This is a genomic window from Microcoleus sp. T3_D1 (genome assembly GCF_036700405.1).
Taxonomy (GTDB): domain Bacteria; phylum Cyanobacteriota; class Cyanobacteriia; order Cyanobacteriales; family Microcoleaceae; genus Microcoleus.
Genome location: NZ_JAUBOV010000007.1, coordinates 50867 through 108537 on the forward strand (window position 1 = coordinate 50867; position 57671 = coordinate 108537).

General features: G+C 45.9%; 50 protein-coding genes (1 of these 50 cut by a window edge). 23 read left to right on the forward strand and 27 right to left on the reverse strand.

The features are described from left to right. Window positions 1-187 (reverse strand): hypothetical protein (locus tag QT992_RS05335; RefSeq protein WP_333376663.1); only part of this gene is annotated, 187 nt, incomplete at its 3' end. 13 nt (window positions 188-200) lie between these two features. On the opposite strand from QT992_RS05335, the gene QT992_RS05340 reads away from it, so the two are divergent. Next, entirely contained in the window at window positions 201-3026 is a 2826-nt protein-coding gene (locus tag QT992_RS05340) for an Ig-like domain-containing protein (RefSeq protein ID WP_333376666.1), read from the forward strand. Between the two features lie 96 nt (window positions 3027-3122). Here QT992_RS05340 and QT992_RS05345 read toward each other — a convergent pair whose 3' ends face one another. The 4 genes from QT992_RS05345 to QT992_RS05360 all read right to left on the reverse strand — a co-directional run bounded on the left by QT992_RS05345 (window position 3123) and on the right by QT992_RS05360 (window position 10776). After that, window positions 3123-3827, reverse strand: a complete 705-nt coding sequence (locus tag QT992_RS05345; protein ID WP_333342971.1) for a rhomboid family intramembrane serine protease — start codon at window positions 3825-3827, stop codon at window positions 3123-3125. A 712-nt stretch (window positions 3828-4539) separates the two neighbouring features. Next, window positions 4540-5637 carry a DJ-1/PfpI/YhbO family deglycase/protease gene (locus QT992_RS05350; protein WP_333342972.1) on the reverse strand — a complete coding sequence of 366 codons (1098 nt, stop codon included), beginning with the start codon at window positions 5635-5637 and terminating at the stop codon, window positions 4540-4542. Between the two features lie 137 nt (window positions 5638-5774). Continuing rightward, the gene (locus QT992_RS05355; protein ID WP_333342973.1) at window positions 5775-6533 is read right to left on the reverse strand and encodes an SDR family oxidoreductase; all 759 of its coding nucleotides are present in this window, start codon (window positions 6531-6533) and stop codon (window positions 5775-5777) included. A gap of 382 nt (window positions 6534-6915) precedes the next feature. Further along, window positions 6916-10776, reverse strand: a complete 3861-nt coding sequence (locus tag QT992_RS05360; RefSeq protein ID WP_333376668.1) for a PAS domain S-box protein — start codon at window positions 10774-10776, stop codon at window positions 6916-6918. A 243-nt stretch (window positions 10777-11019) separates the two neighbouring features. Between QT992_RS05360 and QT992_RS05365 the strand changes: the two genes are divergently transcribed. The 4 genes from QT992_RS05365 to QT992_RS05380 all read left to right on the forward strand — a co-directional run bounded on the left by QT992_RS05365 (window position 11020) and on the right by QT992_RS05380 (window position 17741). Then, window positions 11020-13194 carry an EAL domain-containing protein gene (locus QT992_RS05365; RefSeq protein WP_333376670.1) on the forward strand — a complete coding sequence of 725 codons (2175 nt, stop codon included), beginning with the start codon at window positions 11020-11022 and terminating at the stop codon, window positions 13192-13194. 336 nt (window positions 13195-13530) lie between these two features. Further along, entirely contained in the window at window positions 13531-14475 is a 945-nt protein-coding gene (locus QT992_RS05370; protein ID WP_333376672.1) for an NAD(P)-dependent alcohol dehydrogenase, read from the forward strand. 208 nt (window positions 14476-14683) lie between these two features. Beyond that, window positions 14684-15529 (forward strand): twin-arginine translocase subunit TatC, encoded by an 846-nt coding sequence (gene tatC, locus QT992_RS05375; protein WP_333376674.1) that lies wholly within the window; start codon window positions 14684-14686, stop codon window positions 15527-15529. Window positions 15530-16199: 670 nt separating this feature from the next. After that, entirely contained in the window at window positions 16200-17741 is a 1542-nt protein-coding gene (locus tag QT992_RS05380; RefSeq protein WP_333376676.1) for a calcium-binding protein, read from the forward strand. Window positions 17742-17945: 204 nt separating this feature from the next. On the opposite strand, the gene QT992_RS05385 is transcribed toward QT992_RS05380, so the two are convergent. The 3 genes from QT992_RS05385 to QT992_RS05395 form a co-directional block, all read right to left on the reverse strand. Next, the gene (locus QT992_RS05385; RefSeq protein ID WP_190740164.1) at window positions 17946-18254 is read right to left on the reverse strand and encodes a carbon dioxide-concentrating mechanism protein CcmK; all 309 of its coding nucleotides are present in this window, start codon (window positions 18252-18254) and stop codon (window positions 17946-17948) included. 418 nt (window positions 18255-18672) lie between these two features. Then, the gene (locus QT992_RS05390; protein WP_333376678.1) at window positions 18673-18918 is read right to left on the reverse strand and encodes a hypothetical protein; all 246 of its coding nucleotides are present in this window, start codon (window positions 18916-18918) and stop codon (window positions 18673-18675) included. A 164-nt stretch (window positions 18919-19082) separates the two neighbouring features. Next, window positions 19083-19400, reverse strand: a complete 318-nt coding sequence (locus tag QT992_RS05395) for a DUF3067 family protein (protein WP_190661639.1) — start codon at window positions 19398-19400, stop codon at window positions 19083-19085. Between the two features lie 215 nt (window positions 19401-19615). Here QT992_RS05395 and petC point away from each other — a divergent pair, with 215 nt between their 5' ends. The 7 genes from petC to QT992_RS05430 all read left to right on the forward strand — a co-directional run bounded on the left by petC (window position 19616) and on the right by QT992_RS05430 (window position 24890). Further along, window positions 19616-20158, forward strand: coding sequence for a cytochrome b6-f complex iron-sulfur subunit (petC, locus tag QT992_RS05400; protein WP_333376680.1), 543 nt, complete (start codon window positions 19616-19618; stop codon window positions 20156-20158). Window positions 20159-20380: 222 nt separating this feature from the next. Beyond that, complete coding sequence (gene petA / locus QT992_RS05405; RefSeq protein WP_333376682.1) at window positions 20381-21370, forward strand: cytochrome f; 990 nt, start codon at window positions 20381-20383, stop codon at window positions 21368-21370. 106 nt (window positions 21371-21476) lie between these two features. Next, window positions 21477-22328 carry an alpha/beta fold hydrolase gene (locus QT992_RS05410; protein ID WP_333144449.1) on the forward strand — a complete coding sequence of 284 codons (852 nt, stop codon included), beginning with the start codon at window positions 21477-21479 and terminating at the stop codon, window positions 22326-22328. Window positions 22329-22487: 159 nt separating this feature from the next. Then, window positions 22488-22931 (forward strand): photosystem II protein PsbQ, encoded by a 444-nt coding sequence (gene psbQ / locus QT992_RS05415; protein ID WP_333376685.1) that lies wholly within the window; start codon window positions 22488-22490, stop codon window positions 22929-22931. Window positions 22932-22969: 38 nt separating this feature from the next. Then, on the forward strand, window positions 22970-23185 hold the full coding sequence (locus QT992_RS05420; RefSeq protein WP_333376687.1) for a hypothetical protein: 216 nt from the start codon (window positions 22970-22972) through the stop codon (window positions 23183-23185). Window positions 23186-23228: 43 nt separating this feature from the next. After that, window positions 23229-24356 carry an FAD-dependent oxidoreductase gene (locus QT992_RS05425; RefSeq protein WP_333376689.1) on the forward strand — a complete coding sequence of 376 codons (1128 nt, stop codon included), beginning with the start codon at window positions 23229-23231 and terminating at the stop codon, window positions 24354-24356. Window positions 24357-24407: 51 nt separating this feature from the next. Further along, window positions 24408-24890 carry a hypothetical protein gene (locus QT992_RS05430; protein ID WP_333317477.1) on the forward strand — a complete coding sequence of 161 codons (483 nt, stop codon included), beginning with the start codon at window positions 24408-24410 and terminating at the stop codon, window positions 24888-24890. 70 nt (window positions 24891-24960) lie between these two features. Here the strand turns inward: QT992_RS05430 and QT992_RS05435 are convergent, their stop codons facing one another. The 8 genes from QT992_RS05435 to QT992_RS05470 form a co-directional block, all read right to left on the reverse strand. Then, window positions 24961-25509: a hypothetical protein gene (locus tag QT992_RS05435; RefSeq protein ID WP_333338187.1), complete on the reverse strand. Its 549-nt coding sequence runs from the start codon at window positions 25507-25509 to the stop codon at window positions 24961-24963. 47 nt (window positions 25510-25556) lie between these two features. Further along, on the reverse strand, window positions 25557-25916 hold the full coding sequence (locus QT992_RS05440) for a DUF2442 domain-containing protein (RefSeq protein ID WP_333338184.1): 360 nt from the start codon (window positions 25914-25916) through the stop codon (window positions 25557-25559). Continuing rightward, window positions 25903-26148, reverse strand: coding sequence for a DUF4160 domain-containing protein (locus tag QT992_RS05445; RefSeq protein ID WP_333317470.1), 246 nt, complete (start codon window positions 26146-26148; stop codon window positions 25903-25905). Before QT992_RS05445 ends, QT992_RS05440 begins: the two co-directional genes overlap by 14 nt. Window positions 26149-26277: 129 nt before the next feature. Then, entirely contained in the window at window positions 26278-26625 is a 348-nt protein-coding gene (locus QT992_RS05450; RefSeq protein WP_333338181.1) for a hypothetical protein, read from the reverse strand. 170 nt (window positions 26626-26795) lie between these two features. Then, window positions 26796-28895, reverse strand: a complete 2100-nt coding sequence (locus QT992_RS05455; RefSeq protein WP_333338178.1) for a tetratricopeptide repeat protein — start codon at window positions 28893-28895, stop codon at window positions 26796-26798. Next, a complete protein-coding gene (locus tag QT992_RS05460; protein ID WP_333338176.1) occupies window positions 28888-30861 on the reverse strand; it encodes a 5'-methylthioadenosine/S-adenosylhomocysteine nucleosidase in 1974 nt (657 codons plus the stop codon). Before QT992_RS05460 ends, QT992_RS05455 begins: the two co-directional genes overlap by 8 nt. A gap of 135 nt (window positions 30862-30996) precedes the next feature. Further along, a complete protein-coding gene (locus tag QT992_RS05465; RefSeq protein ID WP_333317458.1) occupies window positions 30997-31494 on the reverse strand; it encodes an NUDIX hydrolase in 498 nt (165 codons plus the stop codon). A gap of 204 nt (window positions 31495-31698) precedes the next feature. Further along, window positions 31699-34329 (reverse strand): M1 family metallopeptidase, encoded by a 2631-nt coding sequence (locus tag QT992_RS05470; protein ID WP_333376692.1) that lies wholly within the window; start codon window positions 34327-34329, stop codon window positions 31699-31701. A 398-nt stretch (window positions 34330-34727) separates the two neighbouring features. On the opposite strand from QT992_RS05470, the gene cas6 reads away from it, so the two are divergent. Then, a complete protein-coding gene (gene cas6 / locus QT992_RS05475; RefSeq protein ID WP_333317455.1) occupies window positions 34728-35609 on the forward strand; it encodes a CRISPR-associated endoribonuclease Cas6 in 882 nt (293 codons plus the stop codon). Here cas6 and QT992_RS05480 read toward each other — a convergent pair whose 3' ends face one another. Together QT992_RS05480 and QT992_RS05485 are read right to left on the reverse strand one after the other, a co-directional pair. Further along, complete coding sequence (locus QT992_RS05480; RefSeq protein ID WP_333107428.1) at window positions 35610-35936, reverse strand: antibiotic biosynthesis monooxygenase; 327 nt, start codon at window positions 35934-35936, stop codon at window positions 35610-35612. It lies immediately after the preceding gene. 123 nt (window positions 35937-36059) lie between these two features. Further along, window positions 36060-37043 (reverse strand): Rpn family recombination-promoting nuclease/putative transposase, encoded by a 984-nt coding sequence (locus QT992_RS05485; protein ID WP_333317453.1) that lies wholly within the window; start codon window positions 37041-37043, stop codon window positions 36060-36062. Window positions 37044-37213: 170 nt separating this feature from the next. Here QT992_RS05485 and QT992_RS05490 point away from each other — a divergent pair, with 170 nt between their 5' ends. Together QT992_RS05490 and QT992_RS05495 are read left to right on the forward strand one after the other, a co-directional pair. Then, window positions 37214-37681, forward strand: a complete 468-nt coding sequence (locus QT992_RS05490) for a response regulator (protein WP_333338167.1) — start codon at window positions 37214-37216, stop codon at window positions 37679-37681. A 100-nt stretch (window positions 37682-37781) separates the two neighbouring features. Beyond that, on the forward strand, window positions 37782-38075 hold the full coding sequence (locus QT992_RS05495; RefSeq protein WP_333144464.1) for a DUF2103 domain-containing protein: 294 nt from the start codon (window positions 37782-37784) through the stop codon (window positions 38073-38075). On the opposite strand, the gene QT992_RS05500 is transcribed toward QT992_RS05495, so the two are convergent. The 9 genes from QT992_RS05500 to QT992_RS05540 all read right to left on the reverse strand — a co-directional run bounded on the left by QT992_RS05500 (window position 38064) and on the right by QT992_RS05540 (window position 46812). Next, window positions 38064-38690: a HEAT repeat domain-containing protein gene (locus QT992_RS05500; RefSeq protein ID WP_333317449.1), complete on the reverse strand. Its 627-nt coding sequence runs from the start codon at window positions 38688-38690 to the stop codon at window positions 38064-38066. The genes QT992_RS05495 and QT992_RS05500 overlap by 12 nt on opposite strands. A 174-nt stretch (window positions 38691-38864) precedes the next feature. After that, window positions 38865-40676, reverse strand: a complete 1812-nt coding sequence (locus QT992_RS05505) for a hypothetical protein (protein WP_333338163.1) — start codon at window positions 40674-40676, stop codon at window positions 38865-38867. A gap of 401 nt (window positions 40677-41077) precedes the next feature. Then, on the reverse strand, window positions 41078-41911 hold the full coding sequence (locus tag QT992_RS05510) for a HEAT repeat domain-containing protein (RefSeq protein ID WP_333283217.1): 834 nt from the start codon (window positions 41909-41911) through the stop codon (window positions 41078-41080). A gap of 497 nt (window positions 41912-42408) precedes the next feature. Beyond that, window positions 42409-42705: a phycobilisome linker polypeptide gene (locus QT992_RS05515; RefSeq protein ID WP_333317445.1), complete on the reverse strand. Its 297-nt coding sequence runs from the start codon at window positions 42703-42705 to the stop codon at window positions 42409-42411. A 287-nt stretch (window positions 42706-42992) separates the two neighbouring features. After that, on the reverse strand, window positions 42993-43862 hold the full coding sequence (locus QT992_RS05520) for a phycobilisome linker polypeptide (RefSeq protein WP_333317443.1): 870 nt from the start codon (window positions 43860-43862) through the stop codon (window positions 42993-42995). Between the two features lie 193 nt (window positions 43863-44055). Continuing rightward, on the reverse strand, window positions 44056-44871 hold the full coding sequence (locus QT992_RS05525) for a phycobilisome linker polypeptide (RefSeq protein ID WP_333317441.1): 816 nt from the start codon (window positions 44869-44871) through the stop codon (window positions 44056-44058). 148 nt (window positions 44872-45019) lie between these two features. Beyond that, the gene (gene cpcA / locus QT992_RS05530) at window positions 45020-45508 is read right to left on the reverse strand and encodes a phycocyanin subunit alpha (protein ID WP_006631256.1); all 489 of its coding nucleotides are present in this window, start codon (window positions 45506-45508) and stop codon (window positions 45020-45022) included. Between the two features lie 102 nt (window positions 45509-45610). Beyond that, window positions 45611-46129: a phycocyanin subunit beta gene (locus QT992_RS05535; protein ID WP_333037001.1), complete on the reverse strand. Its 519-nt coding sequence runs from the start codon at window positions 46127-46129 to the stop codon at window positions 45611-45613. Between the two features lie 512 nt (window positions 46130-46641). Continuing rightward, window positions 46642-46812 (reverse strand): hypothetical protein, encoded by a 171-nt coding sequence (locus tag QT992_RS05540; protein WP_333244972.1) that lies wholly within the window; start codon window positions 46810-46812, stop codon window positions 46642-46644. 788 nt (window positions 46813-47600) lie between these two features. Between QT992_RS05540 and QT992_RS05545 the strand changes: the two genes are divergently transcribed. The 8 genes from QT992_RS05545 to QT992_RS05580 form a co-directional block, all read left to right on the forward strand. After that, on the forward strand, window positions 47601-50426 hold the full coding sequence (locus QT992_RS05545) for a cation-transporting P-type ATPase (RefSeq protein WP_333338159.1): 2826 nt from the start codon (window positions 47601-47603) through the stop codon (window positions 50424-50426). A gap of 250 nt (window positions 50427-50676) precedes the next feature. Beyond that, the gene (locus QT992_RS05550; protein ID WP_333317517.1) at window positions 50677-51930 is read left to right on the forward strand and encodes a DNA replication/repair protein RecF; all 1254 of its coding nucleotides are present in this window, start codon (window positions 50677-50679) and stop codon (window positions 51928-51930) included. A gap of 148 nt (window positions 51931-52078) precedes the next feature. Next, window positions 52079-52477: a photosystem II protein Psb27 gene (psb27, locus tag QT992_RS05555; protein ID WP_333037005.1), complete on the forward strand. Its 399-nt coding sequence runs from the start codon at window positions 52079-52081 to the stop codon at window positions 52475-52477. Between the two features lie 359 nt (window positions 52478-52836). Then, window positions 52837-54480, forward strand: coding sequence for a family 10 glycosylhydrolase (locus tag QT992_RS05560; RefSeq protein WP_333317437.1), 1644 nt, complete (start codon window positions 52837-52839; stop codon window positions 54478-54480). 260 nt (window positions 54481-54740) lie between these two features. Further along, window positions 54741-55637 (forward strand): polysaccharide deacetylase family protein, encoded by an 897-nt coding sequence (locus QT992_RS05565; protein ID WP_333338155.1) that lies wholly within the window; start codon window positions 54741-54743, stop codon window positions 55635-55637. Window positions 55638-55742: 105 nt separating this feature from the next. Further along, window positions 55743-56366 (forward strand): restriction endonuclease subunit R, encoded by a 624-nt coding sequence (locus QT992_RS05570; RefSeq protein WP_333338152.1) that lies wholly within the window; start codon window positions 55743-55745, stop codon window positions 56364-56366. Between the two features lie 23 nt (window positions 56367-56389). After that, window positions 56390-57016, forward strand: coding sequence for a restriction endonuclease subunit R (locus QT992_RS05575; RefSeq protein WP_333338208.1), 627 nt, complete (start codon window positions 56390-56392; stop codon window positions 57014-57016). A gap of 73 nt (window positions 57017-57089) precedes the next feature. Continuing rightward, window positions 57090-57671: the beginning of a bifunctional sterol desaturase/short chain dehydrogenase gene (locus QT992_RS05580; protein WP_333338149.1), read on the forward strand. It continues 696 nt past the right edge of the window; the window shows 582 of its 1278 coding nt (coding positions 1-582); the start codon lies at window positions 57090-57092; the stop codon falls past the right edge of the window.

The following is a 57671-nucleotide window of genomic DNA, read 5'->3' on the forward strand; positions in this document are numbered from 1 at the left end:
CGGGGACTTCGACAACGATGACGGGGACTTCGACAACGATGACGGGGACTTCGACAACGATGACGGGGACTTCGACAACGATGACGGGGACTTCGACAGGGATGACGGGGACTTCGACAACGATGACGGGGACTTCGACAACGATGACGGGGACTTCGACAACGATGACGGGGACAAGCCCGGACATTTCGATCACCCCGGTGCCGCGGCCACCTCTGACAGTTCCCACGCCTCCCCCACAGCCACTTTTTGTCGATGGCTTAGTTGTCGCAAATGACGGCAGTAACTATTTAATCGGCAGCTTGTTCAATGACACGATTTCCGGGCGCGGCGGCGACGACACGCTTCTGAGTCGGGACGGAGACGATATAGTCAGGGGCGAAGACGGTAACGATTCTCTCAACGGCGGCGCTGGTAAAGATATTGTTGAGGGCGGGCGCGGCAATGACACGGCGCGGGGCGGCAAAGGCGATGACTTGGTTTCTGGCGAGGAGGGCGGTGACGTAGCTTTTGGCGACCAGGGGAACGATGTTGTCTTGGGTGCTGAAGGCAACGACTCGCTGTACGGCGGTAAAGGCAATGACTGTCTGCGCGGAGGTGGCGAGGACGACCTGATTTTTGGCGACAAGGGCAGTGACACTGTTTTTGGCGACACGGGTAATGACTGCCTGATCGGCGCTCGGGGCAATGATATTTTGTTGGGTTCCGAGGGCGGGGATGTCATCACCGGCGGTGTTGGTAACGATACTGGTGACGGCGGCGAGGGTGATGACCTGATCTTCGGGGGCGACGAGAATGATTCTTTGTCTGGAGATGCTGGGGATGATGTTCTTTCGGGCGATCGCGGATCGGATACTCTGACAGGAGGCGACGGATCGGATATCTTTGTTCTCGGTAGGGTGGGCACGTCGCCTGGTAGCAACGGGTTTCTCACTACTGGCGGCCGCGAAATCGGCGATGCTGATGTAATTAGAGATTTTAATGCGGGAGATTCGATCGGTCTGGCTGGAGGTCTGAACTTTACAGAGTTAGAAATTTTCCAGGGCCAAGGCTCGAATTCTAGCAACACGATTATTAGGGACAGGCGAACTGGGGAATTTTTGGCGGTGTTGATTGATGTTCGATCGAACTCGCTAGATGAATCTCGGTTCACTACAGCTCAAATACCCCGCGTAGACGACAATCCCTTCACCATTGAGGGCACAACAACGAGTCCCACAACGGGCACAACCACAAGTCCCACAACGGGAACAACAACGAGTCCCACAACGGGCACAACCACAAGTCCCACAACGGGAACAACCACAAGCCCCACAACGGGCACAACCACAAGGCCCACAACGGGCACAACCACAAGTCCCACAACGGGAACAACCACAAGTCCCACAACGGGAACAACCACAAGTCCCACAACAGGGACAACCACAAGCCCCACACCAGCAACCACAACTCCCACACCAGCAACCACAACTCCCACACCAGCAACCACAACTCCCACACCAGCAACCACAACTCCCACACCAGCAACCACAACTCCCACACCAGCGACCACAACTCCCACACCAGCGACCACAACTCCCACACCAGCGGGGACAACAACGAGCCCGACAACGGGGACAACCACGAGTCCGACAACGGGGACAACAACGAACCCCACAACGGGCACATTGCCGACACAGGTTCCGGGTACGAGTCCGAGTCCGACTGCGGGCGCGACAACTCCGAGTCCGAGTCCTTCCATAGTTCCGACTCCCACTGCGGCGCCCCCTCCGCCTTTGGGCGGGGGGCCGAGTCCGCCGAGTTTTACATCTCCGACTCCTAACCAGCCGCCGCTGGTGGAAGCGGGCAAGACGGTGACTGGTTTGCAGAATTTGCCTCTGTCTCTGAGCATTTCGGCGCCCAGCGACCCGGAGGGCCAGCCGCTGTCGATCGCGGTAGTCGGACTTCCCAATCCTACTTTTGGTCAGGTAATTACGGGTACGAACCCGGTCGCCGTGAACCAAAAGTTAACCGTTCAGGATTTACTCGGGCTGAAATTCCAACCTGGAACAAACGCGATCGGGCAAGCCGGTTCTTTCAGCTACAGCGTAGCTGACGACCAAGGCGGCACCGCAGCAGCGTCAGTGGCCATTAACATCAATTCTTTCGATACCTCCGTAACTGTTCCAACTCTCCTGCCGCCGATTGCTGTCAATGACGGCATCGTATTTACCAATACGAATAATTTGCTGCCCACTTTCATCGACGTGCTGGCCAACGATTCCAGCCCGCAAAAAGGGACGCTCAGCATTATCAATGTCAGCACACCACAACTGGGGGTAGCTGTAAATCTTGTCTCTCAAGTGCAATTCATCCCCGGCAACGTAGCGGGTACAACTGCTTTCACCTACAGCGTCAGCGACGGATTCGGGACAATTCCGGGCGTAGGTACTGTCACCGTTCAAATCTTGCCGGCTGATAGCGGGCCTAACAATTTGGTTGGGGGTTCTTTGCCGGACAATTTGGACGGTTTGGCGGGCAGCGATACTATTGATGGTCAAGGCGGCAACGATACGATTAATGGCGGTGTGGATAACGACGTGATCGTAGGAGGCCTCGGCGCAGATACCATGACGGGGGGCGGCGGCAGCAATCAATACCGCTATACCAGCCCTGCACAAGGTGGGCCTGGCTTTGATGCGGCTTCTTCGGCGGCGATCGAGGCTGCGATCGCGGCGGGCGGATACGATGCGATTACTGATTTTAGCGGTCTCGGTGTGCCGATCGCCGATCAGTTTAATTTTGCCCCCGGATTTGCGAATCTGGGCGGTAACAGCCAAGTTCTGCTGAATGTGCAGACAACTGTTTCTGCAAATATTCTGGGAGGAAGTGCTTTCTTGTTTGCCTACGATTCCGGGGGCAATACTTACATCATTTATGACGGCAATGGCAATAACCTCACCGGCAGCGATTCTCGCATTTTGGCGAAGTTAAATGGTGTAACTGGGGTTTCTTCTCTTTCGGAATTTGATTTCACTTTTATCTAGGAAGATAAGAGGTTTGAAACCGCAGATAAACGCAGATAAACGCCGATTTTGTTGGCAGTTTATCTGCGTTTATTTGCGTTCATCTGCGGTGAAAAATTAAATCTGATTATCTTCAGAAAAAAGTCCCAACAAAGGGCCGAGAATAGCGCCGAAAACAAAGCCACCGGCGTGGGCCCAGTAGGCAACTCCCCCGGATTCCATGCCGACACTTGCCGGGGCATTCAAGGAAGCCAGGCCGCTCAATGCTTGCTGTGCAAACCAAAATCCTAGAAAGAAGAAAGCGGGGACTCTGACGGTGGTAATAAAGATTCCCAAGGGTAGCAGTGTCAGAACTTTGGCTTGGGGATATCTGAGAATGTAAGCTCCCATCACGCCTGCGATCGCGCCGCTAGCACCTAGGGACGGAATGGCAGATGCTGAGGAAAAAAACCACTGAGTTAGTGATGCTAAAACGCCGCAAGTAAGGTAAAATATTATAAATTTGACGTGTCCTAAACGCTCTTCTACGTTGTTGCCAAAAATCCACAAAAATAACATATTTCCGGCAATGTGAAGAAAGCCTGCGTGCAGGAATTGGGAGCTAATTAGTGTTGTCCATTCGGGAAATGGCGAAGCTGGCAGAGCAACCCGACACATATTGCTTAACTGGCAAGGAATTACTGCCCAAGAGTAGAAGAATTGGGTTAATTCTCGATCGCCCAAACTGAGTTCGTACAAAAATACTAATATGTTTGCGGCAACCAGCCCGTAGGTGACATAGGGAGTGATAGTAATGGGATTTTCATCGCGTAAGGGAACCACGGCCTTTTTTCCTCATCAAAATATTGGCAACACAGTAGCGCATTTATAGCCCAGGTGTCTCCTGTCTAAAGGAAGAGGGAACAAGCCAATCGATTTTAGATTTTAGATTTTAGATTTTAGATTTAAAGAATTGAAGGATTGAAGAATTGAAGAAAGCGACCTCATATCATTTCCTGTCGAGGGATCGCGATTGTTGTAGGGGCGGGTTCACCAACAATACCTGCCAATAATTGACAATCTCAAAAACCCGCCCCGACCGGGATATTATGGTTAATCCATCGGACATGATATTACGGATATATCCGAGGGCTGGTTAATCGATTTGAGATTTGAGATTTGAGATTTGAGATTTGAGATTTGAGATTTGAGATTTGAGATTTGAAGCATTGAAGAAAGCGACTTTACGGATATATCCGGGCGCTGGTTATCGGATACTATATTTTTTATTTCTGCACGGATGAATCCGGGGGCTTGTACCGCCCCCGGATGCCGCAAGCTTCCTTCAAACCCCCCGTGTCCCGGTGAAACAAAAATAAAACCCATTAAATAAAACCCTCCACCTTGCAGTTAGTTGAATATCTGCTTTTTAGTGTTGGGTTTTATTTTAACGCCAAGGCGTATATTGTAGGATTGCAGAGCAAGTTGGTAGTTGCGATATGGGGGGGGTTTTAACAACTCAACACAACTACAAACTTATTTATCCCCTTGCTGATTACATTTTTACAGCGGGGCTAGTTGAAGGTTTAGGCGACTTAATTTCCTGGGAAACTGCACGGGCGCGGAAGAGTTTAGCAACGACTTGTTCACACTTAGACAAATCCGATTCTATTTCTGTCAAAATAGCCGTTGATACCGGATCTGTGAACTTCACCCGCAGGTTGTTGATATCGACAACACCGGTTTGCAATTCACCGAGAGTGCTCCGCAGCAAAAACGTTTCATCGCTTCCTTGCATCGAAGCTTTTAATTTAGCGTATTTGTCAGCAATTTGGGCAGGAATTGAGGGTTTTTCACCAAAATCGTTGAGGCGACTTTCGAGAGCGATGATGTGGTGCTGTTTGTTTTGAATCATTTCTTTCAAGAGCGATCGCAAATCGCTGTCTTGGGTTTTTTCCGCATAATTTTGAAACGCTTCGCAAGCATAGCGTTCCCCTGCGAGGGCGGTATTCAAACCTTTAACAATGTCGCCTTGTGTCGAACCTCCCCAACCATTAGCTAATTTCCACCATTCTGCATTTGTGTCAGTTTCTTCTGGCAAACCGACTTCTTTTCCGCCGTAACCGAGGCGAGCCAGAATTGCGGTGGTAAATATTGCTAAATCTCCAGGCTGGCGGGAAGTAATCAAGTTGCCGTCAACTACTAAAGCTTCGTTGATGTAGTTAGCTCCGGCATTGATCATGTCTGTTTTAATTGCCAAGAAACCTGTGGCATTTTTGCCTTTGAGCAAGTCGGCTTCAATCAAAACTTGCGGGCCGTGGCAAACAGCAGCGACAATTTTTCCTTGCTCAAATGCTTCTTGTACAAAACGTACTGTATTGGGATTAGTCCGCATCATATCAGGAGCCATCCCGCCGGGAATTATCACTGCATCGAATTCTGCGGGCAATGCTTCTGTGGTAGTTCCGTCAGCCTGCTGGGCAACTTTTCCTTGTTTCCCTGCATACTTTTCGTTGGTGCGCGAACCGAGGACAACTACTTCAAATCCTGCTTGTTTTAAGGCGTTGTAAGGAACTAGAAATTCGGAATCTTCTACTCCATTTTCAATGAGTATGGCAACTCGTTTTGTGTTGCTACCATTATCGGTTGTCATAATCAAATTTCCTCAGACTATCTTTTTATCTAACCCTAAATGATTTATGATGTTTTTAGCGTCTTGCTAAAGTGATAAATTAGTTTGTTTTAAAAGATGTCAGCGTGAGCCTTGAGAGGTATTTTAGAGTAATTGTCTCAATGCACGTAAGAGGCTCCATTAATGTCGATCGTAGTCCCGGTAGCGTGCGTAGCCAAACCCGATGCTAAAAACGCGATAACATTGGCAACATCTTGAGGAGGGGCGATTTTGCCGATCGGGATATCGCGAATAATATCAGCTTCACCGAACTCCTGAATAAACTGATTAGACATTTCTGTACTGACAAATCCCGGTGCAACTGTAAAAGCAAAAATATTATCAGCCGCAAACCCTCTAGCAATGCTGCGAGTTAAAGCAACAATAGCACCTTTAGAAGCGGCGTAGTGCAGATAATTCGGGTCATCGCCGCGAAAAGCAGCACGACTTGCTATATTAATAATTGTACCGGCCCTGCGAGTTTGAAAATGCAGAATAGATTCCCGGCACAAGTCAGCAACGGCAACTAAATTAACTTGTAGAGTTTGCTGCCAAGCTGACGACCAAATATCGAACTCGTCCTCGATACCCGCTGACTGCATAATCCCCGCATTATTAACTAAAATATCAATATGGCCCCGCCATTTTAAAGCATCTCGCCACAAAGTCGAGGCCGCGTTTTCCACCATCAAATCTGCTGCCAATAAATAACAGCGATCGCCCGCTACACTTGCTGCTACCGCTTCAGCTTCTTTCTGACTGCGAAAGTAATGCAAAATCACCTCGGCCCCAGCATTAACCAGAGTCCGCACCGTCACTGCACCAATCCCTTTCGAGCCACCAGTTACTAAAATTACCTTTCCAGTTAAATCAATCATTTATGTCTCTCTTTTCTCTTTCTCTGTGACCTCTGCGCCCTCTGCGGTTAGTAAAAAAATAAATCCCCTTCACACACGAAATAGAATTGCTATATGATACAGCACATCCCATCTAATGTGTATGCCATTTCCTCATGCTGATGAATATCTGCAATAGACATTTCCAAAAAAAATCAAATCCTTTCCCAAGTTGATTTTTATGGGAAATATAGCCACTGCTTACAGCACTATGGATCGCGAATTAAATAACTTACAATTTTAATTGTTATTGTGGGATGGGCGTCCCGCCCGTCCAAAAAGGACGGGCGGGACGCCCATCCCACAATCTTGTGGAAGTTATTTAATTCTCATTCCTATGCTTCTTTGTCATTAAACTCGATAACTACAGCGGCTTCGGCAGCAAAGGTCGAATCAGCTCCATAATTATATCAGAATTAAAATTATTGATATAATCGGTTAGTGCTTTGGACAAACTTGCTTTGGATTCTGGAATTTGTACGATTAATTCGTTCATAACTTCGGTATCGAGATAGTAAGCGGCTTGATACATTTGTTCTAACCACTGAGGGGGCATCATGGATATATCTTCTACAGACACCGTTTCAACTAATTGTTTTTGTGGAGTTTGTTCTACGACTTCGTAGATATATTGTACTCCCAAATATTTAGCGAGTTTGTCAAAAAGTTCTCTCTGCTGAAATGGCTTGCTCATAAAGTCGTTACAGCCAGCCATAAGAACTTTCTCTCGCTCTTCTTCCAGAACACTGGCAGTTAAAGCAATAATGACGGTTTCTTGGCTTTGAGGGCGTTCTCTAATATATTTAGTAGCTGTGTAGCCATCCACGATCGGCATTCGCAGATCCATCAGAATCAGGTGCGGCCGCCAACTCTCCCACAGTGAGACTGCCTCCACTCCCTGTTTGGCTTCTCTCACCTCAAAACCAACCGAGGTAAGGATCTCGACTAACAAGCGGCGATTTTCTTCTAAATCTTCAACAATAAGAATGCGGTAAGTCGGTTGTCCGGGAGCTAAACCAATTACTCTTTGATTAATTGATTCTGGGGGTAAGGACTCTGCTTGAGGTAACTGTACACCAATCTCAAAGGAAAAAGTGCTACCTCGGTGCAAAGTGCTTTTAACCCGAATCATACCGCCCATAAGTTTGACGAGTTTTTGACTAATTGCTAAACCAAGCCCCGTACCTTGACTCAAATTATTCCCAGCTTGGGCTTGCACGAATACCTTAAATAATTTATCAATTTCTGTGGGCGCAATTCCCACGCCTGTATCCTCAACTTCAAAATATAGGTGACAGGATGTTTTGTCTCTTTGTGCTGCTCTTGCCCGTAGGGTGACGCTTCCTTGGTTGGTAAACTTAATCGCATTACCGAGGAGATTGACCAAAACTTGATATAGTTTTTTCTCGTCGCTATGCACAAATTGAGGAAGGTCTGGCTCTAGCTCGAAAATGAGTTGCAATTCTTTAGATTGGACTTTAACTTGGAACATTTCTTCAATAGAAGTCAGCAAACTGGTCAAATCAAACTCAGAAGGATTGAGGGTCATCCGTCCGCTCTCTATTTTGGATAAATCTAAAATATCGTTAATCAAGTCCAATAAATGTCTACCGCTACGATTGACAATCTGTAAACGTTCTTGGAGAGAAGGAGTCAGATTTCTATCATAGCTCATCAATTGCGTGAATCCCAAAATTGAGTTGAGGGGGGTGCGGAGTTCGTGGCTCATATTGGCGAGGAAGACAGTCTTGGCTTGGTTTGCTTCATTTGCCTGATGAAATTCCAACTCAGCTTGTTTGCGATCGCTAATGTCAATTAAATATCCCAAAATTTCTACTGGTGTACCTGAATTATCTCGAATTAGCCTAAGTTGACCGAGCATCCAGCGATAAACCCCATCCGCTCGACGCAAACGGTATTCGTGGAAATAAAAATCATTAGCGAATACATTTGCTAAGCCATTAAGCACTGGTTCTACATCATCTGGGTGTAAGTGATTCACCCAAAATTTAGAATCTTCTAAAAACTCGCGGCTTTCGTAGCCCAATATATCTTGGATATTTTCGCTCATGAACGTTGCTCCATAATCGCCAGCAGGTTTACTGCTAAAAATGAGTGCGGGGCTGTAGTTTAGAAGAAAGTTGAGGCGATTTGTGGTAGCTTGTAAGGCTTGCTCAGCCAGTTTTAGCTCTGTTGCGTCTTCCTGAACGGCAACATAGACAGTTCCGTATTCAGGATGCTCAAACCTGGATGTATGAACTCTGCACCAAAAGAGAGTTCCATCTTTCTTTCTATTGTGGACTTCATACTTCGCTTCTCCAGTCTGTTCAATTTGAGTTACGATATCTAGAACGGTTACATCTGGTGTAAAATTTGTATCGACATAATTCAAGACACCAAGGGCTTGACCTGCGAGTTCGCCCTCTTTGTAGCCAAACATAGCGTCAAAGGTAGGATTGGTGTAGACGAGCAGGAGGTCTGAGGCTTTGATCAGACACACTCCTCCTGCCATGTTATTCATGATAACGCTTTGAATCTCTAGCGTTTTTTGAGCTTCTTTTCGAGCAGTAATTTCTTGGATTTGAGAGATAAAATGCAGTGGATTTCCCTGTTCATCTTGTACTAGCGACCCATTAAGAATAATCCAAATAATATGTCCTTGTTTATGGAAATACCGTTTTTCTAGTTGGTATGTTGAAATAGTTCCTCCTAATAGTTGATTTGCATAACTAAGATCCCGGTCTAAATCGTCAGGATGGGTAAGGTCTTGGAAAGTTAACGCTAACAACTCTTCTGAGGAGTAGCCAAGAATCTGACATAAGGCAGGATTGACTTTAATCCAGTGCCCATCAAGTGAAACGATCGCCATCCCGATAGAGGCATCTTCAAACGCATGGCGAAACTGCTCTTCACTGTTTCGTAAAGCCATCTCAATTTGTTTGCGATCGCTAATATCGCGCAGAATAACAGTAAATACCGTTTCGTCTCTCATTTCCAGCTTAGAAATAGAGGCTTCAGCCGAAAACTGCGTTCCATCTTGACGACGACCCAAAATCTCGCCTCGTTCTCCCATCCTTCGCGCTCTGGTAGAAGACTGTGCAAATTGTTTGATATGCTGCGGATGTGCATCTCTAAACTGTTCTGGCAGCAGTAAATTCAGTGGCTTCCCTAAAATATCCTCAATTTTATAGCCAAACATCTTTTCGGCCCCTTTATTAAACAGGGTAATGCGTTGAGTGCGATCGACTGAAATAATTGCATCATTGGCGATTTCTAGAATTCCCGCAAAACGAGCCTGCGATTTTTGTAAAGCATCTGTTCGTTCAGCCACAAGAATTTCTAAACTTTCGTTAAATTTTTTAATTTCTTTTTCCGCTTGTTGGCGCTTGTAATCTATCTGGTTTAAAAAGCGAGCCGTCGCCAAGATGAGAATTGAGAACGTGACAACCAGAACAGTTGAACGCAATGTATAGGCAAAATTAACGTTATACCAGCCTAACTTTTGTCCCTGAAGAGTGAACCAGTTCACTGTCACTGGAAAGATAGTCCCCCAAGGCAGCAACCACCGAACCATTACTCCGCCAACTAGGGCACTGGTTACTACTTGCATTAATCCTTCCTTGGGGCGGAGGCATAAAATTCCTCCATAGAGGATGAAAAAGGTGGCGATCGTGTTTAGGGGTTGAGTCGTCGTAATTGTGGCCAAACGTTCAAGAATATCGACATTGAATAGGTGTGCAAATAAAGCTAGTAGAGAAATTAAAGCTGCAAGACTACTAAAAATCTGAGCCCACCAAGTAATTCGTTGGGAATTTTGCCCTAACAGTAACAGTGCTAGTCCCATCAGCACAAAATTTAGGGCGGTATTTACTCCCATTCTTCCCGGATAAGGAGTCGCTGAAGACACAAAATCTGGGAAAAGCCACTGATCAATACCCAGCTTCCAACCAAAAATATACTGGCTCAGCGTCAGCAGACCGATGATGATTATCAATCCTGCCATCCCTTGAGCGATGCGATTGTGCAGTCGGGTTCTTTGGTACTGCAACAATCTCAAAGACACTCCAGCCAGCAAAAAGCAAATTGCTGTGTTTGCTTTCATGGTCGAAGTCATACCGGGAAAACCACTTTTGAGTAGGGAGATGTCAAATTGCCAACCCAGCAGGACTAGACATCCAATTGCAATGACGAGTAGACTTGCCATGTGAGAAATGCGCTTGTTCATAAATCGCCTGCTTGGGTTAAAACCATGTTCTTCTGATGTTACGCGAAGCGAAGAAGGGCAACCGCGAGGGGACTGCCCCTAGCCGAACAATGCAGATTTTGTAGGGCTGCGCCCCGTTGCCAGCGCCCTATCTCGGCTCGCAGAACTTCTTTCTGCCTAAAGTGACCTTTATAACCTAATAATTCAACTATACTATTGGTGCATAGGCTTATATTCCTCTAGCAGGAAACTAGGGAAATCAGTATGATTGTCGATATAACGAGCGATAGGGTGAGCGATCGAGCTACAAACTACCGAGGCAATATTTTAATTGTTGACGATCTGCCTGATAACCTGCGTCTGCTCAGGGATACTTTGAGGGCAGAGGGTTATAAAGTTCGCAGTGCTATCACAGGGGCAATGGCGCTCAGAGCCGCCCAATCGCCATCGACGGAGTTAATCTTACTAGACATTAAATTGCCTGATATTGATGGTTATGAAGTTTGCCGAAAATTAAAATCTGACGAGCGCACAGCCGACATTCCAATAATTTTTTTGAGTGCGCTAAATGAAACTTTTAATAAGGTGCAAGGGCTGGCTGCGGGAGGGGTAGATTATATTGCTAAGCCATTTCAAGTCGAAGAAGTATTAGCTCGTGTCGAAACCCACCTAACGATCCGAAGGCTGCAACAAAGCCTCCAAAAGCAGAATTTACGTCTCTTGAGAGAAATTGAAGAACGGCAACGTCTCGAAGAGTCTCTCTTTGCCGAAAAGGAATTGGCCCAAGTGACACTGCAATCCATTGGCGATGCCGTCATTACTACTGATGCCCAAGGTAATGTGAGATATTTCAATCCGATAGCGGAGCGACTGACAGGCTGGAAAACTCATGAGGTTCAAGGAGTTCCTTTCTCTACAGTCTTCCTAATTGTCGATCAAGTAACGCGAGAGCCAGTAGAGAATCCTATAAACAAGGCTCTATTAGAGGAGCGAATTGTGACCTTAGCTAACAATACTATTCTGATTGCCCATGATGGAACCGAGTATCCCATTGCTGACTCGGCAGCACCGATTCGAGACCGCCAAGGTCAAATTATCGGGGCAGTCATGGTCTTTCATGATGTTACGGAATCGCGCTATCTCACCCATAAACTCTCTTGGGAAGCCAGTCACGACGCCCTGACGGGGTTAATCAACCGTCGCAGATTTGAGCAGCACCTAGTTGATGCGATCGCCTCTGTTAAAGACAGCAATCAGCACCACGCTCTCTGTTATTTAGATTTAGATCAGTTCAAAGTCGTTAACGATACCGCAGGTCATATTGCTGGCGATGAGCTACTGCGCCAAGTCACCGCACTTATTCAAAAGGGAGTCCGTGCTAATGATATGCTGGCTCGCTTGGGAGGTGATGAATTTGGTATTTTGCTCACTCAATGTTCGATCTCTCAAGCAACTCAGATTGCCGAAAACCTCAAAGACCTAGTGCATCAGTTTCGGTTTATGTGGAATGGCAAAACCTTTATCATCGGAGTCAGCATTGGAGTTGTTGCCATTGACCCAACCAGCCGAGATTTGATGGAGCTTCTGGGAGCGGCTGATGCAGCTTGTTATGCCGCCAAAGCCAGAGGGCGCAACTGTGTTCATATTTATAGTCTAGATGATGACGAACTAATTAAACAACGTGGTGAGAGACAGTTGATTTCCAAAATCAGCCGAGCGCTGGAAACTAATCGTTTTTGTCTCTACTACCAAAAGATTGTCTCTATTACCTCTCAACCATTAGTAGAGCATTATGAGATTTTGATTAGAATGATGGACGAAAATGGAAAAATAGTATCTCCAAATCTGTTTATTCCAGCCGCCGAGCGTTACGGGTTGATAACTGAGATAGATTGTTGGGTCATCGAAAAATTTTTCTCTAACTATCACAAATTGCCGGAGAAAGATGTTCTTAGTCAAGGCTTGTATACGATCAATCTCTCTGGGGCTAGCATTAGTAATACTCAGTTTATGAGGTTTTTAATCGAACAATTCTCTCGCTACCAAGTCCCCCCACAAACCATTGGTTTTGAAATCACGGAAACTGCCGCGATCGCGAACTTTGAGCAAGCCAGATATTTCATGAGCGAACTCAAAAAAATTGGCTGTTGCTTTGCTTTAGATGATTTTGGCAGTGGGTTGAGTTCCTTTGCGTATCTGATAAATTTACCAGTTGATTATCTAAAAATTGATGGTGCTTTTGTCAAGAACATTAGTCATAATTTGATTTCTCAAGCGCTCGTTGAAGGCTTTAATCGTATTGCCCATGCGATGAATCTTGAAACTATAGCTGAGTTTGTCGAAGACGAGACTATCTTAGAAAAATTGCGGGAGATTGGAGTAGATTATGCTCAGGGTTATGGGATCGCCCGCCCTGTTCCTATTAACTTTAATCCCTAGTCGATCGCACGCTCGCCAGCGGGCCCATTGTCTCACGCCTGCGCCCTGTCAATCGATTTTAGATTTTAGATTTTAGATTTTAGATTGAAGCATTGACCCCACGGATAAATTCGGGGGGCAAGTTTCTCGGATACAGGTTTTTTATTTCTGGGTCCTGAGTCTGCGAAGGAATGAATCCGGGGGCTTGTATCCTGGATGCTTTCGGTCAGGAGGCCTCCAAGAGTCGATCGCCCGCTGCTACAAGGCTAGCTCAATTTGCTGTGTCACATTTAGATCGAATGTGCTGTAATTGTAAAGGATTGAGTGTTCTATTGGAAATAAACCGGAAAATTTGCCATGAAAGCAGTTGCGTTCGATCGCTACGGTTCAGCCGAGGAATTGCAGTACCGAGAATTGGAAAAGCCGATCGCCAAATCCAACGAATTGTTAGTGCGAGTTCGCGCTAGCAGCGTCAATCCGGTAGACTGGAAAATCCGGCAAGGACACCTGCAACTATTAACAGGATATAACTTTCCTCGAATAGTCGGTTCTGACATCTCTGGAGTTGTCGTGGAAGTCGGCCGGGAAGTCACCCAATTTCAACCCGGAGATGAAGTTTATACTTTCTTAAATCCCCTAACTGGCGGTGCTTGTGCCGAATACGCCACCGTGCCAGAATCGAGTGCCGCAATTAAACCTAAAAACATCACTCATGCAGAAGCAGCAGGAGTACCGATCGCAGGTTTAACTGCTTTGCAATCGCTCAGGGATTTGGGTCAAATTCAAGCAGCAAACAAAGTATTGATTAACGGCGCTTCCGGCGGAGTTGGCACTTTTGCCGTGCAAGTTGCGAAAGCAATGAATGCGGAAGTAACGGGAGTTTGCAGCGCTAAAAATAGAGAATTTGTCAAGAGTTTGGGAGCAGATTTTGTTCTGGATTACGCAGAAATTGACTTTACTCAACAGCCCGAAAAATATGATATAATCTTGGATGCTGTCGGGACAAGAACATTTGCGGAATGCGAAAAAGTCCTGCACGCAGAGGGAGTTTATATCTCGACTTTGCCGAGTTTAGACAACCTCGCACCGATGTTAACAAGCTGGTTTATATCGGGTAAAAACGCTAAATTCATTCTAGCCAATGCCAACCCCAGCGATTTAGGCGCTTTGCGGGAATTAATAGAATCCGAGAAAGTTGAGCCGATTGTCGATCGCACTTACAGCTTACAAGAAGTAGCAGCAGCCCACGCTTACAGCGAAACGGGCCGCGCGATCGGCAAAATTGCGATCGGGATTGAATAATGAAGGCAATACACGGATTTTGATACCCCTACACGGATTAATTATCGATCGTTCCTTCTGCTGCTGAAGTCAGAATGAAGAATGAAGAAGGAAGTCGGAGCAATTATGAAATAACTATTCCCAATTTCCAATTACCAATTACCAATTACCAATTTTCAATTACCCATTCCCCCTTCCCAATTACCCCCTTACCAATTACCGATTTCCTATGACTGCTCCCTCAAACTTGGAGACATCCGAACAAGGTTCCGACAACAACCTCGAAGCAATTAGCCAGGAAAACAGCATTGCACCAATCGCCGGCGGTGCGCTGGGTTCCCGCAACTTAGAAAACGAATTTCTCGACGAACTTCCCGACGAAGTTGAAATGTCTTTATTCGACCATTTAGAAGAATTGCGACAGCGACTTTTCTACTCGCTAATTGCAGTAGTAATCGCTGTAATCGGTTGCTTTTTCACAGTTAAACCCATCGTGCAACTGCTCGAAGTACCGGCCGGGCCCGTCAAGTTTCTGCAACTAGCTCCGGGGGAGTATTTCTTTGTTTCTATCGAAGTAGCGGGATACAGCGGTTTGCTCCTCGCCAGTCCGTTTATTTTTTACCAGATAGCGCTGTTTGTTCTCCCCGGCTTGACTCGCAAAGAACGCAGGTTGCTGGGGCCGGTGTTTTTCGGTTCGAGTTTCCTATTTTTGGGCGGGTTAGTCTTTGCTTACATTGCTCTGATTCCGGCGGCGCTCAACTTCTTTGTTAGCTATGGGGCGGATGTTGTAGAGGAGTTGTGGTCGATCGACAAATACTTTAAATTTGTGCTGCTGTTAATGTTCAGCACCGGCTTAGCTTTTCAAATCCCGATCGTCCAAGTATTGCTCGGCGTTTTGGGCATATTTTCTTCCAAGCAAATGCTCTCCGGCTGGCGGTATGTAGTCTTGGGAGCGGCAGTTTTGGGAGCGGTGTTAACGCCTTCTACTGACCCTTTAACGCAAAGTCTTTTAGGAGGTGCGGTGCTGAGCTTGTATTTTGGCGGGGTTGGTTTGGTGAAGCTTTTAGGGCGATGAGAATTAAGAATAGCAGACAATGTAAAAGTTACCGAACATCTGAATTTTTAAATTGTCTGCTATTTTTAGCCGAGATTGGGATTGTTGTCAACTTATCTTAAAAACATCGCTTCAGCTATTTTGAGGGCGAATTCCCTATTTACTTAAGTAAGCTTATAAACATTGTGTAAAGCTAAGCTTCTCAGCTATTTGAGTAAGTTGATTGTTTTATATGATAATCTTTGCTGATTTAGTATCGGTTTGATAAGTATTTAATATAAAATATTAAATTCACATTAGCAAAGTTTAGTGTTAGGTGTCTGGGGTCAAGGTTTTGACCCTTAATTCACACTATTCTTTAGGCGATCGGGCTGGTCATCATAAGTTATTTTAATAATTAAGTTTTTAAGGTTTACATGAAGATTTGACACGAGCCGATCCTGAGTATTCGATTTAGAGATAACATACCGACACAGTGAAATTACTGAACAAGAACGTAAAACTTCAGCAAGAGAGTCAACCTGGCTCACTGAAGTCTAGCTATATCTTTTGAGTTTTCTGGCTGCCTAAGATAGGAGGCTTGTTGGTTTTTTGGGTGAATTTTTTAGTAAGTTCATTTGAAAAATTCACACTGTAAATTTTTACCTTTTTGACGGTTTCAGTTTCTTAATCTCAATCTGGAATTAAATAAATGGCAACAATAAATGGCACTCCGGATGCTGACTACTTACGCGGCTCTGATTTCGATGAGTATATAAATGGCCTGGCTGGTAATGACACTCTCTTGGGCTTTAAGGGCAATGACTATCTCTTTGGCAACAATGGCAATGACTTTCTCTATGGCGGGGATGGCGATGACGGGTTCGATGGCGGAGTTGGCGATGACTGGCTTGATGGCGAGGTTGGTAATGACAATCTCTATGGCGGGGTTGGCAATGACTATCTTGATGGCGGGGTTGGCAATGACTATCTTGATGGCGAAGATGGCAATGACTTTCTCTATGGCAGGGTTGGCAATGACTTTCTCTTGGGCAACAATGGCAATGACTGGCTCGATGGCGGAGTTGGCAATAACAATCTCTATGGCGGGGTTGGCAATGATAGCGTCTATGGCGATGCTGGGAATGACATTCTCTATGGCGGAGCTGGCAATGACTTGCTCTATGGCGGGGATGGCATCGACACAGTATCGTACAGCGATGCAGGAACGGGTGTCTATCTCGAGTTGGGGGCAGTCGGCGACGGGTCTGGGTTAGGTCGGGCTTCCGACGGGCAGGGCGGCATAGACTCGCTCTCCGGCATCGAAGTAGCGATCGGTTCTGGATTTAACGACACCTTAGTTGGCGGGAGCGGCAATGAAACGCTCTTGGGCAAGGGCGGTAATGACTCTTTGTCGGGTCTTGCTGGCAATGACTTGCTCAATGGTGGAGATGGCATCGACACAGTATCTTACAGCGATGCGATCACTGGTATCAATCTTCAGTTAGGCGAAGTCGGCGACCGTTCTGGGTTAGGCAGGACTACCGATGGGTTGGGCGGTGTAGACTCGCTTTCGGGCTTTGAAGTCGTTATCGGTTCTTACTTCGACGACACCTTAGTTGGCGGCGGGAGCCAGAATGAAACGCTCTTGGGCGGACGCGGTAATGACTCTTTGTGGGGTGGTGCTGGCAAGGACTTGCTCAATGGCGGGGCTGGCAATGACTTGCTCAATGGCTGGGCTGGCAATGACTTGCTCAACGGAGGAAATGGCATCGACACAGTATCTTACAGTTTTGGAAGAACGGGCGTCTATCTCAACTTGGGGTCACTCGGTAACGGGTCTGGGCTAGGTCGGGCTTCCGACGGGCTAGGTGGCATAGACTCGCTCTCGGGCATCGAAGTAGCTTATGGTTCTCTGTTATTTAACGATACTCTCCTTGGCGGAGACGGCAGCGAAACGTTGATTGGCGGGGGGGGCGACGACTTATTGTTTGGTGGTATGAGCGGTAATGACTACCTGGTTGGTGGTAAGGGGGCTGACAAGTTTAGGCTTTGGAGCGGTTTGGGAATAGATACTGTTGCTGACTTCAAACAAGGTGAAGATAAACTTTTGGTAAGTTCTCCCGCTCCGTTTACAGACATAATTTCTCAGTTGAATGGTTCCGATACCGAGATTCGTCAAAATGGCGAAATCATCGGAATTCTCAAGGGAGTTCAGATCACAATCACCGCCAGTGATTTGATTACTGGGTGATTGTATTATTTGCGTTGATCTTCGTTAATCTGCGGTTAAGAGTTCCAAGTTATTCTGGCTGTTGTTTCGGCAAAATATACCGCAGATAAACACAGCACAAAAATATATCGACTCGCAGGAAAAAAAATATAGAGACGCGATCGCCCGCGCCTCTATAATTACTAAAACTTAAAATTCAACACCCAAGTTTTGTCAAAACTTTGACTACATTCGGAACTGTTCGACTTCAGGAGTGTAGCCGATCGGCAAAACGTAATCCAGATTCTCGTGGGGACGAGCAATTATGTGATACGATAGCAACTTTCCGCCATCGACCTTTTTAACTGATTCAATTCCAGCAGCCACTGCTGCTTGCACTTCAGAGACATCTCCTCGCACTATAATTGTCCAGTAGGCGCGGGTTATTTTCTCATAGCGAACTAAAGTAACACTGGCTGCTTTCACCATTGAGTCCGCAACTTCTACTGCAGCGGGAAATCCTAAGACTTCAACCATTCCCAGTGCAACACCCATTACAACATTCTCCTAAATTTCACAAGATATCTGACACTCATTGTAGTTGATACTCCTCACTGATGAATCAGGGGGATTCTTGATTAGACCACAAAGGGACTTTCAAAGGCGTTATCAATGCACCTCTACCCACTCAGCATGGACGACTCCAAACTTTGCGTATACTTTTAGCTTTTTTCTGCTTTCGGAGTCCATCACTTATGCCAGATAGGTACGCTCCACATTTTGATATTTTTTGTCAGTTAAATAGGCTTCCTGCTCAAAGGCAGTAGTGGCTTACTGTGCCGGAATCTCACCGAGACTAAAATGCTTCAACACGTAGATGGTTATTCTTAATCGCTGCACTTATCATATCATTGCGACTCAAGTTGCGATCATTCCACGGCGACGGTCGTCGCTGCCGCTTTCCTCCTCATGGCTAAAACCAGGGGCTTCTCCCTCGTTTTTTGGTGAAATTGTTGACAGAAATTGGTTGCGATGATTTTGGTAAGCTAGAAGTCCGATCGCCCAAAATTAAAAAAGCCCCACAAGCTGTTGCAGCATTTAAATCCCACAGCAGGGCCCGCGCCGCCGGAAAGCCCGCCACACAATAGCTGGTGCGAGCACAGCGATCGATCGCTCTAGTTTCCCAAAGCGCGGGGAGACGATCGCACTCCGGTATCATTCGGATGTAGCACTTTGGTTTCCCTCGGCGCAGCCAAGCGGGGAGGCTCGCACTCCGGTATCATTCGGATGTAACTGGATTTGATATGACTGAGGACTAATGACTGAGGACTAATGACTGAGGACTAATGACTGAGGACTAATGACTGAGGACTGATGACTGATTCAAAACTCGTCTAGCAACCACTCCGAGGCTCTTTCACCCAAATCTAGAGGAACGCTGACAGCTTTACCCAAGCGGGGGCGATCGCGAGTAGTTACGATGTATTCTCTCACCTGTTCTGTGCTCCCCCAGCCGTTGAGGTAATTGGCCACCGCATCCAAATGCTCGAAATAATCAGCCTCCGTCATCGGAAAAGATGCCTGTTCTAGATATTTCCACATAACTTGCACAAAAATCTTGCCCCGTGTTCGCCGCAATCTGATATCGTAAGACTTTCCCCATTTTTCTAGCAGTAGCTGGTGTAAATCCTTGCCCGTCATGGTTGCTCCTGAGTTAATCCATTAAACAATAAAAGACAAAGTTCAAAAAATGTAATAATACTCTAATAAAGGCTGGAAGGCGCATTCTTAAAAGGAATTTTCGCGGCCTAAAATTTGTGCGAGCAGATTAACGGCAATTATCCTCCTTCCTCTGCACGTACAAGTTCGCGCTCCAGCTAACAAACAAACGTAACTTAAAACCGTAAAGGCAGGTCATGGCTCAATCTTCTGCTGGAAATCCCGATGTTCCCGATATGGGGCGTCGCCAATTTATGAATTTGCTGACGTTCGGTACAGTCACAGGTGTGGCACTGGGCGCACTCTATCCCGTTGTCCAATATTTTGTTCCTCCGGCGAGTGGGGCAGTTGGCGGCGGAGTGACAGCTAAAGATGCTTTGGGTAACGACATCATCGTTAGCGAATATTTGGCTTCGCACCCTGCGGGCGATCGCAGCTTAGCCCAAGGTCTCAAAGGCGACCCCACCTATGTTGTGGTGAAAGAAGACCAATCTATCGCCGACTACGGCATCAATGCAGTCTGCACTCACTTGGGTTGCGTCGTGCCTTGGAATGTTAGCGAAAACAAGTTTATCTGTCCTTGCCACGGTTCTCAATACAACAATGAGGGCAAAGTGGTGCGCGGCCCCGCGCCTTTGTCTCTGGCCCTGGCCCACGCCACTGTCGCAGATGACAAGATCGCTTTTACAACTTGGAAAGAAACTGATTTCCGCACCGGCGAAGAACCTTGGTGGTCATAGTTATTAGTCATTAGTCAGCAGTCAGCAGTCAGCAGTCAGTAGTTAGTAGCCAGTCGTTAGTGGTTACTCGTTAGTAGTTAGTGGTTACTCGTTAGTAGTTAGTTCCAATAACAAATAACCAATAACAAATGACCAATGACCAATGACCAATGACCAATGACCAATGACCAATGACCACTGACCAATGACCAAATTGTTAGACCTTTGAGATTGAATACTCTAATGCCACAAACTAATTTATCTGCGATATTTCGCCGCAGTGCCAGGACGATCGCGAAAACTGCCTTAATTGCGATCGCCGCTGCAGGATTTTTCCTCACCAGCGATATCGCACTTCCCCAAGCAGCATTTGCTTACCCTTTCTGGGCTCAGCAAACAGCACCCGCTACTCCCCGCGAAGCAACAGGCCGCATTGTTTGCGCTAACTGTCACCTCGGTGCAAAACCGACTCAAGTTGAAGTACCGCAATCTGTTTTGCCTGACACAGTGTTTGAAGCTATTGTCAAGATTCCCTACGATACTAGCGTGCAACAAGTTGTCGGCGACGGCAGCAAAGGCGGCTTGAATGTCGGTGCAGTTGTGATGTTGCCCGAAGGTTTCAAGATTGCTCCCGCTGACAGAATTCCCGAAGAAATGAAGGAAAAAGTCGGCGATCTTTACTTCCAACCTTACAGCGAAACCCAAGAAAATATTCTTTTAGTGGGCCCGGTGCCGGGAGAACAGTACAAAGAATTGGTATTCCCAGTTTTGTCGCCGAATCCGGAAACTGACAAGTCGGTTCACTACGGCAAATACCAAATTTATGTCGGAGGCAACCGCGGTCGCGGTCAGGTTTATCCTACTGGCGAAAAGAGCAATAATACTGTTTACAATGCTTCGGTAGCTGGCAGCATTTCTAAGATTGCTCAACAGGAAGATGGCGGTTATCAAGTGACAATTCAACCTGCTGAAGGTGCAGCCGTTGTTGATACGATTCCAGCAGGCCCAGAACTGATTGTTTCCGAAGGACAAACAGTTGCAGCAGGCGAACTTTTGACGAACAATCCTAATGTGGGCGGCTTCGGTCAAAAAGACGTGGAGATTGTGCTGCAAAGTGCCGATCGCGTTAAAGGATTGATGGCTTTCGTGGCTTTGACGATGCTGGCTCAAATTATGCTGGTTCTCAAGAAGAAACAGGTCGAAAAAGTTCAAGCTGCTGAAATGAATTTCTAAGGGCGGCTGTAATTAGTTGGGTAAGGTACTATGTGCGAACCCAACTATTAGGTAAGTAGGGCGGGGAATACCCGCCTTATTGTTTGACTACTTAACCAGTAAAATAATGTCAATTGATGAGAAAATAGTTGAAGTAGGCCCGCTGCAATGGTTTTATCGGGAAACAAATCCGGTTAACGAAACTGGTAAACCGCCCGTACTGCTGCTGCACGGTTTGCCCTCCCAGAGTTTTACCTGGACTGTAATGATGCCGGATTTGGCGGCCCAGGGATTTAGATCGATCGCCCCCGATTGGGTGGGTTACGGGCGATCGACAAAACCAGACAAGCGCGACTTTGCCTACACTCCCGATGCTTTTGTTGACGCCCTCGCTGGCTTTATTCAAGCTCTAGAATTAGACCGATTTTACCTCGTTGTCCAAGGATTTTTAGCTTCAGCCGGCATTCAATACGCTTTACGCAATCCCGATAAAATTGAGCGTCTAGCTGTCATCAATACACCAGTTTCAGCAGATATCAAATTGCCTTGGAAAATGCAGCAGTTGGGGCTGCCTTTTATTGGCGACATGATGACGCAAGACCCGCTTTTGGTTGACCGAACTCTCGAAGGTGGCAGCGGCCAGACAATATCCGACAAAGATTTAGATGTTTACCGCCGCCCGTTTTTGAAGAGTTCGGATGCGGGTCGATCGCTGATGAATACAGTCCGCAATATTCAATTGCCGCAGTCTATGGCCGAAATTGAATCCGGCTTGAAAGCATGGACTCGACCAACTTTATTTGTGTGGGGTTTGACAGATCCTTGGCTGAGTGTTGAACCTGCTAAAAAGCTAGTCGGTTCCCTGCAAAATGCAGAGTTAGTCACACTGGAACAAGCGGGGCATTATCCTCAAGAACATTGGTCAGAAAAAGTTGGCGATGCTGTGATAACTTTTCTGCGCCGCCAGGAGGTAAAATAATATTTTGTACATAACTCTCGGTGCTGGGTCAGCGAAGCAGAGCCAAAGCATCTGCGTTTCCAGGCAGAGCCTTGGAACGAACACGAGCAACCCCGTACCCGCCCTGTGCCCGCTCGCAACGAGCAATCTAAAATCTAAAATCTAAAATCTAAAATCGACATGACTCGTCCCCGTTCAATTTTTGCCTTGATGATGGCGTTTTTGATGGCATTTCTGGTTAGTTGCAGCAGTGTCGAAGCAAAAGTTCCAACCACTTACACAGCAGCCCAGATTCAGCAAATTCAGCGTTCTGTTCCTACTCTGACCGATTTCCGATCGCGCATGGATAAACTGGGAACCCTAATTCAAAAACGGAATTGGGTTGATACCAGAACTTACATTCACGGGCCTCTAGGCGACTTGCGGAATGTAATGAAAACCGTCTCTGGGAGTTTGTTGCCTAGTTCTCAACAACAAGCTGTTGATTTAACTAAGAGTTTGTTTACCGATTTGGTTAACATTGATCTGGCGGCTAAAGAGCTTGACTATGCAAAAGTCACGGCCAGCTATCAAAAAGCTGTCAATGATTTCGATGCCTTCTTGCAGCTAATTCCTAAAGCTTAATTAGCTTTAACTCACATCTGGCATCCAGAACAGGCAAGATGCCTGTTCCACAAAGAAAGAATCAGTTTTCTTGTGGGGCGTATCATGGTCAAGAACAGGCAAGATGCCTGTTCCACAAAGAAAGAATTAGTTTTCTTGTGGGGCGTATCATTGTCACAAACAGGCAAGATGCCTGTTCCACAAAGAAAGAATTAGTTTTCTTGTGGGGCGGGCATCTTGCCCGTCCAAAAAAGGTTTATATGGACAAAACCTAGGAAGCAGTTAATCTAAAATCTAAAATCTAAAATCTAAAATTGAATGGTTCGCGTTGCAATTATTGGTTGCGGTATTGTTGGGGCTTCGATCGCCTTTGAACTAAGTCAATTTCCCGAACTGAAAGTTACTGTGTTCGACAAACAGCCGCCGGCAAAAGGTTCTACTGGCGCTGCACTCGGTGTTTTGATGGGAGTGATCGGCCACAAAACTAAGGGCAGAAATTGGCAGTTGAGGGAAACCAGCCTTCAGCGCTACGAGACTTTGATTCCTGAATTGGAAGCAGTTACGGGGCGAAAAATTCCTTTTAACAAACAGGGAATTTTAATGCTGTGTTCGGAGGGAGAGGATTTAAGTAAGTGGGAAAAGTTGATAGCAACTCGCGAGTCTCAAGGTTGGCAATTGGAACTTTGGGATGTGGAACGAGTGCGCGATCGCTGCCCTCATCTCTATTTAAATGATAAGATTATTGCTGGGATTTATTCGCCTCAAGACCGGCAAGTCGATCCGACGGCGCTAACTTTGGCTTTGGTTGATGCTGCTAAACTCAAAGGAGTTAATTTTGAGTTTGGAGTGGAAGTTCAAGGCATTAGTGAGTTGGATTCTCAGGTGTCTGAGATTCAACTCGCATCTTCCATTGCTGTCAATAAGTCTTGTGGAACAGGCATCTTGCCTGTTGCTGAAAATTTCGATCGACTAATTGTGTGCGCTGGTTTGGGTTCTGCTGCTGTGACTGCATCGTTAAATCAGTTGGTTGACATTCGCCCGGTGTTGGGACAAGCGCTGCATTTGCTGACGCCCAATCCTGTAGGAAACCCAGATTTTAGCCCGGTAATTACTTGCGATGACGTTCACATTGTGCCTGTGGGAAATCGGGAATTTTGGGTGGGGGCGACGGTGGAGTTTTCCGAAAATGGCGGGGAAATTCAGGCGAATGCTGATATGTTGGCGCAGGTGATGGCGAGGGCGAGATCCCTTTGTCCGGCCTTAGCATTCGCCTCAATCATCAGGAAATGGTCGGGATTGCGCCCGCGGCCGGAAGGGCGGCCGGCCCCAATTATCGAGACGCTTCCCGGTAACGATCGCGTTCTCATCGCTAGCGGCCACTATCGCAACGGTGTTCTGCTGGCCCCTGCAACAGCGCGATCGATTCGAGAAATGATTTTGCAATAATTAACAAATGTTAATATAATCAAGATAGCAATTCATATCTTACATCTAAATATGTCCGACAAACCTTTAGGTAAACCGCGCTCTTTGTGGCGAGTAATTTTGCTGTCGGCAGTCAGCTTGCTGCTATATTACGGATGGTACAAATGGATTATTCAAGAAGAATTGCGTCGCTATAACGGCAGCGGTTGGTCGGGAACCCTTTGCTTGCTTCCTTTTGTTTTAGGAGTCGCCGTCCCCCAAGCTTTGCGGATATTCGACCCTGACGTTCCCGGATGGTTTGGTTGGTTTTCCCTCCTCGGTATTGCTTGGATTTACATCGTGCAGTTCAAACTTTACAACACAGTTAACGAATTGTACCGCCAAGAAGGAATCAAAGAACCGCTAACAGTTTGGTGGATTTTTGTACCCGGTTTAAATTTAGTTGTGGGCTTGCGGCAAATTCACTTTTTGAGCCAGTTTTGGGCGAGAAAACAGGGAATTGAAGTTAAGGATAACTTAGCCGAAAGCATTCCTTTCCTCTCAGTTAACGCTTAATCTGTATTAAGGCATCTGGACTTTTTGCTGCAATTTCCCTTGAATTTGCAGCGATCGCCAGTCTATGGATTTATCGCCCCTGTGCCAAGTCAGCGTAGACGATGATTTCCCAACCCAATATCAGCAGGAGGAGTAGCTCAACTCCACCCAAAATATTGATAGCTAAAGGTGTGCCAGGTACTAATGCCCAGAAGGAAATCAGGGTAATGATTCCTGACACGACGAAGGTAATTTCATCAACAATAAGTTGCTCGATTTTGCGGCGCGATCGGCGGCGATCGCTGCGGTGGGCAATTTCCCAACCAAATAGAGATTCTACGTCTGCGTGTCCGGTCTTTTCTTTCACCTTTTCGACTAAGGTGAGCCGAATATATCGCCCGATCGCACTGATCTTTTCATCGTTTACTAGGTAAGTCCAGCCGAGAATCAAGGAAGCCCAGGGGAGGATTAGAAAGGCGTGGTAGTTGGCGGAGTTGGAAGCTGCAAAGGACACGATTGTACCGAACAAACCCAAGGTGACGTAGAGGAGGTTGTCTCGGAAACCAATCCGCTGGGTTTGCTCAGCTTTGAGTTTGTCGTATTCTAGCAGCCAGACTTTCAGGATAGCGTCTTCTGTCATTTTGTCTTTGGTTAAGGTCAATGATTCGTGCTTTGACGGAAACCGGGCTAGGCAACAATTTGTTGCTGGTGGAGTTGTTCCATCCAGGTTTTAGTGCCGTAAATGCCTCGGAGGAGAGATGGGACAGTTAAATCGACATCGAGGGTTTCCCAATGTAAGCCTATACCGGACGGGGTTACTTCTACGGCGGCGAGGTCATCTGGGGTGGCGTTGGCTAGCCCTTGTCCCAGGTGATGGGGGAACATGAAGGTGGAACCATCTTTGAGATGAATGACGATATTGCCGGAGGTGCGATCGTAGTAGGCTGAACGGGCGCGGGGTTCGGTGGCATTGGCAAGGATGGCGGCAACTTCGGCGCGATCGAGTTGTTCTTTAAGTGCTGCTTCTGTGAATTCAAGTTTCTCCATGAATTTGTCTCCATGCTTCTAATAGCTCGTTTTGATGAGCAGTCACCAGTTCTAGTGCTTTGACAGCATCGCCTCGCTTACCGTTGAATTGAATAATTTGCGCGGGATTTGCTGAACTGCCTAGATCGATTTTAACTTCACTGTCGGCATTCATGACATGAACGTGAGCTGGGAGATGGTCGTCAAAGTAAATCACGACTCTGAAGCCATTTTTTCTAAGGATGGTGGGCATTCGTTATCGGAAATCCGGGTTTCCAGACATTATGCCTGAAAGGGGAGAACTTTGATTGGTTTGGAGAATTTTGCGTGTTGGTGAATGAAACCGGATTTTATATAACTTTTTCAAATAGGATGAGATAGATTAAGCTCCAATTGCTTGGCGCTGGGAGTAAATTTCTTCTATTAGCAAGTCACGCAGTTCATCGGCTATTTCAGCGGGAGGGTTTCCGGCGAGAGCACGTCCAATTAGCCGTTCTGCTTCCCGAAGTTGGCAACACTCAATGGCAAGTACGGCGGCGCTCCGATGTAGTACAGAACGAGTCGGCTCAAAATCCCATTCGTTGGCGACTAAATCCGCTGCGGCGCGTTCTTTGGCAAAAGCGGCTCTGATAAGTGCAGTCACTTGGTCGATATCGCCACGCTGACGGGCGAGAATGGCTCGATCGACCAGTTCCATTGCTTCGTGATGAAGGGCTTCTACTGTCTGCATTTTTTGACGATCCGTGCTTTGGGAGTGCCGAACTCAACGACAGATACATAGCCAGGAGCTACGTCATCTGAAGGGCGGATTTGTTCTAATTTTATGTTAACTCTGGTTTGGATCAGGCTGTCAGAACCTTAGCTAAGGGAATGCCTAATTCTGTAGCAATTGCTTTGAATTTATTCAGACACTTTTCTAATTGAGTTAAGAACTGTCCTCTGCGAAAGTACCTTATGAACCAGTGAAACGGCAGCAGCAGCAGCTAATTGTTGGTACTCCTCATCTTTTTTACCATCTGCCCAATCAGAGATAGACTTTACTAAAATCCACGGAACGCCAACTCGCCCTGATGCTGCACATAGACCCGATCCCTCCATTTCACCACCTACAGCTTGTGGAAATTGTTGGAACAGAGCCGATTTGAATTCTGGATCGTCAATCAGCTTTTCACCGGACAGAATAGGTCCAACTCGAAGATCGCAAGGAGACCCATCAATACCAGGAAACTCCCAATTATGAACATTCTCGAATCGGTTGAGCAGCGTTGTATTACTGGGTGGGATACTGCCCCGGTGTTGAACGGGTTCACCAACACGTTGTGGTTCATATGAAATAATTTGTGAAGCAACTAGCACATCGCCTATCTTTTGCTTTTGTGAATCTTTACCAAAAGCAATGCCTACCATAATAATAGCTCTCGGCTTCCATATACGTTGCGCTTGGTCACTTGCCAAAATAACCGATCCTTCACCGATTGATCCAATTCGACATTTTGTAACAACTGCTTTAAACGCGGCAAATTTACCTAAATAGTAAGTTTCTGGTCCCTCAAATATCTTGAACCTATCTTTTTTACTTGGATATGGCTTCAAATTATCCAAGACTGCATTAAGCTCTATGTCATTAGCAGTAAGAAGTACAATATCAATTTCACCTTTGAGCCAATCGAATTCCTTTAAGTCAATTTCTTTAAACTTTCGAGTTTTAGATGCTTTTTCAACAACCTTTTTAACATCAATTTTTATTGCTAGTTTTAGACAATCCTCTTGTAAAGGAAGTTTTAGTTCACGTGCAATCTCCAGAGCTTCTTCACAAGCTTTAATGGCTAGCTTTATGTTTCCAAGTTCGTTGTATACCTCTGCCATTTCTTTTAGGACTCGCGCCTCACCTGAACGAATACCTACTTGTTTAAATAGATATAAAGCTTGACGAAGCTTATCCAAACCTGACTCCTTAACACCTGGTGAATTATCTAGTTTTATCTCCAAAACTCCCACACGTGCTAAAGCTTCTGCTTCCTCTAAAAAGAGTCCGATTGAACGAGAAATAGTGAGTGAATGCTTATAGAAAGAAATAGCAGATCGATATTCCTGTTGAATATAGAAAGTAAATCCCAAATGTAAAAGTATCTTAGCTTCACCCTCTAGATTCTCAATTGAATGGGTAATTTTAAGAGCGATTAAATGGCTTTCTACTGCTGCTTCATGATCTCCAATCAGGGAATAAACATTGCCAAGATCGGCAAGAGCTTGTATTTTTCCTAAGTTGTCAGATATCTCTTTTGCTATTTTCAACTGCTCCTGAAAATACGGGATTGCTAGCTCATACTGTCCCAGGTGAATCTGTATACTTCCCAATCCTGATTTTGCAGACATTACCAATTTGTGAGCTGATAGTTTTAATGCAATATCTTGAGCAGAAAGATAATAGGTATTTGCTTCTGGGTACTGTCCTAAAAGTTTTGAGTTCTGTCCTAAACCAATTAAGGCAGAAGCCTGTCCAGGCAAGTATTCAATCTGCTTTGATATTTTCAACTGCTGAGTATAATAATCAATGGAAGCATGGCAATTGCCGCGGATAAACTCAACCACTCCTAAGTTGTTTAAGCAGATTACTTTGAGATTGCAAACTTGTTCATCTGTTTCTGAACTGATGACTAAAAGTTTCATTAATCTCATGGTGATTCCTGACAATTCATCATATTGTCCCCAAATATATAGTTGATTATATAGCTCTTCATCATAAGGAAATATTTGAATAGAAAAAAGTTTAGCAACCTTCTCTAAATCTTTGACTTCACAAAGATGATAAAAGGCTTGTAGAAGATGTCGAACTTGTTGTAGTTTTGATTCGCCTAGTTGTGGCTGATAACTTCTAAGCCAATTAATAGCAGCCCGATAGTGTGAACGGTTCTCTCTTGATTCTAGCGACTTCAAGCTAGATGAGTCAAGGTTGAGTAGATCGAGAATATACTTACCGGGAGGTGTAATCTCACTCATCGGCTACTCCATTTATCTCATAATCCATTTGGCTCAGATGTTCCAGAGATACACTGCGAATCAAATTATGTTGTCTTAACAAGTGCTGGTTGTTTTGAACTATTTCCTCAATAAGGTATCGCTCTCGTAAGGTATCCAACGCTGCTTTTTGCTCTTCTTCGTTTCGATCCCAATCCTCTAGGTGGCTCAACCAAAAATCCTCTGGAACAGGGCATCGGTACACAGATGATTCACAGAGTAGAATGTAAGCCCATTTGGCATCGTTCCGCAGACGAGCAAAGTCTTTGTTAAAGCGTGATCGCACATTTCTGCGGAGCGTTTTAGTAAATCGATCAAGTTGCCACTTATCTTCGGCTCCAGTAGAATTTCTTTCTTGAGATTCCGCGATCGCGTTTTCAACTTCTTCAACCTCCTTTCCGTACTTGTTCCAGTACGCAACAACATTACCTTCAAACGGCTTATTTTTGATTTCTCCTGCAATCACCCGCAGTGCCAGAGGGTGCCCCTCATAGGCAGTTCCAATTCGTTCCAAGTAGGGTCTGCCTGGCGAAGTGGGGCTTATATCCAGCTCCGTTTTCTCAAACAAAGCCATCTGTTCTGATTGTTCCAAACCATTTAAAAGTTGGCAATGGCGGAAGTTTCTAGATTTCGGATCGATGGCTTCAATCTGTCCAGGTAGGTCTTGAGAAGTCAGAATAATGCAGGTTTGACAGGGTTGTGCTTTCAAATAACTATCAAAGAACTTGAGCCACCATTCATCTTGAAAGTCATTCCAGCCCTCTTCCCCGTTGCCCTGTAAAATGTTCTCCAGCGAATCCATCAGCACCAGATAGCGATTCTCGCAGAGATGGCGAACCAATCGATACAGCAGTCGCTGAGGGTCTTTGCGGTCTTCATTGGTAATCGATTCACCCCACTTCTCCAGCCAGCGTGCAGCAACACTGGCAAAATCTGAGGATTGCTGCTCAGCCTCAAAGTTTTCCTGATGAAACCGAGTCCAATCCTTATTAAACCAATCTGCCAACTCTACCGCAAGCCGTTCACCTAATGCGGTTTTGCCAATGCCAGTAATCCCTACCAGCATGAGTAGACGACAGGATTCCTGAATTCGATAGCTTAAATCCCTGAGCAGCTTTGATCGCCCCACCCAGGCATCATCAAAGGCAAAGAAGTTGCGAGAATTCGATGGGGAAGTCTCTGGAACAACTTGTTTACGAACAAGCGGAGGTGCTGATTTAAACTTTGCCAAAATCTCAAAGGCAAACGCACTGGCGTGACGGGCAGCAATTTCTTGATACCCTGTCTTATCTACCTTAGCCTTGTTATCAATCAAATCAGAAATACCCCGAATAACCATCCCAGACACCTGCTGATTGGCACGCGCTGCCTCCAGGAAACCAAATCCTTCCATTTCAACAGCAACTGCATCCCCATAGTTCGAGCGCAAAAATTGAAAAACCTCCGATTTCGTGGAGGAAATCACTTTCTCACCCGCTGCGATCGGCGCAACCAAGACGCGAGGGATCGGCTCTGAAACGGATAGTCTTTTCAGCCAGTCACCGCTTCTGGCTTCGGCTCTGGCTCGTTGCTCTAGACTATAGGCAGACAAACCGATTTTCGGTCTAGGCTTGAAGGTTTGGTCTGCTTTGCCTGACTCATATCCATAAACTTCAGTAGATGCGACAACATCGCCGAGGGATACATCTTTAATTCCCCCAGCCACTCCAACAAAGAGAATAACATCAGGATTGAAATGGGCGATCGCTCTTTCTGCCTCCATTGCTGCACCGGGATTGCCGGCTCCTATTTGGACGATACCCACATCCCACACAGCATTAGGCCCGCTGAACTTCCCCCGCTCATAAATCGTCCCCTGCGGATGAATCTCTTCTTGAAGATCGGACAGATGGGAACGAACGGCAAGGTACTCATCTGAGAGAGCAGTCAGAATAACAGCACAGGCCATAAGGATTTATATAGAGAAGCTTTTTGTCTATTATGACAAGTTTTTTGGTACTTGGGGATTAAAAATGTCATTTCGATGTGCGATCGACCAATTAGATACCCGACTTTTTCAAGAAGTCGGGTATCTGGGTATTATTCACCAGAATCTCTGTGGCAAATCCGCAAAAATGAGTTTGAGTTCCGGTTCGTTAACCCGCTTAATTGCTTTAGGAATACTTACCCACTGCCGCTTTCTCTTGCTAGCTTCGGGCCAAATTTCCAGAACTGCTTGCACTTCCATTAAAAATACTCCTACCAGCCAAGTACAGCCGGACTTTTGATACTCGTAAGTTCCTAGCAAATCCGGGAACACTTTACCCAACAAACCTGCTTCTTCCCAAGCTTCCTTGGCGGCGGAATCTTGGGGAGTCATGTCAGGTTCAATTAATCCTTTGGGAATAACCCAGCGCTTGCTAGCCGAAGAAGTAATCAGCATTACTTCAATTTGTCCCTCTTGAATGCGATAGGGAATTACCCCCGATTGCTCTATCAATACAGCGGTTCTTATACTCATAATTTGGGCAATATTTCTGGGTGAAAAAGCTACTGCAACTTCATCAACAGTTGACAACTCAAAAATAAAAATTGCATCCACCTTCTAGATAATTCCCCAGTTGAGAAAACAAAGTGGAGAAGAGAGATATTTTGGTTTTCCCTTCTGTGGAAAATAGGAAATTTCCATGCACTCCCACTGAACAATAATATTATTATAATAACCAGGCGCCATCCTCTACCGACAAGCAGATAAAAGCCGATCGCCAATATCTACCTTTATCTGCGCCGGTATGGGGTTTTACACCTAATCTTTCTTCGCCTTAGCCTCCAAATTTTCCATCCGACTCCTCAAATCTTGATTCTCCTTTTTCACCTGGTCTAATTCCTCGCGCAACTGCTTTACCGCTGCATCAGAACCAGCATTTTTCTGCACTCTTTGCACAGCTTCATCAGCCATGCGGCGGACGCGACCATCGGGAGTTTGGTCAGCTAAAGAACGCAAAATGCGAATAGCTTTGCGAGTTTGCATTTGTCCCAATCCCGCTACTACAGAGACTTGAGTCAAGAAAAACGTCTCTTTAGATAATTCTGCCAATCGCTGCAAAATCCGTTCTAAATTGACCTTCGTTTGACCAGTCGAAATTGTGCCCAAAGCTCGAATTGCAGCCAAGCGCAAAGCTTGCGGAGTACCGGCGGCTGTGTATTTCAATATTAAATTCAGCGCATCTTCAGAAGTTTTCATCTGCGCCAAACCGGAGATCGCACCCGATCGCACTACCTCATTCCACCCCTGACGTTCTTTCAGCACCAATTTTAACTCTTTCAGTACCTGTTCGTCGGTTGGTTTTTCGTCGGGGTTAGCCGCTGCAATTGAGCCCATAGCTGTCGCTGCTGCTGCTTCTACATAATAGCTGTCGTCGCCTTTTTCGACGATCGATCTCAGCGCTTTATAAGTTTCGTGAGTTGGGATTTTACCCAGCGCATTCACCACAGCGCGACGAACACGAGCATCTTTATCTTTTAAACCACTGACTAAACCTTCAAAAACTTGGTCGAGTTTAATTTCAACTAACTGACCAGCAACTTCTGCCCGTACTGCCCAGAACGGCTCTTTCTTGAGAACTTCTGACAGCGTTTTCACCGCTTCCAGCCCTCCCTTCTTCGCCAAAGCTTGGGCAGCGTAAATCCGCGAAACCGGGTCTGGATCGAATTGCAACTGAGCTTTTAGTTCCGCAATTCCATACTCTAACACAACAGTTTTTAAGTATTTATTGCCGACATCAAAACTGATAAATGCAGGCTTCTCTTCGAGAGGGAAATAGAAGCTTTGCTCGCGCTCATGCACTCGGACTGTGAAAGTTTTCAGGTTCGGGGTTGAAGGTGTCGAACTGTCATCATCTGCTTCTTTTTCTGGCTTGTAACCGAAGCCGATCGGAATTTTGAGATCGAATACATCTTTGCTGTTGCCATTGCCATTTTTGCTGTCTTTTACCTGAGTTTGGGTAACAGTAATTTTGGCTAGTTTGCTGTCGCTATCCCAGGAATAAGCAACCTTATAATCTGGATGACCGCCACGATAAACGTACTGGTCAAACAAAAACATCAGATTGCGACCAGTAGCCTTTTCGATAGCCCTGAGCAAATCGATCGTTTCTACAGTTTTGTGAGCGTTATCCCGCACAAAAGTGTGAATTGCTTTGTAAAATAATTCGTCGCCCAACTCGGCGCGAATCATGTGATAGACACAAGCACCTTTTTCGTACAAATGGCGATCGTACAATTCAATGGCTTCGCGGTAAACGTGAGTAACCATCGGGCGGCGGTAGCGGGAACTATCTTCAGCTAAATAACTGCGGGCTTCATTTAACATATAGTAAGCCGCGTCTTCTTTGCCATATTCTTTATCAGTCCACAGCACCTCGGAATAAGAAGCCATACCTTCTTTCAGCCAAGCGTGAGACCAATGTTTAATTACTACTAAATCGCCGAACCATTGGTGAGCTAATTCGTGGGCGACTAAGCTTTCAGTACCTCGATTGTCGAGGGCGGCGCGTTCGTCTAGCAAGCACCTATCTGTTAGCAAAGTTGTGGAAGTGTTTTCCATACCGCCGAAGATGAAATCATCGACGCAGACTTGAGCGTATTTGGGAAAAGGGTAAGGATAGCCAAATGCTTTCGAGAAGAATTCAATCATTTGAGGCGTTTTGCCCATGCTGCGCTTAGCGTCTGCTTCGCGGCTTCTTTCCACGTAATAATTAACTGGTTTGCCGTTCCATTCGTCTTTAATTTCGGCAAAATCTCCGACTGCTAAGGTCATTAAGTACGTCGGGTGTACCTGGGTTTGCGACCAGTGATAAATTTTCTCGTCTCCGTCGTTTTTTGTGCTAATTAATTCACCGTTGGATATGGCAAAAAGTTGCCTGGGAACTCGCACTCGAATTTCGGAAGTTGCCAACTGTCCGGGATAGTCGAAACAGGGAAACCAGAAGCGGGAATCTTCGTCTTCGCCTTGAGTCCAAACTTGTGTTGGTTTGTCTGGATAGTTTTTGTCCGGGCCGACGAAATAAAGGCCGCGTTGGGGTTTTTCGACCGAGTATTCGATCGCAATAGTAATTGGTTGGTAAGCTTCTGTTGGTTCGTGCAGTTGAATTTGCAGCACTTCGCCGTCGCTGTCGAAATTTTGCTCGGTTTCGCCAACTTTTACCGATTCAATGTTGAGGTTTACCGCATCTAAGGTTAATTTGTCAATACCGCTGCGGACTGGATTGATGCGGATGCTGCAAGTGCCCCGAAAGCTTTGTTTGGGAATATTCAGCACTAAGTCGAGGAAAATGTGCTCTACTTGACCGGGGCGATCCGGGTTGTAATGCGGCCGAGCACCGGGCATCTCGAAGGATTTGTGATTGTTTTCAGAATCGAAGTAAGTATTTGACATTGTGATGGCAAAGTTGTGAGTCGAGCGGCGATCGCTGGCAGCGCCGATCCGGCTGAACTGCCAGCTTATTATAGAGTAGCGCGTCCTAGCTGCTGTTGTCGCTAACTTGGTGAAAACTGGGTCTATCGTTGAGGGGATGGAAAATATGATTTTTTCGCTACAATATCAGCAAGGCTAATGTCTGCAATCATCGGAAAATTGGGTAGAAACCCCGTGCTTTTAGCACGGCTTTACAAAAGTTGTGGGTATCAACAGAAATTTTGCTGTAAAATAGATTCTGTAGCGAAACTGAATGTATGTACTTAACTCAGAAAAACCAATTACGATATATGCCCTATGCCCTATGAGCACCTCATGTTACTGAGAAAGGCTATACAGACACAGTATATAATTTTAAAATGCCCCACAGCGTTGTTTTAAACCTGCTGCCAGTTGCACCAATTCCATCTCAGTTTTTAACGGGACGGCATCTCCACGCTTTATTTTTGAACCTTGTGAGTGCTGTAGACAGCGATTTGAGCGCGTACCTGCACGACCAATCTCATGAAAAAGCTTTCACTTTAAGCCCTTTTCAAGTAAGTAAAAAAGAGGCTTACAAAAGCAGTACGCCGCAGCCACAAAAGAGAGTTTTGCCTCCGGCTTCCCGCACAATATCTCCGGCTGTACAGTGGGAACACAAGCAAGCAATTCAGGAAAATACGCCGATTTGGTGGCGGATTTCTCTGCTGGATGACGGTTTGTTCGATCGCCTAACGCAACTTTGGCAGCAACTTAATTTCGCTCGCCCTTGGCATCTCGGCCCGACAAATATATACATTACTAATATTTTGAGCGAACCGCAATCAAACCAGCCTTGGGTAAACTTTTGTACTTACGCCGAATTGTTCGATAGAGCTTCGGAAACTGAGCGCCAAATTGCTTTTAGTTTTTGCACTCCTACTAATTTTAGGCAAGGTGTATACGATAGTGCTATGCCCACTCGTGAGAGTATTTTTGGCAGTTTAGCTAATCGCTGGAACAAGTACAGCCGGATTGCGATCGAACCTACTTTCACAGAAGCTATTTTTCCCAGTTTCTTCGATATCAGAACAGAAGTTAGTACGGATTCTCGCAGTAAATTTATTGGCTGCGTCGGCGATATTAGTTACCGAATTATGGGAGATATAGCTCCTGCTACTATCAAGCAAATTAACACTTTAGCAGATTTTGCGCTTTACAGCGGAGTCGGGCGAAAGACGCCGATGGGAATGGGAATGACGCGCCGGTTGCATGATTTTTAATTATTCACCTTTGGGCTGAATTTCACTGACTATTTCATAAACATCAGTGTCTGGTATTTTCGCAAACAAAGGCGCCATCTGCTTCAATATTTCCTGATAAGCTTCGCTTTGATTGGCTGCCATATCTTCTACGCTTTCCCAAAAAATGATGGCAATACCTTTGTCTGTATTGGGCAATTGCAGCAGGTATGCTCCCTTAAAACCTGTGGCATAAGTTGCAACGGCTTTTTCAAAAAGTTGTTCTGCAGCTTCAAATTTTCCTGGTTTAAATTCGCCAATGGCAACGTAGGCAAACTGATGTCGGAGAAAGTCGAGAAATTCTGACATATCTTTTTCCTCACTTAATAGCGATACACTAAGTTATATTTTACCCGATCGCCCGAAATTTGTGAATATCGCTGTTTATAAGTAGATCGACCTAAAAAAACCTCACAGCGATCGCTCTGTCCCTTATTCTGCTCTATCCAACCAAACCATTAAATCGGATAAACTAGAAAATCCGACTACCTCCTCTACCAAACTCTCTAATTGCTCAACCGATAATTCCCCAATTCGCGAAACTACATCGGGATTAACAGCTCCTATACGTCGCTCCAGAAGGCGCAAAATTAACGCTCTTTGACCTGCTTTGATACCTTCTTGAATGCCTTCTTGACGACCTTCTTGACGGCCTGCTTGCATCCCTTCTCGCATCAATTGAACCCTAGCTCGTTCCAAACCTTCTTCTATCCCTCTAGAAACTATTCCCTGCTGTTCTTGGATTGCTCTCTCTTCGGCTTCCATATCCTGCAACTCTTTCAAGCTTAAGTTAGCCTCATTGGCAATTTGAAAAGCTTTTTCTAGTTCTGGAACTGTTTCCATTGTGGCTGGGATTGTTTCTAAATCTGGAGTGTGCTTCATAAAATAAATCCATTTATCAGTCAACGTTGTGAGTTCATCTAACTCTTTTTTGAACTTCGGCAACTCGACAAAAAACATTTCAACTTCGAGATCGGGATAATCAAATAGTTTCTCTTTTTCCTTGAAAATAAAATGAGAAATAACATCAGGTTGTTCTTGGAACATTTCAAAATCGGTAATCGTCAAAGCAATTACTGGTTTTAATCTCGGATAACTATCTCTAATTTTGAGTTGGTTGGCGTAGGTTTTGGCTAGGTTGTAGATGACTCGTTTTTCAAAAGCAGCTACATTCAAAACTTGCATTTCAATAATTACCGTTTTGTCGCCGGTAATTCGAGCTTTGACATCCAAATAACTATCTTTGAGCCCGCTAACGGTAGCAGCCGAGTAAGGGTCAATAATTTGTAAGTCTTGGATGATTGGCTGACCATCGTAAATTAGAGCATTTAAGAAGCTGATAAGGATATCTTGGCTGTCGGTGGAACCAAAGATTTTTTTGAAGGCAAAGTCTGTTTTAGGGTTGATAAATCTCATGATATTTTTCCTAATCTGTTTGATTGATTTATGAAAGATTTTGATGAAGTGCGATCGCTTCGGGGCTGCGAAAACTGGGTCGCTGCAATAGCCCACTTGAATTTATGAAAATACGGGTGGTATAAATTTAACATACAAGTAAAAATAAAACCAACATAAAAGTAACAACAATGACCAAAATATTAGTAATTGAAGACAATAACTTAATTCGAGAAACGGTATTAGAAGTTCTGGCATCGCGCGGTTTTGAAGCTGTCGGCGCTGAAAATGGAAAAGTTGGTATCCAGTTAGCTGCCCAAATTCCCGATTTAATTTTGTCTGATGTCATGATGCCGGAACTAAACGGTTTTGAAGTATTCGCCGCCGTGCGATCGCACCCTGCAACCGCCAGCATTCCGTTTATTTTTATGACAGCCTCGGAGATGGAAAAAGTCCTGGAACTCAAAGCAGACGGATATCTCCAGAAACCTTGCAGTGTCACAGAAATCCTCGGGGCGATCGCCACTCAACTAGAAAAACCGACAGTTAGCAACCCACAACATCAAAAAGTACAGGACAATTCTGCGCCATCAAATCATAGCTTGCGCGCCAGCAATCAAAAATCTCGGTTTGAGATTGCCTCGGTTGGCTCGCAATGACACGCACAGTAACGTTATGGATACAGAAGTTGAGGGAATTGCAAATTGGTTCCTCCCAGGGGTGGCTTAGACTGGGTATGTTGAATTTGGTTAAATATTTATGAACGCACAACCCAAAGGCCGCCTTGTTTGGAACCACTCTACCCACCTTCCCGGTTTGATACCAATTTTAGAGCGCCTCACCCTAAAAATGGGCATTCAAACAGTCACTCCTGGGGTCATCAACAAAGTTAAAGGACACATCCCCCGCATGACATTAAGAGTGTCAGTACCCATCCGCGGGGGATTTAAAATCATCGCCCGACAGGGCAAAACCGTACAAGAAGTCTTTATATTAACGACTCTCACTCAAGGGGACTTGGAAGAGACGATCGCCCAAACCCTAGCCAAGTGACAATATTTTCTTAGCAAGCAAAGCCCGAGCCTTAACTGAAGTAGTTTCATCGCTTTGGGTGATTTCCTCAAGTCTGGCCGAAACTTCCGCTAACCAATCCGGTTTAACAGTCGCAGCACTCGCCAAAGCTTGCAAACCCCCCACTGCTGCGTAGCGAACCACCCATTCTGGGTCTCGGGACGCTTGCAGCAGCGTTTTCACAGCGCGAAGTTGAGCATCTGCAATTTGTTCTGCAGGCATCAATTCCCAGCAAATCGTCCCCAAACCCCTAACCGCGGCCCGCCGCACGCTCAAAGCAAAGTCATTCGCCGCTGCATCGAGCAAAATCTCCAAACCCCTGGGGTCGCCAATTCCCGCCAAAGCCCGAACAGCCCAAGCTCTCGCCCCGTAATTGTAGCCGTCAAGCTGTTCTAGAAGCGGCAGCACCGCAGCTTCTCCGAGTTGAATCAGCCCGTCAACGGCGGCAACAGCGGCGCCTGGGTTGTTGTAACCGAGGACTGTAATTAAGGTAGGAATTGCTTGTGTTGAGGGAGTCGCCGCCAGTGCTTTGACTGCGTTTAACAAGCCTTCGGAAGAATCTGCTTGTTCGACAGCCTGAATTAGTTCTAATGCCATTTATTTGTAAGCTTTACCGTGACTATTGTAATTGTAGGTTGGGTCGATCGCGCGATCGAACTTTTTGCAGCGTGGGTGAGGCGCGGCGATTAACTTGGAAAGCTTACCCTGCTCGAAGTAGGACAGTCTTGGTTAAAGAGTCGAATCGGCAAAAAACTCGACTCCATACCCGCGCTAGGAATTCTTGCGCTGTGCATCCTCACCGCCTTCGCGCTTCCTATAAGCCTTAGCCCAAGCATACCGCTGCGGATTTTTTTTCAGCAGATATTCCACAACTTCCCGACGCTTCTCATCCTTAGCATTTTTGACAACCTGCTTGAGTTCAGAATCTATATCTTCTGATTCAGCACCGCGTTTAATTGCCTCGTTAAACCAACGCTCACCCTCTGAAAATTGACTCCGCTCAAAACAAATAGCTCCCATCAAAGTGTAAGGATGATGACTCTGAGGCTGATACTCAATAGCTTTGAGCGCGCACTTTTGTGCATCATCTAATTTATCAATATCTCGAAAAGCACCGCCCCTAGTTGTTAGCAAAGCTGACTTGAGCTTATTTTCTTTTATTTTGTCGAAGTCCAGATTTTCTGTCACCTGCAATGCACTTTTCGGTTCATCTGCCTTGCGCCAATGACTGCTGGCGTTGGGCAAGTTCCATTTATTTCCAGTGCGCTCATATTCCCGATCGTAGAAACGCGCTTCAAGTCTGTGGTAAGCCATAGCAATCCTTCCATGACTAGCTAAAAGTCCCTGTTGTATTAACTGAACAACTAACACAGGATCTAGACGCTCTTCTTTCTCCAATTTGACCATGATTGCGTAAAACGGATCGAAAGGGAAATCACGATCTATAATCCGATACTTGACCTTCAGAGCAGCAAATTCCTTTTCTTGGGCAAAAGTAATTACATCCTCACGTCCATTCTGTTTCACCCAATCAATATCAGCCTCACTCAACAGCTCTCCCGATTGAATCTTAGACTTCAGACTAGCAACATATTTGTCAAGCGCAAGAGTAATTGTCTCAGTCAGTTTACGCTTTTTCAGAAAGTTAATATCCTGCTCACCTAGCTGATTGTCTAAATCAATTTTTTTGAGAACTTTATAAAGATGGCTAGAGAGGGATGAATCCTCATAGGTAGTAGCTTTATACTTAGCTTTCAGTTCAGCAAAGTGCCGTGTTTGTTCAATCTCCAAAACAATGCTAAGCGTTTCGCTCAGTTGATGCTCTTCCAGCCAGTTAAGTTCTGACTCGCTCAACTGTATATCTGCATCCAGGTTTTTCAGGATTTGATAGAGCGGACTACAGACAGATGTTTCTGGGTATTCACTAGCTTTGTACTTATCCTTGAGTTGGGCAAACTCAGCTTCCCGTCCAGCTTTTTGTTGCCAAAAAATTTCTAGAGTATCAATCAGTTGGTTGTTGAACAGCCAGTTAGCCTCTACATCACTTAATATTTGTCGTGCATCCAGTTGCTTGAGGATTTGATACAAGGGGCTATCAAGCGAACAATTTGGATCTTCAGTTGCTTGGTACTTAGCCTTTAGTGCAGCAAATCGCGCCATCTCTTCAACGATAGCAACTGTTTCAGTAAGCCCCCGTTGTTTCAGGTATTTAACTTCTAAGTCAGTTAGCTGATTTTCAGAGTCAAGCTTCCAAAGGATAGGATACAAACAACTGGATAGCCGTAAATCGGGATCTCTGGTTACTTTGAACTTAGACTTGAGTTGAAAAAATTTAGCATCTAGTTTTCTTCGTTGTTCATCCTTATGTAGTGGCTCTTTCTCGATAGCTTCTATTGTTTCCAAAAGCCCTTGGTTTACTAACCAATCCCACTCGAAGTCGGTAATTGCATATTCTAAATCAGCTTTTTGCAGGATGAGATATAGTAGACTAGAAGGAGATGAATCTTCATATTTTGTTGCTTGATACTTGGACTTCAGCGCTGCAAAATGTTGCACCTGGACTTCAAAAGGATCGTTGTTCATGATGAATCCCCCGATTTATACTTCTAGCTGCTACACAACCATCTCCCAGCATTCCGCGATCGCCCGCCGTCAAAACCCAAACTTTTTTAACTGAAAACTCATCCAGATGGTAATATTATTTTAACAGTTCGGTTTCACCAACTACAGCTACAAACCTCAGTATTTTCACTGAAATTTATAAAAATTAGTACCTAAAGCCTCGTTTCTTATTCCATCAAATCATCAGCCATCGGTTCACCCGGATAAAAGCGAGAAAATAGCAGTTCTCAACTCCATGAAATACAGATATGCGGTAGGGAAACAGCACGGCGCTGTGTCCTGAAATGTGCTGTCTCCTGAATTTACGGCCGACAATTGAGAATCGCTACAGCAATCCTATTTCATTTGTAAACTAATTTTTTTCACAGTAAACTATCCATTAAATCCATAACGCGGATAGCCTCATCTGACAAAGATAGAGATTCTTGTTGATTGAGGTGATGCTCCAAAACTCCTTTGAGCGCAATCAATTTCAGGCTATTTTCTGCTAAAGTTTCAGAAATAGCTTGCGCTCCCGGCAAATAGCCGATCGCCCCCAAGTCCATCAAAGCCGATCGCCTCAACTGCAAATTATCCCCATTCAAAGCACTTACCAACCGCTCTCCATAAACCCGCTCACCAGTTAACTGATACATCGCCCGCGCCGCAGCGTACTGCACCCGCTCCACAGAATGTTCTAAAAAAGGTGAAATTAGCGGTATTGCTTCTGTCGCTTGCAGGGTTCCCAAAGCTTCAATTACCGAGTCGTAAGGTTGCACGAGGTGCGATTTTCCTGGCACTCGCACAGCCACAGCTACGCCCCCATCCAATAGCTTCATTAGCGGCTCAATAGAATCGCGATAGCCCAGCATTTCTAGAGCTTGAGCCGCCGCTTCCCGCACGTAATAATCGGCGCATTCCAAACAGCGAATCAGGGCCGGTAAGGCTTGTTTGTCGCCCAATTTACCCAGAGCCCGCGCCGCATTTCGTAATAGGGAATAGTCGCCAATTTTTGTTTGTTCTGATTCTTCTTCTAATGCGGCAATTAAAGCTGCAATAGCTGCCGGTTCCTTGACTCGAAATCTGCCCACCCACCAAGCAGCATAATACCGGAGACTGTAATCTTGGGAGTGCAAATTTGCGATCGCCTGTTCAACAGTTAAAGACTCGCCCTCAGCTACACCCGCCGGCGCTGAGTCGGATTCGTAATAATCCATAGTGATTAGTTGTTAGTTATTAGTTATTAGTTATTCGGCGATTGGAAGAGACTGTTGGCGAATTTAAAAAGGGTAATACCCCTCATAGGTAAAATGTAGATAGTGTAGGTTGGGTAGAGCGCGAGCGAAACCCAACTCTTCGCTTGGCCCAACTCTTTTAAAATAATGTGTTGGGCCAAGCGTTGCGTAGGGTTCGTTGACGCTCTACCCAACCTACTACATCTATGTGAGAAACACCGCGAGTGCTGGTTTCAGAGGTGAGGGGTGAAACCCTATGTGAATTCGCCAACAGTCTCTTGAAATCGCTGCTACACAGAAAAAACCTGCAAGGGTTAGGGAAACTCGCCGATTAAAATCGCTACTAAACAGACAAAACCCGCCTGGGCGGGTTACATTAACTCTTAGTCCGCTTGGAGTGGACTTTGTTTGTCTAGCAGCGATTTTCATCGCCCCTTCTAGCTTGTGTCGGAGCGATTTTCATCGCCCCTGCAACCAAACTATTGGTGATCGTGCGATGATTCATGGGATGATTCATGGGATGACTCATGGGATGATTCTGCACCCGCGTTTAAAGGATGAATGCTGACAATTTTCCCGCCCATGCGAGTAATCCGCTGCATTTCTTGATTCATCCGATTGTAAGGCACGTTGATAAATGTACTCGCGCTCGATCGAATCGAATAATCCACATTATCTGTTTCATCGCTTTGGCGCAAGCCGACAACTTCATACCGAAAGCAGCGACCAGCCGAAGCTGTATTGCCACTTTTTCCACCTACAATTTGACCCAACATAAGCTTCTTGGTAATTGGTAATTCTGACTGTTGACTGTTGACTGTTGACTGTTGACTGTTGACTGTTGACTAAAAGCTAGTAACTGCCAACTGCCAACTGCCAACTGATACCAATTTTTTATGAGGCTGCATAGAATCTGATCCCCCCTAACAAAGAGGGCGGGCACGGGGAGTAGGGGTCGCACCGCCCCTACTAAGGGGGGGACAATATTCTTCTCAAAGTCCCCCTTCTTAAGGGGGATTTAGGGGGATCGAGATATGTGCAACTTCACATTAAATTGGTATGACTAAATTGGAGTAATGCTGGCGATTTTCGCGCCCATGCGTTGAAATTTCTGCATTTGCGAGGACAACTCCTCAACAGGTACGATGAAAGCCTTGCTGCTGCGGCGCACGCTGGGATAGCCGCCCGTGCGAATGCCCGAAACTTCCACGCGCACCAGCCGTCCTTCTTTGCCGTAAGCTGCCGCGCCGCCGAAAGTGCTGGCGGGAGTTACGTTTCTGGCAGAAGGCCGATATGCCCAACCTTCGTTACCGCCAGAGGGCCCAACTACAGCCGTAGCGGTGTTAGTGCCGAGTTCGACAGCTAAGCGAGAGTTATTGCCTTCTAGTTGAGATGTATCGCTGTTTGCATAGCCGCGATACAACCGGAACATCCGGGTAAAACCGACGGTTTTTTGACCGCGCTGGGTGTTAAAGCCGCGGTAGTAAGGGACGATACTTTCGCCAAAGTTTTCTTGATACTCTACTGAATCGATGTAAGAATCAATATCAGCGTCGTAGCCTTGTGTTTGATACAAATCTAAGTGCTCAACTACTTCAGATTCGTCGTAGGGAGCGCGACCGAGCAAGTGTTTGTAGTTTAGTTCGATCGTCCGAGTTTGGAAGCTGTTGTAGAAAAACTTGGTTTTGTACAGTTCTGACTTAGCTACAGCGCGTACAAATTCTCGTACAGTCAAACTTCCGTCCCGCAGCAAAGACTCGGAACTTATAAGTCGCTCGGATTTCATTAAATAGTCGTTGCCTAGCACCTGACGGTAAACCGCACGAATCACAGTTTCAACGTCGTCTTTGGTGTAGTTTGGGCGCAGTTCTACCTTCGGCGCATCGCTCAATGCGGATGTTCCTAGTCTGGACGCTGCTGTTGTAATCGCCACCAGATTTTCTCCTAAATTATTAATGACAAAAGTTTAATGCTTGGTTGCACTTGAAATTTTTAGGACTAAAGATAATATGCCTCAAAGTAGGGTGTACACTGCACACCTTACATATCCACATAAAATTGAAGAATTTTTTAGCCTTAGTCCTAATTTGCTAAAGACGTTTCAAAAAAACGTCGATACACAAACTTTAAGCTGTGGTAATACTTACCACTTTGCCGCCACGTTTGTTGATTTGCTGCAAGCGGCTCGAAAGTTGCTCGTAAGGCACGAGATATTCCGTAGTAGTCCGGCGCACTTGAGGGGAAAACTTAGCCGAACCTTGCATTGCGGTGACTCGGTAGAGTTGGCCGCGAGAACCGCCGGAGGTGCCACCAAGGGCTTTTCCGGTGGAGGCGGTGGAGATGGGCGAAGCCGTATTTCTGGCAACTTCCCAGGTTAGCCGCGCTTGCTTTTGGTTTTGGGCGCGATCGCTAGAAGCAAAACCCCGGTACAATTGAAACATCCGGTTAAAACCGACGGTTTTTTGACCTCTTTGAGTCGCGAAACCGCGATAGTAAGGCACTACACTTTCGCCAAAATTTTCTTGATACTCAACTGAGTCAATGTAAGAATTGATTTCAGCTTCGTAGCCTTCTGCATTGTACAAATCAACGTGGAAAGCAATTTCCGACTCGTCGTAAGGAGCGCGGCCCAACAAATGCTTGTAATTAAGCTCAATTAACCGCGTTTGCGAGTTCGGATAAAAAAACTTTTTCCGATAAGTTTCGGAATGTGCAATTGACCGCACAAAATCTTTCACTGAAATCTGCCCTTGCAGCAGCAGAGATTCAGCACTGGTAAGTCGTTCGCTCGACATTAAATACTCATTGCCGAAAACTTGGCTGTAAGCAGCGCGAATTACTGCTTTCGCATCGTCTTGCGTCCAGTGGGGGCGCAGTTCTACTCGTCCCGCTTCTTCAAATGCTTTTATTCCCAACCGTTCTGCCGCACCTAATCCCGCCATCTTTGCTTCTCCCTTTTTTGCTTTAAAAACTGAAAACTGCTTAAAAAAGTATTTGCAAAACTAGGCTTAGATCGCAGATGCCCGGAATTCTAAACAACCGCTAACACTTAAGCTAACAGCAGCTTACAATTCCGGGCATCACGCAAATCTAGCTCAGAGCGTTGATTGCGTAGTCGATGTAGGAATTCGCTTCAGTTGCAGCGTCGCCACTCAGACCGTGGTTGCCTTTGATGTACTTGAGAGCTTCAACGTACCAGCTAGGAGACAATTCAAATGTCCGGTTGATTTCGTCAACACCTGCAATCAGGTACTCGTCCATCGGACCGGTGCCGCCTGCAACTAAGCAGTAGGTTACCATGCGGAGGTAGTAGCCGATGTCGCGAGAGCACTTAGCTTTACCGGTTGGGGTAGAAGCGTAGTTAGGGCCTTGCATTTGTTGTGTGTACGGGAATTTGTTGTACACAGCTTGAGCTGCACCGTCGATCAAGCGCTGAGAGTTTGCGGTCAAAGCCTTGGCTGCTTCCAAACCGGCTGCTGCTTGGCGGAAACGTCCGAAGGCGACTTGCAGTTCAGTGCTGCTGAGGAAACGGCCTTGAGAATCGGCTGCGGTTACTGCTTCAGTCAAAGGGGTTTTCATTGTTCTGGTTTCTCCCTAATGTTGTGTTGTTTTTGTACAAAAATGATTGTTTGCAAAAATGCGATGCTCGCTTCTTTACAAGAAAGGTTCGCTTGGCTATTTTTAGCCGACTGCATTGGCAGCGCGGTCGAAGTAGCTGCCGATTTCAGACATCAGCGAGCTGCAATCACCACGGGTAACACCGTTGGGGTCGTTAGCGATCGCGATTGCTGCTTCCTTCATTTTTTGCACGCCGGCTGCAACTGAGCCACCGGGAACTCCCAGAGCTTGGTATGTTTCACGCAGACCGTTCAAGCAGCGGTCGTCCAAAACGCTGGCGTCGCCTGCAAATGTTGCATAGGTGACGTAGCGCAAAATGATTTCCATATCGCGCAAGCAAGCTGCCATGCGGCGGTTGGTGTAAGCATTACCACCAGGAGCGATCAGTTGAGGCTGTTCAGCGAACAGGGTGCGAGCTGCATTGGCTACGATGCTGGATGCGTTGCCGGTGATGCGGTTTACTGCGTCAATCCGCTTGTTGGCGTCGGAAACCATGCTGCTGAGAGCATCTAGTTGACCCTGAGCTAGAAATTCGCCCCGAGCGTCAGATTGGGAAACCACTTTTGTAAATGCGTCAAACATGAAAGAACTCTCCTATTTGAGTTAATTGAGTTTGGTTGCGGTATAAAACCGTTAAGTTAAATTTGTTCAGGCTACGAGTGCCTGCAAGGGTTGAAATTTGATGCCAGCTAATCTGCTGGTCCCATCGATCTCTCCCTTTCCGCTACCTGCACTATTGTTACATTGCAACGGAGGTTTAAGAAACCTTAGAAAATTTTACATCTTTTATGAGATGCGACAAACCTTGTCAATCAGGGTTTTTGTTAACTTTGGCCTGTCGTTTTCAACCCTCTGATAACTTTATACAATGCTCGCCTGCGTTTGTTTATTACAAATTATTACAGAAACTTATCTCTCTAAGAAGGTAAATATTGGGGGTGCAAGTGCGGGCAAATCTCATTCCTAGGATAGATGCGCGAGGGTACTCATAAACGAAGAGTTTGCTTCGCTCGCCCTGCTGTGGCCGTAGAACCCCCCCGAACCGTCCCGTGGGCCGATCGCCTTTGTTAGCTTTCTGTGGAAAAGCGGGATTGTTAAGAAGTGTTAAGTAAATTAAAGTTTTGGTAATAGAAGGCTGGGGGAATAGGGAAACAAGCAAAAATTCTGCCCCATGTCAGGATGGCGGCAGAATTGCGTGTGGGAAAAATCCCAAAGATTGTCAACCCGATCGCCACAGCCTCAGCTTTTGCCGGAAATATCAGCATTTAGTGACAAAACTCAGCCGTTGGAAGTTGAAAGACCCGGCCCGGTCTTTCATAACGCGGGGATGCTTGGTCTGGGGAGTCATTGGATTTGACCCCAGAGGAAGCATCTACTGTTTGTCCTGCAGCGGTTGCAAAAAAACTTTCTTCATCTATATATTGACATCCTCCCCGGCCGTACCGCGGGATTCCAAGAATCACTGCTTGGCCTTCCGTCAAGCGAAGGACGGGGCTTTAAACCCATTATTTTTGGTAAGGTGGATAGGTGCTATCAGATACATTTAACCCGGTAAATCCAGGATTGCGCCTCGATCTACTGTGTATGGCAGATCAGGCATCGCTTTTAGCGAACCCTGATCGGGAGGTATCTCTCAAAGCTTTCAACAAAATATTGAAAGCGCTATTCAATGCGTTACGCTTTTGGGAGCTGAGCCGTTACGCTTACTAGGAAACTTTTTCGCTTAGTCCCATGCTTCGGCGCTGGTTTCAAACGGTAGCCTATCCTATTACATACTACCACTGTCTACCGCTATCTTCTTTGAGTTTACAAGAATTCGTTTACTATACGAAAACAGCCGTAGGTCTACAAACGGCGCGATCGAGCCACCAGACGCAGTGAAGTTGAAAGCTTTTTGCTTCCCCGGCATCGAACCGCCCAAAACCAGTCCTAATGTGAACAGTTTTTTATTCAGAACTCAAAACTGAAAAGTCTCTCACTGTAATCAGCCAGATGGATCGGCTGTAGCTGTCCGGCCTCATTCGCCTAATTTCCCCACGATCGCTCGTAATTTATGTCTTCAAATTCTCCCTCTTCTTGGCACACCGTAGCAATTGACCAAACTCTCCAGCAGCTAAGCAGCAACAAAGACGCTGGCTTGAGCAGCAAACAGGTGTCAGAACGCTTGCAGCAATACGGCCCCAACGAACTCGAAGAAACAGGAGGCCGCAGTCCGTGGTCGATTTTTGTCGATCAGTTCACCAACATCATGTTGTTGATGCTGATGGGTGTGGCCGTGATTTCGGCTTTTTTGGACATCAGGTCGAATACTTTTCCCAAAGATGCGATCGCCATTTTTTCGATCGTCATACTCAACGGCATTCTCGGCTATTTCCAAGAGCAAAGTGCTGAAAAAGCCCTCGCAGCCCTCAAAAACCTCGCTTCCCCCCTAGTCAGAGTCGTGCGGGACGGCAAAACTTCGGAAATAGCAGCCAAGGAACTCGTACCCGGAGACGTGATGCTGTTAGAGGCTGGGGTAAAAATAGCAGCAGACGCACGCTTGATCGAAACATCAAATCTGCAAGTCAGAGAATCAGCTTTGACAGGAGAAGCTCTAGCAGTTACCAAGCAAGCAGAGCTAGAACTTCCAGAAGATGCTTCCTTGGGCGATCGACTCAACCTGATTTTTCAGGGCACAGAAGTTGTTCAGGGACGAGCAAAGGCGATCGTCACCAACACCGGAATGAAAACTGAACTGGGCAAAATTGCCACCATGCTTCAGTCAGTAGAAACCGAACCGACTCCCCTGCAACAGCGGATGAGCCAGTTGGGAAATGTTCTAGTCTCCGGTGCCCTAGCCTTAGTCGCAATAGTCGTCATCGGCGGCATGATTACCTTCCAAAACGGCGGCATCGGGTTCGATACCAGCAGGTTTGAAGAGTTGTTAGAAGTTTCTCTAAGCATGGCTGTGGCTGTGGTTCCCGAAGGACTCGCAGCAGTCGTGACAGTCACTCTGGCACTCGGAACTAGGCGGATGGTGAAGCGAAACGCCCTGATTCGCAAACTGCCTGCAGTAGAAACTTTGGGTTCGGTAACTACTATTTGTTCTGACAAAACAGGTACTCTGACTCAAAATAAAATGGTAGTTCAGCTAGTCTCGACGGGCGACTGCACAGTCGCCGTCGCAGGTGACGGCTATGCACCGATCGGAGATTTTACCGATCGCCTGACATCGGCCAAAATTAATAATTTAGAGGAATATCCAGAACTCGAATCTTTATTAATTGCCTGTGCAGTTTGCAACGACGCAGTATTGCAACAAGAACAGCAAGAATGGCAGATTTTAGGCGACCCCACAGAAGGAGCTCTGCTTTGTGTAGCGGGAAAAGCAGGCATTTATAAGGAAAAACAGTCTCAATTGCTGCCGCGGACGGCGGAATTTCCTTTTTCTTCCGAACGCAAGCGGATGAGCGTGATTTGCGAAGTGCCGGGCCGATCGGGACATTCCGGATTTCCAGCAGTGGAAGGACAGCAGCCGAATTATTTGATGCTGACCAAAGGTTCTCCAGAGTTGACTTTGGAACGCTGCAAAGGCATTATAGTCGGCGATCGAGTACAACCTTTAACCCAGGAAATGCGCGATCGCATCCTCGTCGAAAACAACAACATGGCAAGCGGCGGTTTGCGAGTCCTCGGGTTTGGGTACAAACTCTGGGAAAACCTGCCTCCCGAAGGTTCTGAGGAAACCAGCGAACAAGACATGATTTGGCTGGGACTCGTCAGTATGCTGGACGCCCCGCGGCCGGAAGTGCGGGAAGCTGTGGTGAAGTGCCGCAATGCTGGCATTCGGGTGGTGATGATTACAGGAGACCACCAGTTGACAGCAAAAGCCATCGCCTACGATTTAGGTATTGCAACAGAGGGCGATCGAGTTCTCACCGGTCAAGAATTAGAAAAGCTCAGCCAAGAAGAACTCAAACAGCAAGTCGAACAGGTTAGCGTTTACGCCCGCGTCTCCCCAGAACACAAATTGCGGATTGTCCAAGCTTTGCAAAGTTGGGGCAAATTTGTCGCAATGACCGGCGACGGCGTTAACGACGCCCCCGCCTTGAAACAAGCCGATATCGGCATCGCAATGGGGATTACCGGCACCGATGTCAGCAAAGAAGCTAGCGATATGGTGCTCCTCGACGACAACTTCGCAACTATTGTCGCCGCCGCTGAAGAAGGGCGAGTGGTTTATAGCAATATTCGCCGCTTTATTAAGTACATTTTGGGCAGCAACATCGGCGAAGTTTTGACAATTGCGGCCGCACCTTTAATGGGTTTGGGAGGAGTGCCGCTGACGCCGCTGCAAATTTTGTGGATGAACTTAGTAACAGACGGCGTTCCCGCTTTGGCTTTGGCCGTGGAACCGGGGGAACCGAACGTGATGAAAAGGCCTCCTTTCAGTCCGCGAGAAAGTATTTTTGCGCGGGGTTTGGGTTCTTACATGATTCGGGTCGGGATTATTTTTGCAATTTTGACGATCGCAATGATGTCCTGGGCTTACGGATATACCACCAACCCTAACCATGTTGGAGATCCCGAAGCTTGGAAAACAATGGTGTTTACAACTCTTTGTTTGGCACAAATGGGTCACGCGATCGCAATTCGGTCTAACACTCAGCTAACTATCGAGTTAAATCCCTTCACTAATGTTTTTGTGTGGGGGGCTGTAATTGTGACTACTATGCTGCAATTAATGCTGATTTACGTTCCGCCGCTGAGAGCCTTTTTCGGCACTCATTATTTAACGGGGTTTGAGTTGCTAGTTTGCTTCGGTTTCAGCGCTCTGATGTTTGTCTGGATTGAAATGGAAAAACTGTTTGTGCGCTTTTACAACAAATCTAGGAAATAGTGTTAACGGCTGACGGATAGTGAGCGATGTTTCATTATTCGTTAGATGGCTCTCATTCCGCGCTCTTCTCAACATCCGCAAGATATCCCGCAGGGGTTTTTAACCCCTGCCTCAAAGCAAAAGTCCTCGCTATGAGGACTGAAAAAACTATGTTTTAAAAATACAAATAAAAACAAAGATTTTTCAGGCAGGGTGATTATCAATAACCCACGTGAACAGTCAACAGTCAACAGTCAACAGTCATTATATTATGTATTTAAAAACGCTGCACCTACGGCAGTTTCGGAACTACTTCGATCAAAAGGTAGCGTTTGACGCTCCCAAAACTATTTTAGTAGGAAATAACGCTCAAGGAAAATCTAACTTGTTAGAAGCGGTAGAGTTGCTTTCTACATTAAAAAGCCACAGGGTAGGGCGCGATCGCGATTTAATACTCGACTCAAAGCCGATCGGGCAAATTGATGCTACACTCGAACGTCAAACCGGAGCGATCGACTTAGCTTTAACTCTTCGCTCTGGGGCGCGTCGGACACTGAAGCTCAACGGTGAACCGCTGCGCCGCCATTTAGACTTTTTGAGCGTCTTAAATGTAGTGCAATTTTCTTGTTTGGATTTGGACTTAGTGCGCGGCGGGCCCGAAGGAAGGCGCAATTGGATCGATCGCCTAGTCATCCAGTTAGAACCGATTTACGCTCACATTTTGCAGCAGTACAACCAAATTTTGCGCCAGCGAAACGCTCTGTTGAAACGTTCTAAAGAAATCAGGAAAGCGGAATTTTCCGAAGGTTTTGACAAAATGCGATTTATTGCACCCGAAAGTCCCGAACCGGAGAATACAGAAGACTTACCCATCCCCCATTCCCAATTCCCAATTCCCCATTCCCAATTCCCAATTCCCAGTTCGGAATTAGCTTTGTGGGACGCGCAGTTGGCGACAGCGGGCGCTCGCGTCATCCGCAGGCGCGATCGAATTTTGGAGCGTTTGATGCCTTTAGCTCGAAATTGGCACCGTTCAATTAGCGGTTCAGCAGAAGTTTTAGATGTAAAATACGATGCTAATATTGAAGTAAGTTCAGAATTTATCGCTAAAGACAATCTCGAAGGAGTGCGGCAAGCATTTTTAGAGAAAATTCAAAAAAGGGCGATCGCCGAACAGTTTCAAGGAACCACTTTAGTCGGCCCCCACCGCGACGACATTACATTTACCATTAACAATACCCCAGCTCGTCAATACGCATCCCAAGGTCAGCAGCGAACTCTGGTATTAGCATTAAAATTAGCCGAATTGCAGCTTATTGAAGAAGTCGTCGGCGAAGCGCCTTTACTCTTGCTCGACGACGTACTTGCAGAACTCGATCTGAGCCGCCAAAATCAACTTTTAGAAACAATTCAAGAACGATTTCAAACTCTGATTACTACAACTCACCTAGGCGCTTTTGATGCTCAGTGGCTGCGACAAACCCAAATTCTCTCCGTCGTTGCTGGACAAATCAATCGATTTTAGATTTTAGATTTTAGATTTTAGATTGACAAATTTTCTGTTTCATGGTATTTAGACCCAAAAATTGTAGAAAGTGGCATTATTAGCTCAATTCGAGATAGGATAAAGGTTAATTTTGATTACCGCTTTCGCTTCCATTTTTCTACACCTTATGAAGCATTACATTTCCCGTCTGTTAGCCCTGGTATTAGTTGTTGTCATCGGCGTAGCGGGCTGTACCAATGTTCCCGCCACTCTGAGTGGAGATTATGGCCAAGACACATTAGCATTAGTGAAGAGCTTGAGAACAGCGCTCACTTTGCCAGAGGGCACGCCGGAAAAAGCAGCCGCTCAAGCCCAGGCTCGCACAAGTATCAACGATTTTTTTGCTGAATACCGCCGCGATCCCGCTCTTACCAAGCTGGCCTCTTTCACGACAATGCGGACGGCATTAAACTCTTTGGCAGGACATTACAGTTCCTATCCAAACCGTCCCGTTCCTGAAAAATTGAAAAAGCGTCTTGAGTCAGAATTTCAGCAGATTGAAGCTGCTCTTAACAGAGGAGCTTAATCTCAAAATTTAGGATCGAGGATAAATTTTAATAATTCATCTTGCATCCTTGATATTTGAGTGTTAACAATTTTTAGTAGAAATATCAACTGCTTTTAGCGCCCACTGTATCCAGGCGCTTTTTTATGCAGCATTTAGGGAAAAAATACTGCAAAACCGTTTAATCGCGGAGTCTTATCTTACCCGATCGCCCTTATTGAATTTAAATAGCCTCCAGATAGAATTTGCATTGTGCGATCGACTTGTGCCATAACTAGGTCAACAGAAAAAAGTAGAAAATTTGTAGCTGCTTGTTGAGCGCGATCGCAAAAATGCGATCGCCACCCAATTTAAACCAGAAAACCCCCTCCAACTCTCCCATGAAAATTGCACCAACTCGCATCGCGAATTTTCAACACCAGCGACGCTTTTTAAGTGCGGTAACTGCTGTTTTAACCAGTAGCTTCATCAGCCAGCTTGTTTGGCCGTTTATCGGAAATCAACCAGCTTTTGCCCAAACATCAGCCTATTGCCAATTATCCCAAGAACAGGTCAATCAAAAAGAAGACTTGCGCCGCGCCGCGCTGTCGGGAAAACGGGAATCTCAGCAAGCATATTTTGCTGTTTTGAACAAACACGCGCGGGAAATAGCAGAATGCCGCAAAAAAACTTGGCCCGAAACCCAAGCAGTTTGGCTGCGTTTGTATCCCTGCGATGTCAGACCCGGAGAACTCGATCGAGTATTAGACAAAGTTGTGAATAAAGGCTACAACCAAGTCTATGTCGAAGTGTTTTACGATGGTCAAGTGCTGCTCCCAGCCGCCGACAATCCTACGGCTTGGCCTTCTGTTGTGAGAAATCGCGGTTACGAGAAATACGACTTGTTAGAAAAGGCGATCGCCAAAGGCAAACAGCGAGGTTTAAAAGTATACGCCTGGTTATTTACCATGAACTTTGGCTATAGCTATTCTCAGCGTCCAGACAGACAGCAAACCCTCGCTATCAACGGTAAAAATCAGACAAGTTTAACAGTAAGCGAAGAGGCAGCAATTAACGAGGACTTCGGAGAAGTTCCGGGCAATCAAGCCTTTATCGATCCGTACAACCCACAAGCACGGCAAGACTATACTTTGTTAGTAAATCAAATAGTCAAGCGCAAGCCGCAAGGAATGTTATTCGACTACATTCGCTATCTACGGGGCATCGGACCAGCTTCAGTTGCTACCAAAGTTCAAGACTTGTGGATTTACGGCCCAGCATCGCAGCAAGTTCTTTTACAGCGGGCTAGCAACCAGCAAGGGCGAGATTTAATTCAGCGGTATTTGGCTAAAGGATTTATCAATCCTAATGACGTTCAAGCAGTAGTCAAACAGTATCCAACTGAGCGAGAACCTCTTTGGCAGGGCCGAATTCCGCAGCCAATATCAGTAGCAACTCCACCTTCTAGAAGCCAGAATGCCGCATTAAGATCGGCCTCAACAACTTCCGCCACTAACAAGCCCAACCCTGCAACTCCCACACCAAAACCGACACCGCCGCTTCCCGATACCGGCACTCTGCAAAAAGACCTGTGGAAACTGAGCGTTGCTCACGCAGTCCAAGGGATTTTAGATTTTTTGGGAATAGCAATTCAACCAGCTCAAAGGATGGGAATTCCTGTAGGAGCAGTGTTTTTTCCCACTGCAAATCAAGCGATAAATCAAGGGGGATATGATTCGAGATTGCAGCCTTGGGACACCTTTCCGGCTGCAATGGAATTCCACGCCATGTCTTACGGAAATTGCGGGGATGTAAGCTGCATTGTGCCGCAGGTGCAGCGAACAGTGAGTTTAGCGCCTGCGGGAGCAAAAATTATTCCTGCCATTGCTGGAGATTGGGGAAAACCTCTCAAAAATCGGCCGTCTTTGGAGATTCAAATGCAGGCAATTCGCTCTGCAACGCCGCAAATTAATGCGGTGAGTCATTTTGCTTTTGGGTGGCAAGAACCGGAGGATGAAAGGGCACGGCAAACTTGCAGATTGTAGATATATTTCTGGCCGCAGAGGGTGTCATCATCTAGTTTTATGGTTGGGGAGACTAAAAGCGTAGATTTTGGATCAATAAACCGGGTTTTTCTATCGGAATCGGCGGCGAACCACGATTGATTTGCCTAAAAAAACCCGGTTTTTGCCTCAGTATTGATTGAGTGCGATCGACCTTTGGCAAAAAAAATTAATTTACCAAATTTTCAACGTAGCTGAACAATCAGGCATAATGAGATTGTTCAAAATAAATCCTCTATTTGATGAGTCCCAAAATTAATAAAACATGGGTAATTAAAACCGTTCTACTTATCGGATTGAGCCTCACAATTTCCCTGTTGTGGGAAAACCGAAAAACCGCTAATTCAAATCCGCTAATACCGATCGCACCCGTTGAAAATCCGCCTCCAAACCTCCTGAAACCCCCAAAACTCAAAACACCCCCTTCTCCCCCCGCAAATCCCTCTCCCAAACCTTCCCAACAACCTTTAGTCTTCGCACCGCCCGCGCAATTTCGCAGCCAAATTGTTTATAAAGCCAGTATTAACAACTCAAAAGTTATCGCCCTGACATTTGACGATGGCCCTTCGCCTGAAACTTTGAAAATATTAGAAGTTTTGCACAAACATCAAGTTGTGGGTACATTTTTCTGTTTGGGTGCAAATTTGCGGGAGTATCCAGAAATTGCGAAAAGAGTTGTGCAAGCGGGAAATGCGATCGGCAATCATACTTGGCATCACTATTCTCACAATGTTACCGAAAAAACAGCATCGGATGAAATAGATAATACTGGTGTTCATATTTATCGATCGACTGGGGCAAAAAGTTTCTTGTTTCGCCCTCCCGGCGGCCGCTTAAATAACGGTTTGGCAAATTACGCTCAAAAGAAGAATTATGTAGTGGTGATGTGGTCGATCGACCCTAAAGACTTTCTGCAACCTCCGGCCCCTGCGATCGCCCGTAGCGTGCTATCCCAAGCTTCAACGGGGGCGATCGTGTTGTTGCACGACGGCGGCGGCAATCGCCAGCAAACAGTCGAGGCGCTATCTGCAATTATTCCCAAACTCAAACAGCAGGGATATCGTTTTGTAACCGTGCCGCAATTGTTGCAAATGCAAGCTGGACAAAAACAGCGAATTGCTGACCTGGAACCTAAATAAATTGCACGGTATACAATTTATAAAATGTGAAAACTTACCTGTAAAAATATCAAAATGCAGAAAAATCGCAGTATAATAGGACTATCGTTATATAAAAATAAAACCATGACACAAATACTCGCAGCCAAAGATATAAACATCCGTTACTTAATAGACAACTTCGGTCTTCAGCTAGCGGAAGACGAGCAATTTCTTCGAGAATTTCAAGATAATTTGCCCGAAATCACCGAGTTAGAAAAACAATTGCTAGACAGGCTGAAAGCCGGATTTATCAATTTACTTACATATCCACCCTTACTAGAAAATGTAGTTAAGCTGTCAGTAGTAGGACCGCTGTTGTTTATTGCCGGCTTTTACCTATCTCCTTTTCAGGTAAAAGCTGAAAAATCCATTCAAATTCAAGAGGAAGACGATGGCGTCATCCTCGAAGGCAGACTTGATATATTACTCTTAAAAGACCAGTTTTGGGTAATGGTAATTGAATCCAAAAAAGCAGCTTTTTCGATTGAGGAAGGGATGGGACAACTCCTAGCTTATATGTGGGCTAGTCCTCATCCAGAAAAGCCTACGTTTGGCATGATTACTACTGGTGGTAACTTTATTTTTGTCAAGTTAGTCAGAGGAGAAACTCCACGTTATGCTTTGTCGGAGCAATTTTCACTTCGCAGACGCGATAACGAACTGTACAGCGTTTTGCAGATATTCAAACGCCTGAGTCAACTAGCTTAAAATAGTCAATTATGGTGCAAATTATGCTGCAAAAACTACAAGCAAGAGACATCAACCTCCGCTATCTAATCGATAACTTTGGCTTGCAGCGAGTTCGCAACAGCGAATTTTTCCGAGAATGGCAAGAAAACTTACCCGAAGTAACCGACTCAGAAAAACAATTGCTCGATCGCGTCCAAGACATATACTTCAACTTGGTAGACTCTCCGCCGGTATTGGAAAATGCCGTCAAGCTAACAATTATCAGCCCCATTTTGTTTATTGCCGGTCTGTATGAGTCTCCTTTTCAAGTCAAAGCCGAAAAGTCGATCGCCATTCAAGAGGAAGACGAAGGCAGAATCATCGAAGGCAGAATAGATATCCTAATTATGAAAGCAAACTTGTGGGTGACAGTAATTGAATCCAAACAACTTTCGTTTTCAACTGACGAAGCACTCGCACAACTCCTGACATATATGCTGGCAGATCCCAATCCTGAAACTCCTACTTTTGGCATGATTTCTACAGGTGCTAACTTCTCTTTTGTGAAGTTAGTCAGAGGGGAAAATCCCCAGTATGCCCGATCGGCAGAATTTGTTATTTCCAATCCCGGCAATGAATTGTACCGCGTTTTGCAGATTTTAAAACGCCTGAGTCAACTTCCAGACTAGCAATAAAAGCCATTTTGAGTTATCTTTCAAAACAGACAATCTCTAATATCTCAAATTTCAAACTAATGCGAGCATGGTAAATTACTGGATAGTCGGCGCTGTGGCAATAGCTTCTGTCTGCTGGGCAGAAATAATACGAGACTTTTATCACGTCGTATCCCATTATTGGGCACCCCTGCAAAAGCTGCACACTTGGCATCACCGCGTTTTCCGCCCGAATTTGACCCCCGTCAGCGAGACAATTTACAAGCAAGCACACTGGCGTCACGACGTGCCCGAAGGTGCGGCGATGATGGTTTTGGGCTTGTTGCTGTGGGTTGTAGCTTATTTTGGGCTACCGGAATATCACTGGGGCGCAGCAGCGGGTTGTATTTATACTTTAGGCTTTTTGTTGAGCGCGATCGCCCGCGCGTGCGGCATCAAAGGCGCAGACGAATTAACCGACATCACCCACCAACCGGGAGACTTCCTGACTCCCCCTGGCAAGTGGTTAGTTAATAAACCTTATCACTGGCGGCATCACTTCGACAATCAAAATGCTTACTATTGCGGTACTTTCACCTTAATAGATAAACTTATGGGTACAGCACTTTCTCTCAAAGGCAAAACTGTAGCCGTCACCGGTGCATCTGGAACTTTAGGGCGTTTGCTACTC

Bases quoted from the DNA above. Each gene is read 5' to 3' on its own strand.
- QT992_RS05455 (WP_333338178.1), bottom strand. From the start codon at position 28,895: ATGAGTGAGATTACACCTCCCGGTAAGTATATTCTCGATCTACTCAAC.
- QT992_RS05365 (WP_333376670.1), top strand. From the start codon at position 11,020: ATGATTGTCGATATAACGAGCGATAGGGTGAGCGATCGAGCTACAAAC.
- cas6 (WP_333317455.1), top strand. From the start codon at position 34,728: ATGCCCCACAGCGTTGTTTTAAACCTGCTGCCAGTTGCACCAATTCCA.
- QT992_RS05510 (WP_333283217.1), bottom strand. From the start codon at position 41,911: ATGGATTATTACGAATCCGACTCAGCGCCGGCGGGTGTAGCTGAGGGC.
- QT992_RS05480 (WP_333107428.1), bottom strand. From the start codon at position 35,936: ATGTCAGAATTTCTCGACTTTCTCCGACATCAGTTTGCCTACGTTGCC.
- QT992_RS05560 (WP_333317437.1), top strand. From the start codon at position 52,837: ATGAAAATTGCACCAACTCGCATCGCGAATTTTCAACACCAGCGACGC.
- QT992_RS05575 (WP_333338208.1), top strand. From the start codon at position 56,390: ATGCTGCAAAAACTACAAGCAAGAGACATCAACCTCCGCTATCTAATC.
- QT992_RS05360 (WP_333376668.1), bottom strand. From the start codon at position 10,776: ATGAACAAGCGCATTTCTCACATGGCAAGTCTACTCGTCATTGCAATT.
- QT992_RS05425 (WP_333376689.1), top strand. From the start codon at position 23,229: ATGGTTCGCGTTGCAATTATTGGTTGCGGTATTGTTGGGGCTTCGATC.
- tatC (WP_333376674.1), top strand. From the start codon at position 14,684: ATGACTGCTCCCTCAAACTTGGAGACATCCGAACAAGGTTCCGACAAC.
- QT992_RS05550 (WP_333317517.1), top strand. From the start codon at position 50,677: ATGTATTTAAAAACGCTGCACCTACGGCAGTTTCGGAACTACTTCGAT.
- QT992_RS05370 (WP_333376672.1), top strand. From the start codon at position 13,531: ATGAAAGCAGTTGCGTTCGATCGCTACGGTTCAGCCGAGGAATTGCAG.
- QT992_RS05430 (WP_333317477.1), top strand. From the start codon at position 24,408: ATGTCCGACAAACCTTTAGGTAAACCGCGCTCTTTGTGGCGAGTAATT.
- QT992_RS05445 (WP_333317470.1), bottom strand. From the start codon at position 26,148: ATGCCCACCATCCTTAGAAAAAATGGCTTCAGAGTCGTGATTTACTTT.
- QT992_RS05470 (WP_333376692.1), bottom strand. From the start codon at position 34,329: ATGTCAAATACTTACTTCGATTCTGAAAACAATCACAAATCCTTCGAG.
- QT992_RS05435 (WP_333338187.1), bottom strand. From the start codon at position 25,509: ATGACAGAAGACGCTATCCTGAAAGTCTGGCTGCTAGAATACGACAAA.
- QT992_RS05450 (WP_333338181.1), bottom strand. From the start codon at position 26,625: ATGCAGACAGTAGAAGCCCTTCATCACGAAGCAATGGAACTGGTCGAT.
- QT992_RS05380 (WP_333376676.1), top strand. From the start codon at position 16,200: ATGGCAACAATAAATGGCACTCCGGATGCTGACTACTTACGCGGCTCT.
- QT992_RS05505 (WP_333338163.1), bottom strand. From the start codon at position 40,676: ATGAACAACGATCCTTTTGAAGTCCAGGTGCAACATTTTGCAGCGCTG.
- QT992_RS05485 (WP_333317453.1), bottom strand. From the start codon at position 37,043: ATGAGATTTATCAACCCTAAAACAGACTTTGCCTTCAAAAAAATCTTT.
- QT992_RS05545 (WP_333338159.1), top strand. From the start codon at position 47,601: ATGTCTTCAAATTCTCCCTCTTCTTGGCACACCGTAGCAATTGACCAA.
- QT992_RS05385 (WP_190740164.1), bottom strand. From the start codon at position 18,254: ATGGGTGTTGCACTGGGAATGGTTGAAGTCTTAGGATTTCCCGCTGCA.
- QT992_RS05540 (WP_333244972.1), bottom strand. From the start codon at position 46,812: ATGCTGATATTTCCGGCAAAAGCTGAGGCTGTGGCGATCGGGTTGACA.
- QT992_RS05460 (WP_333338176.1), bottom strand. From the start codon at position 30,861: ATGGCCTGTGCTGTTATTCTGACTGCTCTCTCAGATGAGTACCTTGCC.
- QT992_RS05570 (WP_333338152.1), top strand. From the start codon at position 55,743: ATGACACAAATACTCGCAGCCAAAGATATAAACATCCGTTACTTAATA.
- QT992_RS05410 (WP_333144449.1), top strand. From the start codon at position 21,477: ATGTCAATTGATGAGAAAATAGTTGAAGTAGGCCCGCTGCAATGGTTT.
- QT992_RS05350 (WP_333342972.1), bottom strand. From the start codon at position 5,637: ATGACAACCGATAATGGTAGCAACACAAAACGAGTTGCCATACTCATT.
- psbQ (WP_333376685.1), top strand. From the start codon at position 22,488: ATGACTCGTCCCCGTTCAATTTTTGCCTTGATGATGGCGTTTTTGATG.
- QT992_RS05500 (WP_333317449.1), bottom strand. From the start codon at position 38,690: ATGGCATTAGAACTAATTCAGGCTGTCGAACAAGCAGATTCTTCCGAA.
- petA (WP_333376682.1), top strand. From the start codon at position 20,381: ATGCCACAAACTAATTTATCTGCGATATTTCGCCGCAGTGCCAGGACG.
- QT992_RS05495 (WP_333144464.1), top strand. From the start codon at position 37,782: ATGAACGCACAACCCAAAGGCCGCCTTGTTTGGAACCACTCTACCCAC.
- QT992_RS05565 (WP_333338155.1), top strand. From the start codon at position 54,741: ATGAGTCCCAAAATTAATAAAACATGGGTAATTAAAACCGTTCTACTT.
- QT992_RS05515 (WP_333317445.1), bottom strand. From the start codon at position 42,705: ATGTTGGGTCAAATTGTAGGTGGAAAAAGTGGCAATACAGCTTCGGCT.
- QT992_RS05490 (WP_333338167.1), top strand. From the start codon at position 37,214: ATGACCAAAATATTAGTAATTGAAGACAATAACTTAATTCGAGAAACG.
- QT992_RS05525 (WP_333317441.1), bottom strand. From the start codon at position 44,871: ATGGCGGGATTAGGTGCGGCAGAACGGTTGGGAATAAAAGCATTTGAA.
- QT992_RS05440 (WP_333338184.1), bottom strand. From the start codon at position 25,916: ATGGAGAAACTTGAATTCACAGAAGCAGCACTTAAAGAACAACTCGAT.
- QT992_RS05420 (WP_333376687.1), top strand. From the start codon at position 22,970: ATGCCTGTTCCACAAAGAAAGAATCAGTTTTCTTGTGGGGCGTATCAT.
- QT992_RS05535 (WP_333037001.1), bottom strand. From the start codon at position 46,129: ATGTTTGACGCATTTACAAAAGTGGTTTCCCAATCTGACGCTCGGGGC.
- psb27 (WP_333037005.1), top strand. From the start codon at position 52,079: ATGAAGCATTACATTTCCCGTCTGTTAGCCCTGGTATTAGTTGTTGTC.
- QT992_RS05390 (WP_333376678.1), bottom strand. From the start codon at position 18,918: ATGATACCGGAGTGCGATCGTCTCCCCGCGCTTTGGGAAACTAGAGCG.
- cpcA (WP_006631256.1), bottom strand. From the start codon at position 45,508: ATGAAAACCCCTTTGACTGAAGCAGTAACCGCAGCCGATTCTCAAGGC.
- QT992_RS05395 (WP_190661639.1), bottom strand. From the start codon at position 19,400: ATGACGGGCAAGGATTTACACCAGCTACTGCTAGAAAAATGGGGAAAG.
- QT992_RS05355 (WP_333342973.1), bottom strand. From the start codon at position 6,533: ATGATTGATTTAACTGGAAAGGTAATTTTAGTAACTGGTGGCTCGAAA.
- petC (WP_333376680.1), top strand. From the start codon at position 19,616: ATGGCTCAATCTTCTGCTGGAAATCCCGATGTTCCCGATATGGGGCGT.